The 46,445-nt window shown below is 63.8% G+C and carries 45 protein-coding genes and 5 pseudogenes; 36 read left to right on the top strand and 14 right to left on the bottom strand.

The annotated features are described in order from the left end of the window. Positions 1–564: 564 nt before the first annotated feature. Positions 565–993, top strand: a pseudogene (locus tag AC5RWU_RS16835) (transposase); the annotation flags it as partial. Positions 994–1,139: 146 nt separating this feature from the next. On the opposite strand, the gene AC5RWU_RS16830 reads toward AC5RWU_RS16835, so the two are convergent. Together AC5RWU_RS16830 and AC5RWU_RS16825 are read right to left on the bottom strand one after the other, a co-directional pair. Then, a complete protein-coding gene (locus AC5RWU_RS16830; protein WP_494032112.1) occupies positions 1,140–1,655 on the bottom strand; it encodes an HtaA domain-containing protein in 516 nt (171 codons plus the stop codon). Next, on the bottom strand, positions 1,639–2,685 hold the full coding sequence (locus AC5RWU_RS16825; protein WP_494037089.1) for an FAD-dependent monooxygenase: 1,047 nt from the start codon (positions 2,683–2,685) through the stop codon (positions 1,639–1,641). The genes AC5RWU_RS16830 and AC5RWU_RS16825 overlap by 17 nt, the downstream gene beginning before the upstream one ends. Before the next feature lie 163 nt (positions 2,686–2,848). Between AC5RWU_RS16825 and AC5RWU_RS16820 the strand changes: the two genes are divergently transcribed. Further along, positions 2,849–3,091 carry a hypothetical protein gene (locus tag AC5RWU_RS16820; protein ID WP_494032114.1) on the top strand — a complete coding sequence of 81 codons (243 nt, stop codon included), beginning with the start codon at positions 2,849–2,851 and terminating at the stop codon, positions 3,089–3,091. Next, the gene (locus tag AC5RWU_RS16815) at positions 3,016–3,615 is read left to right on the top strand and encodes an SDR family NAD(P)-dependent oxidoreductase (protein WP_494037091.1); all 600 of its coding nucleotides are present in this window, start codon (positions 3,016–3,018) and stop codon (positions 3,613–3,615) included. The genes AC5RWU_RS16820 and AC5RWU_RS16815 overlap by 76 nt, the downstream gene beginning before the upstream one ends. A gap of 76 nt (positions 3,616–3,691) precedes the next feature. On the opposite strand, the gene AC5RWU_RS16810 is transcribed toward AC5RWU_RS16815, so the two are convergent. The 10 genes and pseudogenes from AC5RWU_RS16810 to AC5RWU_RS16765 form a co-directional block, all read right to left on the bottom strand. Then, the gene (locus tag AC5RWU_RS16810; protein WP_494032115.1) at positions 3,692–5,431 is read right to left on the bottom strand and encodes an FAD-dependent oxidoreductase; all 1,740 of its coding nucleotides are present in this window, start codon (positions 5,429–5,431) and stop codon (positions 3,692–3,694) included. Beyond that, positions 5,421–6,263 carry an alpha/beta fold hydrolase gene (locus AC5RWU_RS16805; RefSeq protein ID WP_494032116.1) on the bottom strand — a complete coding sequence of 281 codons (843 nt, stop codon included), beginning with the start codon at positions 6,261–6,263 and terminating at the stop codon, positions 5,421–5,423. Before AC5RWU_RS16805 ends, AC5RWU_RS16810 begins: the two co-directional genes overlap by 11 nt. A gap of 320 nt (positions 6,264–6,583) precedes the next feature. Further along, a complete protein-coding gene (locus AC5RWU_RS16800) occupies positions 6,584–7,795 on the bottom strand; it encodes an MFS transporter (protein ID WP_494037088.1) in 1,212 nt (403 codons plus the stop codon). Positions 7,796–7,832: 37 nt separating this feature from the next. Then, entirely contained in the window at positions 7,833–8,606 is a 774-nt protein-coding gene (locus AC5RWU_RS16795; protein ID WP_494032118.1) for an HpcH/HpaI aldolase family protein, read from the bottom strand. Positions 8,607–8,940: 334 nt separating this feature from the next. Next, positions 8,941–9,258: an SDR family oxidoreductase gene (locus AC5RWU_RS16790; protein WP_494037090.1), complete on the bottom strand. Its 318-nt coding sequence runs from the start codon at positions 9,256–9,258 to the stop codon at positions 8,941–8,943. Continuing rightward, positions 9,197–9,397 (bottom strand): annotated as a pseudogene (locus AC5RWU_RS16785) (SDR family NAD(P)-dependent oxidoreductase); the annotation flags it as partial. The pseudogene AC5RWU_RS16785 and the gene AC5RWU_RS16790, both read right to left, overlap by 62 nt. A gap of 8 nt (positions 9,398–9,405) precedes the next feature. Then, positions 9,406–9,558, bottom strand: coding sequence for a hypothetical protein (locus AC5RWU_RS16780; RefSeq protein ID WP_494032120.1), 153 nt, complete (start codon positions 9,556–9,558; stop codon positions 9,406–9,408). A 382-nt stretch (positions 9,559–9,940) separates the two neighbouring features. Next, entirely contained in the window at positions 9,941–11,251 is a 1,311-nt protein-coding gene (locus tag AC5RWU_RS16775; RefSeq protein WP_494032121.1) for a cytochrome P450, read from the bottom strand. Between the two features lie 68 nt (positions 11,252–11,319). After that, positions 11,320–11,559 carry a tyrosine-type recombinase/integrase gene (locus AC5RWU_RS16770; protein WP_494032122.1) on the bottom strand — a complete coding sequence of 80 codons (240 nt, stop codon included), beginning with the start codon at positions 11,557–11,559 and terminating at the stop codon, positions 11,320–11,322. Beyond that, entirely contained in the window at positions 11,553–11,978 is a 426-nt protein-coding gene (locus AC5RWU_RS16765) for a site-specific integrase (RefSeq protein ID WP_494032123.1), read from the bottom strand. Before AC5RWU_RS16765 ends, AC5RWU_RS16770 begins: the two co-directional genes overlap by 7 nt. Before the next feature lie 330 nt (positions 11,979–12,308). On the opposite strand from AC5RWU_RS16765, the gene AC5RWU_RS16760 reads away from it, so the two are divergent. The 5 genes from AC5RWU_RS16760 to AC5RWU_RS16740 all read left to right on the top strand — a co-directional run bounded on the left by AC5RWU_RS16760 (position 12,309) and on the right by AC5RWU_RS16740 (position 15,405). Beyond that, the gene (locus tag AC5RWU_RS16760; protein ID WP_494032124.1) at positions 12,309–12,620 is read left to right on the top strand and encodes a DUF1330 domain-containing protein; all 312 of its coding nucleotides are present in this window, start codon (positions 12,309–12,311) and stop codon (positions 12,618–12,620) included. Positions 12,621–12,751: 131 nt separating this feature from the next. Beyond that, complete coding sequence (locus tag AC5RWU_RS16755) at positions 12,752–13,876, top strand: zinc-dependent alcohol dehydrogenase (protein WP_494032125.1); 1,125 nt, start codon at positions 12,752–12,754, stop codon at positions 13,874–13,876. Between the two features lie 262 nt (positions 13,877–14,138). Then, a complete protein-coding gene (locus AC5RWU_RS16750; RefSeq protein ID WP_494032126.1) occupies positions 14,139–14,684 on the top strand; it encodes a VOC family protein in 546 nt (181 codons plus the stop codon). Positions 14,685–14,719: 35 nt separating this feature from the next. Next, entirely contained in the window at positions 14,720–15,124 is a 405-nt protein-coding gene (locus AC5RWU_RS16745; RefSeq protein WP_494032127.1) for a nuclear transport factor 2 family protein, read from the top strand. Continuing rightward, positions 15,121–15,405: a nuclear transport factor 2 family protein gene (locus AC5RWU_RS16740; protein ID WP_494032128.1), complete on the top strand. Its 285-nt coding sequence runs from the start codon at positions 15,121–15,123 to the stop codon at positions 15,403–15,405. The genes AC5RWU_RS16745 and AC5RWU_RS16740 overlap by 4 nt, the downstream gene beginning before the upstream one ends. Positions 15,406–15,757: 352 nt before the next feature. Here the strand turns inward: AC5RWU_RS16740 and AC5RWU_RS16735 are convergent. Continuing rightward, positions 15,758–16,509: pseudogene (locus AC5RWU_RS16735) on the bottom strand (transposase); the annotation flags it as partial. 63 nt (positions 16,510–16,572) lie between these two features. Here AC5RWU_RS16735 and AC5RWU_RS16730 point away from each other — a divergent pair. Then, a pseudogene (locus AC5RWU_RS16730) lies at positions 16,573–17,652 on the top strand (IS110 family RNA-guided transposase). A gap of 351 nt (positions 17,653–18,003) precedes the next feature. Here the strand turns inward: AC5RWU_RS16730 and AC5RWU_RS16725 are convergent. Beyond that, positions 18,004–18,762: an SDR family NAD(P)-dependent oxidoreductase gene (locus tag AC5RWU_RS16725; protein WP_494032129.1), complete on the bottom strand. Its 759-nt coding sequence runs from the start codon at positions 18,760–18,762 to the stop codon at positions 18,004–18,006. A gap of 500 nt (positions 18,763–19,262) precedes the next feature. On the opposite strand from AC5RWU_RS16725, the gene AC5RWU_RS16720 reads away from it, so the two are divergent. The 27 genes and pseudogenes from AC5RWU_RS16720 to pntB all read left to right on the top strand — a co-directional run bounded on the left by AC5RWU_RS16720 (position 19,263) and on the right by pntB (position 46,317). After that, entirely contained in the window at positions 19,263–20,189 is a 927-nt protein-coding gene (locus tag AC5RWU_RS16720) for an NAD-dependent epimerase/dehydratase family protein (protein ID WP_494032130.1), read from the top strand. A gap of 19 nt (positions 20,190–20,208) precedes the next feature. Next, on the top strand, positions 20,209–20,946 hold the full coding sequence (locus AC5RWU_RS16715) for a glucose 1-dehydrogenase (RefSeq protein ID WP_494032131.1): 738 nt from the start codon (positions 20,209–20,211) through the stop codon (positions 20,944–20,946). 150 nt (positions 20,947–21,096) lie between these two features. Beyond that, on the top strand, positions 21,097–22,284 hold the full coding sequence (locus AC5RWU_RS16710; protein ID WP_494032132.1) for a cytochrome P450: 1,188 nt from the start codon (positions 21,097–21,099) through the stop codon (positions 22,282–22,284). Between the two features lie 55 nt (positions 22,285–22,339). After that, on the top strand, positions 22,340–22,507 hold the full coding sequence (locus AC5RWU_RS16705; protein ID WP_494032133.1) for a hypothetical protein: 168 nt from the start codon (positions 22,340–22,342) through the stop codon (positions 22,505–22,507). A gap of 149 nt (positions 22,508–22,656) precedes the next feature. Then, the gene (locus AC5RWU_RS16700; protein WP_494032134.1) at positions 22,657–23,502 is read left to right on the top strand and encodes an SDR family NAD(P)-dependent oxidoreductase; all 846 of its coding nucleotides are present in this window, start codon (positions 22,657–22,659) and stop codon (positions 23,500–23,502) included. Positions 23,503–23,774: 272 nt separating this feature from the next. Then, entirely contained in the window at positions 23,775–24,530 is a 756-nt protein-coding gene (locus AC5RWU_RS16695) for an SDR family NAD(P)-dependent oxidoreductase (protein WP_494032135.1), read from the top strand. A 232-nt stretch (positions 24,531–24,762) separates the two neighbouring features. After that, positions 24,763–25,353, top strand: a complete 591-nt coding sequence (locus AC5RWU_RS16690; protein ID WP_494037087.1) for a DMT family transporter — start codon at positions 24,763–24,765, stop codon at positions 25,351–25,353. Positions 25,354–25,569: 216 nt separating this feature from the next. Further along, positions 25,570–25,710, top strand: coding sequence for a hypothetical protein (locus AC5RWU_RS16685; RefSeq protein WP_494032137.1), 141 nt, complete (start codon positions 25,570–25,572; stop codon positions 25,708–25,710). 63 nt (positions 25,711–25,773) lie between these two features. Continuing rightward, positions 25,774–26,706, top strand: coding sequence for a cyclase family protein (locus AC5RWU_RS16680; RefSeq protein WP_494032138.1), 933 nt, complete (start codon positions 25,774–25,776; stop codon positions 26,704–26,706). 47 nt (positions 26,707–26,753) lie between these two features. After that, positions 26,754–27,455, top strand: a pseudogene (locus AC5RWU_RS16675) (aldo/keto reductase). 234 nt (positions 27,456–27,689) lie between these two features. Continuing rightward, positions 27,690–28,103, top strand: coding sequence for a VOC family protein (locus AC5RWU_RS16670; RefSeq protein WP_494037086.1), 414 nt, complete (start codon positions 27,690–27,692; stop codon positions 28,101–28,103). Positions 28,104–28,576: 473 nt separating this feature from the next. Beyond that, positions 28,577–28,915 carry an SDR family NAD(P)-dependent oxidoreductase gene (locus AC5RWU_RS16665; RefSeq protein WP_494032140.1) on the top strand — a complete coding sequence of 113 codons (339 nt, stop codon included), beginning with the start codon at positions 28,577–28,579 and terminating at the stop codon, positions 28,913–28,915. Beyond that, entirely contained in the window at positions 28,912–30,087 is a 1,176-nt protein-coding gene (locus AC5RWU_RS16660; RefSeq protein WP_494032141.1) for a CaiB/BaiF CoA transferase family protein, read from the top strand. The genes AC5RWU_RS16665 and AC5RWU_RS16660 overlap by 4 nt, the downstream gene beginning before the upstream one ends. After that, positions 30,087–31,295 (top strand): CaiB/BaiF CoA transferase family protein, encoded by a 1,209-nt coding sequence (locus AC5RWU_RS16655; RefSeq protein WP_494032142.1) that lies wholly within the window; start codon positions 30,087–30,089, stop codon positions 31,293–31,295. The genes AC5RWU_RS16660 and AC5RWU_RS16655 overlap by 1 nt, the downstream gene beginning before the upstream one ends. A gap of 55 nt (positions 31,296–31,350) precedes the next feature. After that, positions 31,351–32,694, top strand: a complete 1,344-nt coding sequence (locus tag AC5RWU_RS16650) for an NtaA/DmoA family FMN-dependent monooxygenase (RefSeq protein ID WP_494032143.1) — start codon at positions 31,351–31,353, stop codon at positions 32,692–32,694. An 18-nt stretch (positions 32,695–32,712) separates the two neighbouring features. Continuing rightward, the gene (locus tag AC5RWU_RS16645) at positions 32,713–33,558 is read left to right on the top strand and encodes an alpha/beta fold hydrolase (RefSeq protein ID WP_494032144.1); all 846 of its coding nucleotides are present in this window, start codon (positions 32,713–32,715) and stop codon (positions 33,556–33,558) included. A 23-nt stretch (positions 33,559–33,581) separates the two neighbouring features. Continuing rightward, positions 33,582–34,361: a 2-keto-4-pentenoate hydratase gene (locus tag AC5RWU_RS16640; protein ID WP_494032145.1), complete on the top strand. Its 780-nt coding sequence runs from the start codon at positions 33,582–33,584 to the stop codon at positions 34,359–34,361. Continuing rightward, positions 34,358–35,299, top strand: coding sequence for an acetaldehyde dehydrogenase (acetylating) (locus tag AC5RWU_RS16635; RefSeq protein WP_494032146.1), 942 nt, complete (start codon positions 34,358–34,360; stop codon positions 35,297–35,299). Before AC5RWU_RS16640 ends, AC5RWU_RS16635 begins: the two co-directional genes overlap by 4 nt. Next, entirely contained in the window at positions 35,296–36,309 is a 1,014-nt protein-coding gene (gene dmpG, locus AC5RWU_RS16630) for a 4-hydroxy-2-oxovalerate aldolase (protein WP_494032147.1), read from the top strand. The genes AC5RWU_RS16635 and dmpG overlap by 4 nt, the downstream gene beginning before the upstream one ends. Before the next feature lie 42 nt (positions 36,310–36,351). Then, positions 36,352–37,353 carry a VOC family protein gene (locus AC5RWU_RS16625; protein WP_494032148.1) on the top strand — a complete coding sequence of 334 codons (1,002 nt, stop codon included), beginning with the start codon at positions 36,352–36,354 and terminating at the stop codon, positions 37,351–37,353. A gap of 194 nt (positions 37,354–37,547) precedes the next feature. Beyond that, positions 37,548–37,751, top strand: coding sequence for an FAD-binding protein (locus AC5RWU_RS16620; RefSeq protein ID WP_494032149.1), 204 nt, complete (start codon positions 37,548–37,550; stop codon positions 37,749–37,751). A gap of 26 nt (positions 37,752–37,777) precedes the next feature. After that, positions 37,778–39,607: a flavin-containing monooxygenase gene (locus AC5RWU_RS16615; protein ID WP_494032150.1), complete on the top strand. Its 1,830-nt coding sequence runs from the start codon at positions 37,778–37,780 to the stop codon at positions 39,605–39,607. Between the two features lie 18 nt (positions 39,608–39,625). Further along, the gene (locus tag AC5RWU_RS16610) at positions 39,626–40,786 is read left to right on the top strand and encodes a flavin reductase (RefSeq protein ID WP_494032151.1); all 1,161 of its coding nucleotides are present in this window, start codon (positions 39,626–39,628) and stop codon (positions 40,784–40,786) included. Positions 40,787–40,865: 79 nt separating this feature from the next. Beyond that, entirely contained in the window at positions 40,866–41,081 is a 216-nt protein-coding gene (locus AC5RWU_RS16605) for a ferredoxin (RefSeq protein WP_494032152.1), read from the top strand. After that, complete coding sequence (locus AC5RWU_RS16600) at positions 41,078–42,334, top strand: NAD(P)/FAD-dependent oxidoreductase (RefSeq protein WP_494032153.1); 1,257 nt, start codon at positions 41,078–41,080, stop codon at positions 42,332–42,334. Before AC5RWU_RS16605 ends, AC5RWU_RS16600 begins: the two co-directional genes overlap by 4 nt. A 971-nt stretch (positions 42,335–43,305) precedes the next feature. Beyond that, positions 43,306–44,853: a Re/Si-specific NAD(P)(+) transhydrogenase subunit alpha gene (locus AC5RWU_RS16595; RefSeq protein ID WP_494032154.1), complete on the top strand. Its 1,548-nt coding sequence runs from the start codon at positions 43,306–43,308 to the stop codon at positions 44,851–44,853. A gap of 51 nt (positions 44,854–44,904) precedes the next feature. After that, on the top strand, positions 44,905–46,317 hold the full coding sequence (pntB, locus tag AC5RWU_RS16590) for a Re/Si-specific NAD(P)(+) transhydrogenase subunit beta (RefSeq protein ID WP_494032156.1): 1,413 nt from the start codon (positions 44,905–44,907) through the stop codon (positions 46,315–46,317). Positions 46,318–46,445: the final 128 nt, after the last annotated feature.

Below are 46,445 nucleotides of genomic sequence, written 5' to 3'. Positions count from 1 at the left end.
GTCCACAACGAGTTCGATTGGGACCGGTACCGCGAACGGCAGTACGAGTACCTCTCGGAACTCGGTACTTGGTGACCACAAGCGGTCCAACGACTCTAGCTGAACCCCGCTTCGCTATGTTTGACGGTTAACGGCACAACTGAGATCGATCAAGGACTGATAGACCGCCGCCCAAATCGCATAGGGGAGCGTGCGGCTGTCTCTTCAGTTGCTGTCACCGGGGACGCTGTTCCCCCGTACTCACCCGGCAGCGAAGCGAAGCGGCGATGACGATCTTGTAGTCATCGCCGCTTCGGGTTACATCGGATTCCCATCGGCGGCACTTCCTGCCTCTCTTAGGTTCTCTCCAGCTCAGAGCAGTTCGCCCGCCTAGTTTGCGGCCCTCGAAATGTCCCCGATCATCAGCACGTTTCGCTTTCCCGTGCTCGTGCTGGTGCCGCGCTGGTTCAAGCCTCCGAGAAGTTCAGGAGGTCCCCACTCCGCGGGCAAACGGGTCTAGCTACGCTTCCTAGTAGTACTTGGATAGGTCTTTCGGCCGAATCCGGAGCGCGTTAATTTGAAGGCATGCGTGCCGATGAAGTGGCCGGGTCCGTGGTTCGCTCGAGGAGTTCGTGCAGGAGGTGTTTGTGCCCCTGGCCCGGAAGGACCAGCGGGACAAGGCCGGCCTCTATCTGCAGGGTTTGATGCTGGAGGGGCACCGGAAATCGATGCAGCCGATGGGCGGCCGGCCCGGGGCGGCCGCCGGCAGCTGCAGCAGTTCGTCGCCTCCTCGCCCTGACCGGTCGAATCGGTCCGCCGGGTGCTGGCGTCCAGGGCCGTGGACCTGATCGAACCGGAGGCGTCGGTCGTCGACGACACGGGGTTCAAGAAGGACGGTTTGGCCTCGCCCGGGTGGCCCGGCACTACTCGGACACCCTGGGCAAGAGCGGCAACTGCCAGATCGGGGTGTCCGTGAACGCGGTGACCGACCGGGCCTCGTGCCCGCTGGACTGGGGTGCTCGAGTATGTCCACAATGAGTTCGATTGGGACCGGTACCGCGAACGGCCGTACGAGTACCTCTCGGAACTCGTAATCTGGTGACTACGAGCGGTCCTTCAGCGCGGCGTCCGGTGCGAACTGCATCGGGTGCGGCGTTCGTTCAGCCGAAGGCCGGTATTCGTACGTGGATCGGATCGAACGCGGTGCCGATCGAGTAGTTGGCTTGGAACAGCTCCGCGCCCGCCGCTCCGATGGTCGGCTGAAGTGCTTCCCAGCGAAGCGTGTCATCCACCGGGGAGGGGCGTGGCACGTAAGGAATGTCGAAGAGGGACTCCCTGACGTTGGAGCTCTGGTCCTGCGATGTATTGAAGGACAGCACCCCGGCGCTCCCGTCGAGGTGCAGCCACGGGTTTGCGAGGGTCACGTCCATCGCGCCAAAGTGCCCGTACAGGTGCACGAGGCCGCTGAAGCGAAGGATGCCGGACCCTGTCGCCGTGTCCAACGTCGAAGCCGTGAAGAGGGGGAAGTGGAAGTCGAACGTGCTCGTCAGGTGCACTCCGTCATCTATGGTGATGCGTCCGTCGGGAAGGCGGCGCAGGTAGCCGAGCAGGCTTCGTTTGAGGCCCCACACGAGTCCGGTGCTGACCGGGAGGAGGGTCTCAGATGCTGGCGACATGGGATGAGGCTATCGGAATCGGCGCGTCGATCGCGCGGAGGAATGCGCGCAGCATCTCGGAGGCCGCATGAGCGGGGGCCGCGCCTGCGACCATGCGATCGGGACGGATCAGCACGACGGACTCAGCTCGTGCGTTGAACCACCGCTTCAACGAGCCGTCGACGTCGCCGATGACGTTCGGCGAGTGACTGGCGTCCCAACACAGTTGGACCGCGGGCCTGGCCGCGACGAGTCGGGTGCCTGCGCGCTGAGCCGCCTCGATCGCGTCTGCATCGAGAATCGCGGTCGGATCGTTGTTCCACGCCACGAGCAGGAGGCGGTCACCGCCGATGCCCTTGACGACCGCGGCGATCTTCCACGCAAGGTTGTACGCATCACGGATGCCGCTGTTGCAACCCTGGCCCTGCCACACCGGCATGAGGTGCGCAGCATCGCCGACGAGTACCACTCGACCCGAGCGGAATCGCCCGGCGATCCGGGCCTGGTGCGCGTAGACCCGCCGGCGGATGATATCGATCGGTGTGCCCCGTGGGATGAACGGCTCGAGGAGACGGGCGATGAACTCATCGTCTTCCGCGTGTTCCGCGCTCTCACCGGGCAGCATCATGAACTCGAAGCGGCGGATGCCATGCGGGATGCTGATGCAGGCGTAGGGTCGCTTCGGGTCTGCGCCGTCAACATAGGCGCCGGGGTGGCCGAGCGGGTCGTTTCGGATGTCGATGACGAGCCATTCAGCCTTCGCCGTCGTCCCGGGAAAATCGATGCCAAGCGACTTTCGCGTGGCGCTGCGGCCACCGTCTGCGCCGACGACGTACGACGCGCGCATTGTGCGAGACCGGCCCTGCGGATCCTCGACGCTCAGCGTCACACCGTGGGCATCCTGCGTGATGCCGGTGACCTTCGACGACCAGATAATCTCGGCGTGTTCATGGCGCTCGAGTCCCGCGAGGAGCACCCGGTCAGTCAACGGCTGCACGAAGCCGTTGCGCCTGGGCCAGCCGAACGCGGATATCTTCTTATGAAGTGGCATCTTCATCTTCTTTGTATCTGCATTTAATGCATAGTCTCTTTTGTGTCAGTCTAACGGATCTATTGTTCTCCGGCTGCGGGCGTGAGAGATAAACTCCGAACATGAACCGATATGTGCAATGTTGCAGATTCACCTCGGGGTCCGATTCGAAGCGGGGCGAGCGATGACGGAGTTCGACTGGAGTCAGCAGATCGTGGTCGTCACCGGTGCAGGAGGAGGGATGGGGCAGACTCTCGTGCGGGCGCTCCTCGCGCGCGGCGCGAGGGTCGCCGGATTCGATCTCAAGCCGTCGTTCGAACTCGAGCCCGATGATCACGCGCGCTACCTGCCCTGGAGGTCGACCTCGGCGACCAGGATTCGATCGTCGCGGGCTACGCAGAGGTCGACCGCCGGTTCGGCGACGTGACCGGGCTGGTCAACCTTGCAGCGACATGGTCCACAACCTATAAGGCAATCGACCTGGAAAAGCCGGAGTGGGACAAGGTCATGGGGGTGAACGTCGGGGGCACCTTCTGGAACTGCCAGGAGGCGTTGCGGCGGATGACGCCGAATCACAGCGGTGCGATCGTCAATATCTCCTCGCTGAACGGAATCAGGGCCCGGATGGGAACGTCCACACATGCCTACGTGATCTCGAAGGCGGCGATCATCGGCCTGACGACGTCGCTTGCCGCAGAGGCTGCGCTCGAGGGTGTGCGCGTGAACTGTCTCGCCCTCGGGCTTCACGAGACGCCGGCGATCGTCGCCGGCCTTGGTGACGAGGGAGCGCGCAGATACCGCGAGACGGCACTCAAGGCCACTCCGATCGGCCGCATCGCCACACCTGAGGACGTGGTGGGCCCGATCCTGTTTCTGCTCAGCGACGACTCACGCAACATCATCGGCCAGACCATCCTGAGCGATGGCGGCCGGGGAGGCTGGTATCAGTAGGAGCCCCCACAGACGGTGAACCCGGGAGCCGGAACCGGTTTTCTCGGCCCAGCTCCCGGGGGGATCCGTACGTGGATTACTGCGCTGCCGCTCCGCTTGCCGTTGTCTCGCCCTGCGCCGCGAGCTGGTCGGCCACCCGATGTGCGGCGATGTAGCCGAAGGTCATCGCCGGCCCGATGGTTGCACCGGCACCGGCATAGCTGCGGCCCATCACCGACGACGACGCGTTGCCCGTGACGTAGAGCCCCTCGATCGGCGTACCGTCAGACCGAAGCGCCCGTGCATGCTCGTCTGTCACGACTCCGCCGTTCGTCCCGAGATCGGAGAGCACGATTCGGAACGCGTAATACGGGCCGCCGTGCAGCGGCGCGAGGCTCGGCGTGGGAAGCGTGATGTCACCGTAGTAGCGATCATAGGCGCTCTCACCGCGATGGAACTGAGTGTCCACGCCCGCCGCGGCATCCTTGTTGTATCGCGCTACGGTCTGCTGAAGGGCATCGGCAGGAACGCCGATCTTGCCCGCGAGCTCCTCGAGCGTCTGGCCCATCTGGAACGCGGGGTTTGAACGCCACGCCTTGGGCGGTCGATGCCCCGTCGGCGCGGGCGCGAACGGGATCTTCGGGATCGGCAGGTGCCCGAAGATGACGTAGCGTCGCCAAGACCAGTCGTCGGTGATATACCACGACGGGATGTGCTGCACACCGGTCCGCTCGCCGGCGATCATCGCGAAGCCGAAGTCCTCGTATGGCGCGGCCTCGTTGATCCAGCGCTCGCCGGCACCGTTCACGATGATCTGCGACGGCAGCATACGTTCGTTGAGGCTGAACTGCAGCTTGCCGGGCGCCCATTCGACTGCGGGGAACCACCAGGAGCTGTCCATCGTCGCGGTGGCTGCGCCGATGCCGGCGGCCGCGTTGATGCCATCTCCGGTGTTCTCCGCGACGCCGAGGCTCCAATCGGAGCGCGACTCCGGCTGGTGCTGCTTGCGCATCTCGACGTTGTGGTCGAATCCGCCCGCCGCGACGATGACACCGCCGCGGGCATGAACCCGGATCTGTTTGCCGTCGCGCTCGATGACGGCGCCGACGATGCGGTCGTCCTCGACGATGAGCGAGGTCATCGGGGAGTTCAGCCAGAGCCCGATTCCGCGCTTGCGCACGGCAAGCAGAAGCCGGGCCATGAGCGCCTGGCCGATGGTTGTGATCTTCGAACCTGTGAGGCGCGCGGTGAACATGCGCCACACGAGTTTGACGAACAGCCGCTTGCCGCCCCAGGTCTGGCGTAGACGGTAGAAATCGGGAAGCTCGTTCGGACCCATCCACATGCCCTTGGGCATGACGCCCGCCGGGGGGTGGAGCAGGTCAGCATCCTTCCCGAGCTTGCGCAGGTCGATCGGCGGCACATTGATCGTGCTGCCGAGATCGGATCCGCCCTCGAGATTCGGGTAGTAATCGGGGTACCCGGGCTTCCAGACGAACTCGAGGTCGGGATCGAGTGCCTCGAGGAAGTCGAGCATCTTGGGTGCGTAGTCAAGGTATGCCTCGAGCTTTGCATCCGGCACGATTCCTTCTGTGATGGTCTTGAGGTAGCGCAGCGTCGCGGCGCGGTCGGGAGTATACCCCGCCCGACGCTGCACGCCGGCCCCCGGGATCCAGCTTCCGCCGCCGGACAGCGAGGATGTGCCGCCAAACCACTGCGACTTCTCTACGATCAGGGTCTTCAGGCCGCGGTCGTATGCCGTCAATGCGGCCGCAGCGCCACCGGAACCCGCTCCGATGATCAGGACGTCGACCTCTTCGTCGAATTCACTCTGCATTATCGTCACCTTTCGTTTCGTTGAAGAATGCTTCGACCGCCGCAATGAACGCCTCGGGCTGCTCGATCTGCGGGCAGTGGCCGGATTCCGCGATCACCGCTGCGAATCCTGCCGGCAGGAGATCTGCCAGACGCTGCGCCCAGCCGGCCGGCTTGAGCTTGTCGTGAGCGCCCTCGATCAGCAGCGTGGGAACCGTGATCCGCTCGTGGATGAGTTCGCCGCCACCCGAAGACTGATGGCCCGGGCGGCGGAATCGGGCGGAGGCGACTGCCTCCCACGCGCCCGGCTGGACGGCGGACTCGTAGCGTTGCTTCACGTACGATTCGTCGCTGGCGTAGCTCGGGTCGTGGAACATCGCGTGCACGATGGCCCGCATTCCTTCCAGCGAGGCGTCGTAGTCCATGAGCGCCGCCATGAACTCGTTGTTCGAGATCTCGCCTGCGCCGCAGATCGATACGATCCGGCGGATCGGCAGGAGCGGTGCATCGGAGGCTGCGTCGGCGATGAGCATGGAGCCGCCCATCGAGTTCCCGATGAAGTCGGCGTTCTCGATGCCGAGGGCGGAGCAGAGCTCGGTGAGGTGCCGCAGGCGCCAGGTGCGTCCGTCTACGAAGTCCACGACCTTGGAGGATTCGCCGAATCCGAGAATGTCGGGCGCGATGACGCGGTGGTGCTTCGCGAGATCTGCGTATACGCGCTCCCACGTGATCTCGGCGCTCCCGCCGAACTCGCCGCCGTGCAGCAGGACGATCGGGCTGCCTTCTCCTGCTTCGAGGTAGCTTGTCTCCACGGCGCCGAATCGGAAGGTGCGCCGGGTCCAGGGCTTTGTCATACTACTCCTTTGTTGGGTCGACAATTGCCAGCGTGGCTGTCCTAGTTTTCACATAAAGCATACCCACCTACCGGTTGGAAAGTGTCTAATCTCTGCACTATGTGCATTTAGGCCCAGCCGGCGCAGAGCAGGCGAACTCATGCTCACCATGCGCCGGAATGGCATCGAAGGTGTCGACCTTGCACCTCGTATCGCCCGTTCATCGGCCCAGCCCGAGCGCGGAAACCTCCCGGCTTCCGCGTCGGCACACCTGTCGCCGCTTGCTCGAAAATTGGCGACGGTGAGCAGCGTCTCGTCCGCTCGGACTGTCCGGATCGCGTTCACGCCTTGCGCCTGACCAGGCTGATCAGCAGTGCCAATCCGCTCGTCACGACCATGCCGATCGCCATGATGAGCGAGGAGGTCCCGAAGACCGCCGCGACGGTCCCGGCGATGATGCTGCCCACGAAGTATTGAAGACCTCCGATGGCGGCGACGCCCGCGCCGATGCTCCTCTGCAGGCGGTCGACGGCGACTGCGGTCCCCATCGGTGAGATGACACCGTGCTGGAAGGTGACGGCGAACAGGGCGGCCTGCAGCATCCAGAGCGGCCCGTCGAAGATGACCACGAGAAGCGTTGCCGCGCAACCCGTGACCGAGAGCGCCACGGAGGTGAGCAGAATCACCCGGGGTGCGACGAACCGACTGATGAAGGCTGCGAGCTGGCTCCCGCAGAGGATCGCGATATTGTTCACCGCGAACGCGAGAGCGAACGCCACGGCATCCAGCCCCCGCTCCTGCTGCAGCACGGTGGAGAGCGACGTGACGCAGGTGAACATTGTCACCGAACCGACTACGACGACCCCTCCGGACACGAGGAAGCTCGGCTCGCGTATGGGGGCGAGGTAGGTGCGCAGGGCGGCGAACCCGTGCCCCCGGCCGGCAGCCGCGGGGGCCGTCTCCGGCAGCATGATGGCGCTTAGGATGCCGAGGGCGACTCCGATCGCCGTGATCGCGACGAAGACCCACCGCCAATTCGCCGCTTCCGATATCAGGCTGCCGAGGATGGGGCCGAGGACCGAGGTGAATGCGATCGGAATGACGAGGCGCGTGTACATGCGAGCGAGCGCAGGGCCATGGAAGAGATCGCGGAGAATCGAGCGTCCGATGACCATCCCCGAGCCCGCGCAGAGACCCCCGATCGCCCGACAGGTGATGAGGACCTCCGCGTTGGGCGCTGTCGCGCAGCCGATCGAGGCGAGGACGAAGATGCCGATGCCGAACAGGAGCGGTCTCCGGCGTCCGTAGCGGTCGCTCACGGGGCCCCAGAAGAACTGTCCCACGCCGACTCCGAGGAACGCGGCGGTGATCGCCGTCGCGCTGACATTCGCCGGGGCACCGACTCCGGCGACCATCGGCGCGGTTGCGGGAAGAACGAAGTCGATCGTGAGCGGGCCCATGACCGTGAGCGTCGCGAGCAGCACGATGAGCGGCGCCGAACGGGGCCCGGGGTCGTGCGGACCAGGCGGGATTACCGGCGCTGGAGAGCTCACGTGTCCCGGGCCCGGCGCAGCCATCATGAGAACGGTTCTAAGCCGAGACGGGGGAGTAGCGTTCGCGGGCGACGCGGATGGCCTCCTGGGCCGATGTGCGCAGGAGATTGAGGTCGCTCCCGGCCGTGCCCCACGTCGTTCCCTCGAAACCGGCGCCGAGCGGGGTGCCCAGTTTGATGCCCTTCGCGGCGGCGACCGACCTGACATGATCCCAGTACGGGGCGAGCTTCTCGCGCTCGGTGTACATGTCGAGGCCGATGTCGAGCGCAAGGTCGGCGTAGCCGAAGAACGCGAAGTCGATGCCGTCGAGATCAGCGATCTCGGCGAAGTTCTCGACGCCGGCTGCGGTCTCGATCAGCGGGATCACGGTGATCTCGCGATTCGCGTTGTCGACATACCCGGACCAGTCGTCCTGTGACCAGGTCGTCGCGGGCACGACCTGGCATTGACCGCGCCCGGACGGCTGGTAACGGCTGCACTGCACGGCGCGCCGTGCCTCGTCGGCAGTGCTGACCTTCGGCACGATGACCCCGTCGGCCCCGGTGTCCAGCGCCCGCTGAATGGTCCGAAGGTCGTTGGACCCGACTCGCTGGATCGCGGGAATGCCGTTCGCCCAGGCGGACCGGACGTGATTGAGGATGTCGCGCGGGCCCAGCACCCCGTGCTCATCATCGATGATCAGGAAGTCGTAGCCGACGCTGCCGAGGATCATCGACGTGGATGGGTCGGTCGAGGTGAGCCAGGCGCCGAGCGGCGTCTGGCCCGATTCGATCATCTTCGTCAGCTTGGACCGAAATTGAGGTTTGTACATAGTGCAATCTCCTTTGATCTGGTAACACCTTAGCGCACCCCTATATTGCGGGGAACAGGTGGAGCGGAACGGGTCCCTCGGCGGCATTCGGCGAGCAGCCGGGCCGGGGGATGATGGTTGCTAGTCGACGCACCTATGCATATTGTGCCGCATGCGTCCTGCCCCAAGATTGGCGACATGCTCGAGCACATGCGGCCGCGCGATGCCCGGTCTTTTGTGCGCGAGCTCGACAGTGATGCTCGTGAGCTACTTCGCGGGCTTCGGGGCAGGCAGAACGGTGGTCGCGGAAGCGCCGCCGTCGATACTGATCGCCTGGCCCATCAGGTAGCTCGAATCATCGGACGCGAGCGATGTCGTCCGGCGTCCCCAGACGCTCGGCAGGAACGGCGCGTGCCATCGCCTCTCGAATCGCATCCGGCAGGCTCACGATGGCCGCCGGGGTCATGATCATGCCCGCGTGGATGACGTTCATGCGAACGCCCTGGCGTCCGTACTTCGCCGAGACGGTGGCCGCAAGGTTGGCGAGCCCAGGCCTTGACCGCACCATAGGCGCCAGTGAGCGGAATGCCAGGCGTGCCTGCGTCCGACCCGAGGCTGACAATCGTTCCGCCGCCGTTCTCGATGAAGGTCGGCAAAACCGCACGGAGCGCATGGAAGACGTAACGAAGGTTCACCTCGAAAAGCAGATCCCACTGTTCATCCGACATGTCGTGCAGGTGTCGCCATGGGACGAATGTACCTGCGCTACCGACGACCGTAATGAGCACGTCGAGCCCGCCGAACTCGCGCACTGCAGTCGTCAGGCCGCTGTCACCTCGGCTGAGGACCGCGCGTCCGCGCCCAAGGGCAGCACCTCGAGATCGAAGCTGCCGGCGACGCCGGCTGTCGCCTCCTCGGCCTTCGTCAGATCGATGTCGACGACGGCGAGGTGGCTGGCTCCTGACTCCGTCACGTGACGACTGATGGTGCCGACGTCGGACACGTCGCCACTGCACGCGGCGCAGGAGAGTCGACCAGTAGAGGGCGCAACCCCTCGAGGGTGGCGGTCGCACCGAGGTAGTTCACCGCCACCGTCGCAGGGGGCGGTGGCGCCAGTCCCGCACTTGCGATAACAGCATCGATCGTGCCACCGCTGAGGTTGGCGGCTTCCGAGACGAGAGCGCGACGCCCTGCATCCGTCGAGAGATCCACGCTGTTTTCGGCGTCGCGGACATCGACTCCGATTACACAGTTATCACGCTCGGTCAAGAGCTCGGCAACCGCTTTTCCGATCCCGCTGGTCGAACCTGTGACGACGTACTTGCGTTACGTGTCTCTTCATCCATCAGTGTGGTTCAGCCGACCAGGGCCGAAGTGCGCGGCGTGTATGCCACGGGGAGAGAGATGAATCCCGTCGAGGTCACGTCTGGCAGCCATGTCGGCTCAGCTGTGGGCTGTATGTCGGGGAACGCGGTCAGGACGCGGAGAAGCATCGTCTTTAGCTCGAGACGAGCGAGCATCCGCCCCAGGCAGAGGTGCACGCCGTGGGCGAAGCTCAGATGCGGCACCTCTGGCCGGGTGATGTCGAACACGTTCGGGTTCTCGAACTTCGTCTCGTCACGGTTCGCAGAGGCCAAAGAACCGATGACCCAATCACCTTCCTTGATGCGCTTGCCATGCAATTCCAGGTCCTTCGTCGCGACTCTGAAGCGGGACTTCGCCGGTGTCACCCAACGCAGCACCTCGTCTATCGCCCCGTTGATGCGCGTCGGATCGCTCAACAACAGTTCGCGCTGGTCGGGGTGCGTCATGAACAGCCAGAGACCGACAGCCCCGGCGTTGCGCGTAGTCTCCAATCCCGCACCGATTATGATCTTGAAATACGTGCGGAGCTCGTAGACGCTGAGGAGATCTCCATCTATCGTCAGGTTCGCAATGAGAGTCGCGAAGTCGTCCTGGGGCTCCGCGCGGCGCGCGAGCGCAAGCTTCTCGCAGTATTCCATGAGCTGCTGCTGCCCGATGAGCGACGTCTTCGCCGGGTCGTTGTCGATCGTGTACTTGGGGTTGCCGGGGGCCAGCCACCGCCACACGGCGTCACGCAGATGATCCCAGTCCTCCTCGGGCACGCCCAGTAGCCCCAGCAGCACCCGCATCGGCAACTGTCCTGCGATCTGTTCCACCAGGTCGCACTCGTCCAGACCCGCCACGTCATCGATGATCTCGTCCATGATCTGTTCGACCCGGTTGGCGTGCTTGCCGATGGCCGGCGCACTGAAGAACTTGTTGAGGGGCCTTCGATACAGGGTGTGGACGGGCGGGTCGATTCGGGTGAGATCCGCGTAGAAGCCGTACTCGAAGCGCTCCTCGGGGGTGTAGCGCTTAGGGCTCCTGGGGATCCGCGTCTCCCACCGTGAACTGAATGTGCGGAAGTCCGCGAGGTAATCACGCACATCGTCATACCGCGTCAGCAGCCAGTAGTCCTTGCCATACACGGTGTCATGGGTGTAATGCACTGGGTCTTCTTGGCGAAGGCGCGCGAAGACCGCGTGATACGCGTCATTCGTGTACCACTCAGGGTCGAGCATCTTATTGTCGATATCAGTCCAGTCAGACACTTGCGAACCTCTCGAAGCCGGGATTTGTTTTGGGTTGTTGTTCAGGGCCATGTCGTACCAGCCCTTTTGAAGGCTAGTTTATCATGCGCATAGTGCAACTGTATGGAAGATTACACGGATTACGCAGACGCGGGCGCTGTGCCCTTATGACAAGGAAAGTTTTCATGATGAGTCGAACCGTTCTCGTTGAAACGCGCAACAACGCTGACTTCGCGCTCGACAACCGACAGGTCGTCGTGGCGCAGTCCGAGCACCTCGCCGATGCGCATTCCGGTGTTAAAAAGCAGCGCGAATAGCAGGCGGTCCCTCAACCGGGTGCACGCGTTCAGAACGGACCGTACCTCCCCGACGGTCAGCACCCTGGGCAGCTTGTTTGGAATTGGCAACGTGATTGCTCTGCGCTGCTGCGGGCGCCCTTTACTGATGTGGTGTAAGAACGCTTCCCCGAAGATCCGTTCCCGGTGCCGCCCAGGCTACCAGCAGATCGGCCAGCTCCACCCCGTGGTGTGCCTGATGCTGGTAAAACGAGTTCACCTGACAACTTCCGGTTGATCGTGTCCGGCCTGACTTGCGAGGCAGCCACGGGCAACACGGCCACCTGTCCGGTCCGTCCTGCCGGCGGCAGCCGAAGCCACTCCACGAACCCGCCAAGGTCTTCCAGCGTGACTCGGCGCCAATCCTGACCCCGATAGGCGAGGAAAACGAAGAAGTCCTTCAAATCGTGCGCATACGCCTTCGCCGTGTTCGGCGACCGATCAACCGCGCTCAGAAAAGCCAAATACCTCTCGAGCGGAGCAACCGGAACATCATCGTCTCCAAGAACCGTTCACGAACTTCCCATACCGAGCGTCACCCTTTCGCGGGCACTTTACGGCGTCTCGTCGGTGTGTTGCACTGCTCGGTTCAGGCGGTTATGCTTCAGGGGGTTTGTGCCATAAATGCATAGGTCGGTGCTCTGTAGCGGCCCCCTCACCCACGTGGGCGTGGGGTTTGCAGCGTGGGACCGCCGGGCTGCTGGCCGGTTGGAGGTAAAGCATGAGGTCGGCGGCTCGCAGCACCGGTTCACGCAAAGAAGCAGCGATTCCCGCAAAGTGAGGTAACACTGAATATGTCCGCATATATTGTGACCGCTATCGACATCCACGATCCGGACGCCTACGCGATTTATCGCCAGAAGGCCAGAGCGATACTCGAAAATTTCAGGACGCGCTCTCACATCGTCTCCCCCCTGGAGGAGCCGCCGGTTGTTCTGGAGGGCGAGTCGCCCGGCCATCTCGTGGTGATGGAGTTCGACTCCATGGAGGAGATCGATCGGTTCTTTCACTCCCCCGAGTACCAGGAGGCCGCGCAGTATCGAAAGGCGGGCGCGACGACCCACTACGTTATCGCGGTGAACGGGAAGCCAACGCCGCCAGCCTGACTCATTCGGTGCGGAAGGTTACGAGCTTGTCGGATGCCGGGATGGGCCTCCGCGGGTACATGAAGCAGGAGATGGGGTGAGCCGCACAGGGCACTTGCGCGGCGCCGACCCACTGGACGATCGGGACAGATATGGTTAGTAAGGCGACGGCTCTGGTTCAGACCGGCCCATTTCAGCAGGAGTTCCGTGAGATTCCGCTCCCGGGTCTCGACGAGGGTGCTGGGTTGCTGCGAGTGGAAGCAAACGGCATCTGCGGCACGGATGTCGAAGCGTTCGCAGGGGTTGTCGGCGCGAACCCGCTGGACGGAAGCGACGCATACCCCCGAATCCTCGGACACGAGATCGTGGGGATCATTGAGGATCTTGGCCCGAATCCTCCTCCGGGACTGTCGATCGGAGATCGCGTCGCAGTGAACCCGCTCATCGCGTGCGGGCACTGCCGTGTCTGTCTCCGTGGCGATTCGCACCTGTGTCGCAATCACCCTGCCGCCCCGGCGCTTTACGGATTCCTCCCCTTGCACAGATCACCCGGTCTGTGGGGCGGATACTCCACGCACGCCTACCTCGATCCGAAGACTGTTGTCTACAAGCTTCCTTCGTCTATCGACCCCGTGACAGCCACGCTTTACAATCCCTTGGCGAACGCCATGAGCTGGGCTGTCCTGACACCTGAGTTGAAGCCCGGCGACCGGATCGCGATTCTCGGGTCCGGCCAGCGAGGCCTGGCGTGCGTGATCGCTGCTCGCTTCGCCGGTGCAGGTCTGGTGCTCAGCACGGGGCTCAGCGGAGATACGCACAAGCTCGCATTGGCACGCGAACTCGGGGCGAACGTCACAGTCGACGTCAATAACGAGGATCTTGTAACGCGCGCGATGGAAGCCACCGGCGGCGAGGGCTTCGATATTGTCGTCGACACGACACCGCACGCTACGCAGCCGATCCGTGACGGCCTCGCGATATTGCGCAGCGGGGGGACGTTCGTGCAGGCGGGCATCAAGGGGGCACCGATGGACGGGTTCCCGGTCGATCGGATGGTGGACAACGGCCTGCGGATGATCGGCGTGGCCGCGCAGGGAAACGAGGCGTACCAGCGTGCGTGCGATCTTCTCGTCTCGACCGATGCGCCCATCGACCGCCTGCGCACGCACACGTTCGGCTTTGACCAGTTCGAGCTGGCAATCGACACTCTGCAGGGGAAGGTCGCCGGCGCCAACGCAGTCAGTGTCGCCGTCACGCCGACTTTCGCCACGACCTGAGTGTCTGGCGCCGGGCGTGGGGTAGCTCAGGCCGGGCAACCATCGGCGACAACGACCTCTTCGCCCGCCCGGCAAGGAGGCACTTCCCGCCTGATCTCGCGATCTTGCTCATTCAACATGCGGAGCTCGGGCTCGAGCACGCTCTGGGGCCCATTAAGACCGTGCCCCACGGGTCGGTGCCCCGCGGGGGGGGGTGGGGGGGACTCGCGCACGAGCTTCTGCCCTGAATGAACCGCTCTACCGAACGACATGAGGAGGCGCAGTGATTCTGCCCAGGATGGACGTGGTCCAGTACGCGTGGGTCGTTGACTCGCTCGAGCACGCCATGGAGGGATGGCTTGCAATGGGTGTCGGGCCATTCTACACCATGCAAGTCGAGTGGGACCATGCGATCCATCGGGGCCGCGCCGCGCCGCTCACCATTCGAGTCGGTCTCGCACAAGCAGGCGCCAGCCAGATCGAACTCATTGAGCAGACGAGTCCCGGAGAGTCCGCCTACCGCGATGTCGTGCCGCCGGGGCAAACCGGCTTCCACCATGTGTGCAAGTTCACCGACGACGTCGAAAGCGAAGCCGCCGTGCTCGTAGCAGCAGGAATCGAGATCGCGGGCGAGATGCCGCGCGCCGGAGGACAGCGCACGATCTACGCCGATACCCGCGCACAGATGGGGTGCATGCTCGAGGTCATCTCGGCCAGTGATCATCTGCTCTCCATTTACGGACTCGTTTCGGAGGGTGCACGAAATTGGGACGGCACGGATCCGATCCGCGTGATCACGCCCGAGCTGCTCACCGCCACGAACGCGTAGCCGCGGTGGCCGCGAAGACCAACGAAAGGAGCAGCATGTCATTGATCAGGGAACACATTGTCGACTTGGTCGAGGGGTACCTCGATGCCGTCCGCCGGAGCGATGTCGAGGGCATCCTCTCCTGCTATTCGGAAGGAGCCTCGGTCGAGGATCCGATCGGAAGCGAGCCGAAGACCGGTGACGCCATCCGCGAGTTCTACTCGCGGCCGCGCAAGGTGAGGTTTCTCGAGCAGCTCGGGGTGGTGGCTGTCGCCGGCCAGTATGCGGGTTTCACGTTCCATTTGGAGTTGGAGCGACCTGAAGGCCCGCTGCATGTGTTCGTCTACGAGTCGATGCGGTTCGATGACGCCGGCAAGATCGTGTCGATGGTCGCGACGCCGGACTTCGGACTGGGCGAGGCGATCCCGAAGGCTTTCCCGAACACTCAGGAGCTCCCATGAGCGCGGTCGATGCCATCGCGCCACATGGTATCGTCGCGGAGATCATGCGGGTCAAGGCCCGATACGTCCGGGCGCTGGAGGAGCGCGACTGGGAGTGTCTGGCCGAAAATGTCGTCGCGAGCTTCGCTCCGCCGCCCGGGCAGAAGGAGCCGACCCGGCACCGCGGTCGCGCGCATCTTCGTGCGTGGATTCCCGACGCGATGGCGAAAACGTTCGTCGTCACCCGCGTGTCAACCCCGGACATAGAGGTCATTGACGGGAACCATGCCCGCGGCACCTGAGCGCTCGTCGAGCGGCTGATCCTCACGGAAGGACTGGATCGGGAGCGCATCTATTATGGGCACTACCATGAGATCTAGTGCGCGAAAGCGACGGCAGGTGGCGGGTTGAGACGATTCGCATCAAGCGCGCCAGGTACGACACCATTGCGCGCGACGGCACCGTCAGGCCGCATCTTGACGCCCACTAAGGCGGGTTCCGGCGGCCAGCAGCGGGCTCAGCCGGGCGGGGTGCCCTTGATGAGCTCGATGTAGTTCCCGTCCAGGTCGCGGCAGAGCAGGTACTGGCGGTCCTCTTCGCCGACTTGCCTATGGTTTTGGTCAAGCTGCTTTGGGGTCTTTGTGCTCGCAGAGCGCCGTTCTTGAGCATGGCGAAGATGACGTCGCAGCGGCGTCGGGCGAGGCAGATGACGGCAGCGTTGTGTTTCTTTCCTCGGTTGCGTTTGCGTTGATAGTAGGCCTTGGACAGCGGGTCGTGGCAGGAAGCGACCCACGTGGATCGGAACAGGGCGTTCTTGGACTGCTTGTTCCCGGAGCGGGCGGGGAATTCGCCGCGGATCGAAGTGCCGGAACGACGCGTGACCGGTGCAATGCCGGCGTAGGCAGCCAGGTGTCCGGCGGTTTCGAAGCTGCTGCCGTCGCCGATGGTCAGGAGTATCGTTGCCGCGGTCTTGATGCCTACTCCCGGCATGGACATCAAGACTTTGGAAAGAGGGAAGTCGTCCAGGAGCTTTTCGACTTCCTCCGCCACGATGTCCCGCTGCTGCCTCAGTTCCTTGACCTGCCCGGCAACCCTGGGGATGACCAACTCCACGGCCTCGGTGCCGGTCACGATCACGGTCTGCTCGCCAAAGGCAGCGAAGACGGCATCGATGAGGTGCACCGGGTCCTTCCGGCTGTGGTTACGGGCCCAGCGCAGCACGTTGCCCCGTCCGGCCGCCCGCAGGCCGGACCGGCGTACTTGATGAGCATGTCCAGCACCAGTTGGCGGGTGAGCACGTCCCCGGGCAAGGCCCGTTCCAAGGCTGGGAAGATCTGCAGCAACAGCGACCGCAGCCGGTTGATCGCGCGGGTGCATTCGTGGGTCAGATCCGCGTCGAAGCCCGAATGCCGGCTGCACTGCAGCCAGAAGCATCTGCCCCGCTCGCGAGGAAGGAACTCATGGCCGAGATGACCACTGTCGCACACTCCCGCTCGTTCGTCATCGGCGTGGACACCCAAGCCCGCACCCACACCTACGCCCTGCTCGCCGCCAACGGCGAGCAACTGGGCATGGAGACGTTCCCAAACACCCATGCGGGCAGGGCCCGCGCGATCGGCTGGGCGGCACGCCGAACCGCGGGGACCTGGAAGCGTTATGGTTATCGAAGGCACCGGAAGCTACGGCGCCCTGCTCGCCGGAGCCGCTGCAAGGGCCGGCTATGACGTCGTCGAAGCTCCCCGGGTCTACTCGCGGGCGCGCCGAGGCGCAGGGAATCCGATCCGCTGGATGCCGCGGCGATCGCTGCCGCCGCCCTCCCGCTCGACGAGGCCCATCTGCGCATCCCGCGCCAGGACGACGGGATCCGTGCCGCCCTACGGGTCCTGGTCGCAGCCCGGGAGCAGATATCCCTTGAGCCGACTGCGAAGGTCAACGCCCTGACAGCGCTGCTCCGAACCGTCGACCTGGGTATCGACGCCCGCAAGCCCCTCACCGACAGCCGCATCACCGACGTCTCCAACTGGCGCACTCGTGACGAAGAACTGGCACTTGCAACCGCACGGGCCGAGGCCGTCCGGCTCGCCAAACGCATCACCGCATTGGACGCCGAGCTCAAGGACAACCACGCGCGTAGCACGGAACTGCTCGAGGCCAGCCCCGCTGCCCCGTTGCTGGAGGAGATCGGGGTTGGCACCATCACCGCGGCCGTCGTCTACGTCGCCTGGTCGCATCCGGGCAGGGTGCGTTCCGAGGCGGCCTTCGCTGCTCTCGCCGGAGTTAACCCGATCCCCGCATCATCGGGCAACACCGTCCGTCACAACCGAAGAGGCGACAGGCGCCTCAACAGCGCCCTGCACATGGCCACGGTGGTCAGAATGGTCCACGATCCCGACACCCGGCTCTACGCCGACCGCCGGAAAGCCGAAGGCAAGACTCCACGCGAAATCCGACGCATCCTCAAGAGATACCTCGCCCGGCGCCTCTACCGTGTCCTCAACGCGCTCCACGCGCCCGATGGCATGATCCCAAGCGCCGCTTCACGGATATAGAAGATTCGGATCATCAATGACAGGGGCGACAGAGTCATACCGGATCCAGCGACCATGTCCCCGACCACGGAGACAGAATAAATGTAACGGGGTCGCGATGTTGGACGGCACCCCGCCACAGCCCTGTCCATAGGCAAGGTCGTCCAGGCGGCGACCGATGAATGCAATGATTGAAGCGATGTCGGATCGTTCGCGAAGGATCAGCACGGAATCGAGCCCGACGGCAGTTTCGATCGCCCGGCGGTCGGCGTCGGCGCTCCACAGAATTCCGCGTGAGGCGAGCAGCGCTCGGTAAAGGCACCGCACGCTGGGATGGTCGTCTCATCTCCACCGAGACAGTTCGGACCGGTGTCACCGGTGGACGATCAGTCCGCCGTCGACGACGAGGTCAGTGCCGGTGATGTAGGAGGACTCGTCTGATGCGAGGAAGAGCACCGCGTAGGCGATCTCCCTGCTGTCTCCCATCCGCCCCAGCGGTATCGCGTTCGTCTGCGGGCTAAAGTCGTGACCGTTCGCAAGCAGGTTTGTCACGATGGCGGTTTCGATAATACCTGGGTCGACAGAATTTACGCGGATCTTGTCCTTGCCGAGTTCGACTGCGGCGACTTTGGTCAGCGACCGCACCGCGCCCTTGCTGGCATGGTATGCGGTCGACCTTCCAGAGGCGACCAGCCCCAGAATGGAGGCGATGTTAACAATGGAGCCGCCGCCGTGACGACGCATCCCCGGCACGACTGCCTGCATCCCGTATAAGACACCCAACTGGTTGATCTGGATGGTCTGATCCCAGATCTCTTGGGTGGTCTCCTCCAGGCCGACTTTACTAATGATTCCGGCGTTGTTCACAAGTACCGAGATGTCGCCATATGTCTGTTCTGCGAACTTGACTGCTGATTCCCATTGGTCCTGCGCCGTCACGTCCAACGTCACCGCCGAGACAGTTAGCCCCTCTTCGGTGAGTTCCCCCACCATCTGGTCGAGCCCGGTCCGGTTCACGTCAGCGGCCACGACGGCTGCGCCTTCCTCGGCTAGTAGGCGAGCATCGGCTGCACCCATGCCGCTCGCCGCACCGGTAATAAGCGCTACCTTTCCCTTGAGCCTGTCGCCCATTGAATACCCTCTCCCTGGTGCTTCTCAGTTTCGCCGCTTGCTTGCGTTCCTTCGGCGGATATTCCCAGCATGCTCGCGTGCGGCTGCTGGAGAGCCATCGCCAAACCGAAGTTTATACACTTAATGCATAACCCTTTTATCGACCATACAGCTATTGCCTGGGATCATCTACGTTAATCCTGCGGAAAGGGGCTCTCAGCGACGGTGTAGTTGGGTTACCTGCTGAGGCCGTTCGGCACATAAGTCGCTCAGCCGAAGCCGCACTACCAAAACTTCCACAATCTAACGGACGAATCAACGGCCCCACGAGCCGGCGGTTAAGGTGGGAGCCGGCAACTGCCACCCTCGTAGAGGTATGCACATATTGATAGGTGCGGTAGTGTGACGCCTGTTACCTGGTGCCTCGCTGCGGTGTTGGAGCGGGGCCAGAACGGTCACGGAGGCGACAGGGCACGGGCCTGAGGCATCAGGATTGTCTACAACAGGAAGGTGGTGCCACGATGAAGACACTCATCGTCGGCGGTACGGGCATGATCGGTTATCACGTCGCCGATCTGCTCACCTCGCACGGCCATGACGTGGTTATCGGCGCCCGGCGTCCGCCGGCGTCCGGTTCACCGGTCGCGTCGTACCCGGTTCTGCTGCGTGATTACGCGGCGGGTGAGTACACAGAGGGCGATCTTGCGCCCTTCGATGCGGTCGTTTTTGCCGCGGGCCAGGATGTGCGTCATGCCGACCCGGCGCAGCAGACGGACGAGTACTGGTCGCGGTACCAGTCCGACGGGGTGCCGAACTTCTTCGCAGCGGCGAAGCGCGCGGGCGTCCGCCGCGGAGTCCAGGTGGGCAGCTACTACCATATGGCCAAACCGGAGCTGGTGGACCAGGTCGCGTATGTCCGCGCCAGGAAGCTCGCCGATGAACGTTCGCGCGACCTCGCCGATGCCGACTTCAACGTCTCGACCCTCAACGCGTCGACGGTGATCGGGCCGGGACAGCGGAACCTCGCGAGGCTGCTTGCGTGGGCGCGGGGAGAGTCGGCCGGCCGGGTCCCCGACTTCGTGCCACCCGGCGGCACGAACTATATCTCGGTGCGGTCGGTTGCCGAGGCCGTGTTCGGTGCGCTCGAGCGTGCCGAGGCGGGCGCGGCGTTCCTGGTCGGCGATGAGAACCTCAGCTATCGCGACTACTTCCAACTGGTGTTTGACCTCAGTGGAGGCGGACGCACCCTCACCGAGGTGCGGGACGCATCGCATCCATACGTCGCCGAGATGATCGTGCCGCGAGGCATGTATACGACGTTCGATTCGCAACCTGCAGCCGAGGCGCTCGGCTTCAGGCGGAACGACGTGCGAGCGTCGCTGCAACTGGCTATCGCAGAGTACGACAATGCCGGTGCGATGCAGCCGCTGGCAACGCAAGGGAACTGAAGAGAAAGCAGCAACGCACATGGCAGAACTGGCAGGGAAAGTCGCCCTCATCAGCGGTGGCGCGGGCGGACTGGGAGCCGCGCAGGCGAGGCGATTCGTCGAGGAGGGAGCGCAGGTCGTCATCGGAGACCTCCGCGACGACGACGGCGCATCGGTAGCCGCCGACCTCGGCGATGCCGCACGATACGTCCATCTCGACGTCACGCGCTACGCCGATTGGGAGGCTGCCGTCCAGACGGCAGTGGATGAGTTCGGGGGTCTCGACGTCCTCGTCAACAACGCGGGGATCGCCCGGTGGCAGCCGATCGAGGAGCACACCCTCGAGACCTGGGACCTTGTCATCGCGGCGAATCTCACCGGTCCGTTCTACGGAATCAAGGCGGCGATCGAGCCCCTGAAGCGCAGTGGTAAGAGCTCGATCATCAATATCTCCTCGATCGCAGGCATCCAGGGATTCGCGGCGATGCCGTCCTACACGGCCTCGAAGTTCGGCGTGCGGGGTCTTACGAAGAGCGCGGCGCTTGATCTCGGTCGGTACGGGATCCGAGTGAACTCCGTGCACCCGGGGCGGATCGAGACCGCCATCACCTCAGGTCGCGACATGAAGGCAATGGAAGCGGTGGCGCTCCACCGCCAGGGGCAGGCGAACGAGGTCGCCGCACTCGTCCTCTACCTCGCGAGCGATGCATCGAGCTACTCGACGGGGGCGGAGTTCGTCGTCGACGGCGGATTGACCGCCGGTCTCGCGCGCAACTGACGCCGGGCGCGGGTGAGTGGAGGGGCGACTATGCGTGTTGTCCCCTCCGGAATGTACAGGGAGCCGGCGGCACATGCTCGACATTCACTATGTGAATACCCTACGATCGCGACGTCGGCCTTTTTCAACGATGAAACATGGAGGCAATCAATGACTGTAGAGGCTTATCCCGGTGTTCGGCAGGAGCCGTTCGTACCGAACAAGGAGTACGAGCGGTGGCGGGAGGAAGCGCCTGTGAAGAAGGTCCGATTGCCCAACGGCCAGGACACCTGGCTCGTGCTGCGGCAGCAGGAAGCGCAGTCGATCCTCGAGCAGACCGACAGCCTGACCTCTGACATGACGGCGCCGGGATTCCCGCAGTTCCGTGCCGGCAAGCCCTCGGGAAACCCGAGCAACATGCTGCCTCGAATGGACCCGCCGCTTCACGGCAGCGTGCGGAAGCTTTTCGCCTCCTTCTTCTCGGCCAAGCGGATCGCCGCGTGGAAACCGGAGATCGAGCGCATCACCGACCAGACGATCGACGACCTGCTTGAGAAGGGCGTCCCGGCCGACCTGTACCATGACTTCGGGCTCGTGGTCCCCTCCAAGGTAGTGTGCATGCTCCTCGGAGTCGACTACAGCATGGCGGCGACCTTCGACCGGCTGGGTGAGTCCAACACCTCCTCCCTGGTGAGCGCCGAGAAACGAAACGCCGCGATCACCCAGCTGTACGCGCTCGTCGAGGACATCTTCGCCGAGCAGCGCCAGAACCCGGCCGGCGGCATCGTCACCGACCTCATCCGAATGGTGGATGCCGGCAAGCTCACCCACGAGGCAGCTGTCGGGAACACCTTCGTGCTCGTGGTCGGTGGCCATGAAACGACAGCACACACCATCTCCCTTGGCGCGCTCCAGATGATGCAGAACCGCGACCTCATTCAGCGCATCAACGATGAGCCGGACAAGATTCCAGTGCTTATCGAGGAGATGCTGCGCACGCAGTCAATCATCGGAGAGGTGATCGGGCGTGCGACGACGAAACCGATCACCGTCGACGAAATCGTGATCCCCGCAGGGGAGGGCCTGGCGGTCGTGCCGCACGCGGCGAATCACGACCCGCAGATGTTCCCCAACCCCAGCGAGATCGACCTTGACCGTGACATCAGCTTCGGCCACACGGCGTTCGGATTCGGCATCCACTCCTGCCTGGGGCAGAACCTCGCCCGGGCCGAGCTGCAGGCCGTATTCAGCAAGCTCTTCCAGCGGATTCCCTCGTTGCGTATCGCTGACAACGCCACCCCCGAGTTCCGACGCGATCCCTTTATCTTCGGCATGCGCAGCCTGCCGGTCCAGTGGTAATCCCAACCTCAACCCGCACCTTCCAACGGAGCGGATCGGCGGTGGGACCTGAACGATGACTGACTCCGGCCCCGAGCGCACAGCCAAGGGGCCGGAATGGGTCGGCTGGCAGGTGGCCGAGGCCATCCTGCACAACGACCCCTACTGCCTCACCCACCCCGCGCCGGTGGATGAGCTTGAGGCGCGCCTTCAGGCCTTGGCACGCGGGTATCGCGGCCACTGAGCGCACCACGGGCGCCTGATGAAGCAATGACTTCGACCGCGGCGTTCGCGCCGGGTCGGACAACGATGTCGAATGAAGGAGAGAATCAGTGGCCAGCAAAGAATGCGACGTCCTCGTCGTCGGGAGCGGAACGGCGGTGAACCTGAACGATGACTGACTTCGAGTTCGAGGGTGCAGCGGCAGTCGTCACCGGAGGCGGCAGCGGGATCGGCCGTTCGATGGCGTCGGAGTTCGCCAGGCGCGGCGCCAGCGTCGTGGTCGCTGACATCGATGCGAAGAGTGCTGCGCACGTCGTGGAAGAGATCACTTCGGCGGGGGGAAGGGCTGTTCCGTTCCGGGCCGACGTCACCGACCTCGACGACGTTACCGCGCTGGCCGACGCCGCCTACGACGCGTACGGAAGAGTCGACATCCTCTGCAACAACGCCGGGGTCAGTTGGCGCCCGTTCCGCGCGGTCTGGAACGCGTCTCTCAAGGACTTCCGCTGGATGGTCGAGGTTAACTACTTCGGCACCGTCAACTGCATCCAAACTTTCCTGCCGAAGATGCGTGCGCAGTCCGGGCATAAGCACATCGTGAACACGTCGTCGATGGCCGTTATGCGGCCGAACCCCGGCCATGCGCTGTACACCGCTGCGAAGTCGGCGGTCGACGGTCTCAGCGACGTGCTGAGGGCCGAACTCGAGGATCACGAGGACGACTTTGGCGTCACAATCCTCTACCCGGGCTCGATCAGCACCAACATCGGTGAGACAAGCCGGACCGTTCATCATCAGCACACCGGCGAGGCGCTGACGGGCGAGATGGTGATCCCATACGTACAGGTACGCGAGATGGTCGGCCCCGAGCGCACAGCCAAGGGGCCGGAATGGGTCGGCTGGCAGGTGGCCGAGGCCATCCTGCACAACGACCCCTACTGCCTCACCCACCCCGCGCCGGTGGATGAGCTTGAGGCGCGCCTTCAGGCCTTGGCACGCGGGTATCGCGGCCACTGAGCGCACCACGGGCGCCTGATGAAGCAATGACTTCGACCGCGGCGTTCGCGCCGGGTCGGACAACGATGTCGAATGAAGGAGAGAATCAGTGGCCAGCAAAGCATGCGACGTCCTTCCCAGGAGGAGCAGAAGAAGAAAGGAACTCCTATGGCTTTCAACAACATCGCCGAGATGAAGCGGCAGAGCTCTGAGTGGGACCGCGCGACAGCCCCGACACGGTCCTACCTCGAGCTCCTTCAGCAAGTGACTGCAGAATTTGTAGGGAAGGATTGATGATGTCGCAGGACATGGCTGGACGAGTCGCCTGGGTTGCCGGCGGTGCCAACGGCCTCGGCCGGGCGGGAGCCGAGGCTCTTGCGAAGCGAGGCGCGAACATCGTGGTCGCGGACCTTGACGAGCGCCGCGGCACCGCCTTCGCGGAAGAACTGTCTGGGCAGGGTGTCGAGGCGGTGTTCGTCTCGACGAACGTCTTGCAGGACGAGTCGATGAAGGCGAGCTTCGAGGCTGCCGACGAGCGCTTCGGTCGGGTCGACGTCATCGTCAACTCCGCCGGTGTCGTCGCGCCGAACGGCACCGACCATGGGTTCGAGCGCAACATCGACATGCTTCTCAACGGCGTGTGGCGGGGTGTGACCTTCGGGCTTCCGCACCTTCTCAAGTCCGGCGGCGGCAGCATCATCAACATCACGTCGATTGCGGGCATTACCGGGTCGCTCGGCGCTGATGGATACGGTCCGGCGAAGCACGGCGTGGTCGGGCTGACCAAGGACATCGCACTGCGCCATGCCGTCGACAATGTGCGATCGAACGCGGTGGCTCCCGGCTACGTCCTCACTCAGATGACCGAGAGCTTCTTCGCGAACGATGAGGAAAGTGATGCTCTCATCAACGGCAAGCTGCGCGTCCCGATGCGGCGGTGGGGCCGTCCGGAGGAGATCGGGGCTGTCATCGCATTCCTGGCATCCGAGGAAGCATCATTTATCACCGGGACCGTGCTCGTTGCAGACGGCGGCCTCACTGCACGCTGAGCCGCAACAGTGCGAGGCCGGCATCGCTGACCGAACCGCTTGAGGCTGATCTCTTCGCAAGGTGTGATGAGATCGCCCTCAAGCGAGGCTGCGCTGGATCGCTCGGTCGCCGACACGAAGTGCCTCACGTCCTGAACCTGAGGGCGGACGATCGGGGTGGCCACTGGGGACGCCGCATCGGCCCCGGTCAGCTACATTCTATCTGCATACATGTGTCCGATCGGCCGCGCCCGTGCATCCGAGACGTGTGTCGCGCTCGGGCGTCCTCTCGATTGCCGTGGTGTTTGTCTGCGGCGCTGCGGTCACGGTGCAGACAGCCGTGAATGCGAGCGTGAGCATCGCGACGAATTCGGCGCTGCCGGCGACGGCGATCAATCAAGGCAGTGCTCTCGTCCTCGGCCTTGCGCTTGCGCTGGCGCTGGGGTCGTTTCCTCGTGCCGTGCGGAACCTCCGGCAGCGACGTTCGGAAATTCGCTGGTGGTGGTTCCTGGGCGGACTGATGGGTTTCGTCGCGGTCCTTCTGATGGTGTCAGCTGCGCCGGCGTTGGGCCTCGTCACGCTCTCGGTCGCACTGACGCTCGGGCAGCTGGCAGGCTCGGTTGCCGCTGATGCGAGCGGGATCGGACCGGGTGGCCGACGAGCCACGACCGTCGTGAGGGTCGCCGGGATCGCCACGGCGTTCGCTGCAACGATCGTTGCCGGTATCGGACGCTTCGAGTTGGAGAACCTCCTCCTCGTCCCGCTCGTCGTCGTCGCCGGGGTGCTCGCGGCATTCCAGCAGCCTGCTGGGCGGTCATCGTCACCGGAGAGTGGCCGGCGATGACAGTCCTCAACTTCGCCATCGCGAGCCTCGCCCCCCTTGGTCGCCGTGGCCATCAGTGCATTCACCGCGCCGTTTGATTTCGGTGCGGTGCCCTGATGGGCTCCGATCGGCAGCATCCTCGGGCTCATCATCGGCGTCGTGCTCGCGCGTGCCGCCCGGACGATCGGCGTGCTCACCGCGATGCCCTGCCTTGCGGCCAGCTAGGCTATCTCCGCGGTGGTCGCCGACCTGATTGCACCGATCGGCAAGGCCGAAGTCACGTTCGGAGTGGTCGTCAGCGCGGCTCTCTCGCTGATCGCTGTCGGGCTTGCCGGGCTCAGCGGAAATTCCGCTGGACGAGCACGCCGGAAATTGTAAGGTATGTACTAAGTGCTTGGATACGGTGATCCAAGCGGATCTAAGCGTCAAAGGAGTCACTTCATGGCCAGGAAACTGCCAACCTTCGAAGAGGTGCGTGGCTACCTCGACCTCGAGCGTAACTGGGGACGCTGGGGCGAGGACGACGAGCGGGGTACGATCAATCTAATCACCCCGGCAAAGCGAGTCGAAGCAGCGCAACTCGTGCGCAGCGGGCGTACGGTGTCTCTCTCGCGGCCAATCGCGACGACGCCGGGCCCGGGGAATCCGCAGCCGGCCGTGCATTCCTGGACGCGCAGTCCGATCCACAGGGGTGGGTACGCCGGCGATTATTTCGGCTTGGCGCCCCACGGTCATGCAACGACGCATCTCGACGCGCTGTGCCACATCTGGGATGAGGACGGCATGTACAACGGCCGTGTGCCCGAGGAGACCGTCGAGATCGGAGGCGCCAACTTCGGATCGATCGACGCGTGGTCCGACGGAATTATGACGCGGGGAGTCATCCTCGACGTTCCACGCCATCGAGGTACTGACTACGTCGAGCAGGACGAGCCGGTGCACGGCGGCGAACTCGAGGAGATCCTCGAGAAGCGGGGGATCGAACTGCGCCCCGGCGATGCGCTTGTGGTGTACAGCGGCCGCGAGGCATGGCAGCAGGCGCACCCCGACCGCCCATACGGTCACTACACCAATGCCGAGGGCATCAGAGAGAGCCCCGGCCTGCACGCCTCCTGCCTTCCGTTCATTCGCCGGCACGACGTCGGGGTGCTCGTCTGGGACATGCTCGACGCGAAGCCGTACGGCTACGACGTCACATGGACCATTCACGGGGCGATCGCTTCGTACGGATTGGCGGTCCTCGACAACGCGCTGCTCGAGCCGCTGGCGCTCGCCTGCCGCGACGAGGACCGCGACGAGTTCATGCTGTTCACGGCGCCGCTGGTGCTGAACGGGGGCACCTCTTCCCCGGTTAATCCGATTGCGGTGTTCTGAGGGGTCCGGGCGGATGAAACAAGGCGGTCTCGATACCAGTTTCGGCGGTGTGCCGGCGATCCCCTAAACTCGGGCCATTCGATTTTGCGGGTATTGACACGAGCACGCGAGCGATCGAGCAGGCGATCGAAGTCGGGTACCGCCACTTCGACTGCGCTCCGATCTATGGCAACGAGGAGGGGCTGGGCCGTGCGGTCGCCACGAGCGGGGTGCCCCGCGACGACAGCCTCGACCGCCTAGGGCTGGACTATGTCGACCTTTTCCTGATCCACTGGTCACATCCTGGCCTCGGTCTGATTCAGGACACCTGGGCGTCCATGGAGGAGGTTGCCGAGAGCGGAAAGGCCCGCACCATCGGCGTGGCCAACTTCCGTATCAACGACCTCGAGCTGATCCGCCGGTCGGGGACGATCCTGCCGACCGTTGACCAGGTCGAGCTCCATCCGCTGTTCCAGCAGCGGGAGCTGCGGACATACCTGGAGGGGCTCGGTGTCCGGGTGCAGGCGTAGGCGCCACTGGCGCAGGGCAAGGTAGATCGCGCCTCGCTGCCTCATCTGGGAGCCATCACCGAATCACACGGCAAGTCGATCGCGCAGGTCGTTCTCCGTTGGCACATTGAGCAGGGGCGGATCGTCTTCCCGAAATCCGCGACGTTCGCACACATCCAAGCCAACTTCCAGATCTTCGATTTCGAGCTCACCCCGCCGATATCGGACGGATCAATGCGCTCGACCAGGGGCGGCGGTTAAGCCGCGGCTCTGCGGCCTGGTAACGAGACGGCGCTGGCCCCCACTCTGAAGGAGCACGTCATGATCCCGAGCAACATCCGACAGATGGCCTACTTCTGCGATGCCGAGAACTGGGACGCGACGGTCGGATTCTGGCAGCGCCACGCCGGGCTCGGGCCCGTGTAAACCGCAGTCGTCCAACCGGAGAACCAGATCTACCGTGGGCAGCCCACCGACGGTAAGCTCGAGACCGCCATGGGGTACATCGGGAATGTGCAGTTCGAGGTCATCCGCCCCCTCAACGATGCGCCATCACCGTGGACGGAGTGGGGCACCCCTGACGTGGAGATCCCGCCGGCGGGGTATTTCCACCACTTCATGATCGAGACCGAGGATTTCGACGCCACCATGGCGAATTTCCTCGCGGGAGGCGCCTCCGTCGGGCTCATCGCGGACCCGCCGGGTGGCGGGCGCTTCGCCTACCTCAATGTGCGGTCGACGTTCGGGTGCTGGATCGAGCTATCACAGCGCACGCCGTGGCGAGACATCGTCGAACAGATGAAGGACGCGACGGACTCCTGGGACGGCGTCAGCGACCCGCGACGTTCTTATTTCGAGCTTGTCACGGAAGCGCAGTCGATCGCGTGCGATGAGCACGTCCAAATGTAATGTCCGGGTGCGTTGTTACCCGACATGGCGCTGAACTTTCCTGGACGTCACTCTCTCAATTACAAGGGGCTCTCCCGAACCCGACAGGATCATAGACACCAGGTGTGCCCGCGCACTTAAGGCAGTGACAGCTGGGGCGTGAGCCGGCAGGCATACCCCGGCGCTCGGCCACGTGGACCTCAGTCCTGTGGGTGCAGGATTCCGGTTCCTCGCACAGAGAAATATGGAGTAGCATGCACATAGAGGATGAAGATCATGCACATTGTGTACTAAGCTGGGGTCAAATTAGTGAGCCAGATCGCATGATGCGTCCCCGAGCGGCCTGAACCAATCTCAAGGAGGAGAGCGTGTTGATCGCGAACATCACCAAGCCCGGCATTCGGGCGGTACACGGGCACGCCATCCACGATGACCTCTTCGCCGAGGCTAGGACTCGCCGATCGCAACCGTTTACGCGGTGCTGAGAGGACAAAATGCAAATATCATCCGGAATGAGTGCTGGCGTCACGGGCGTGGGAGCGTACGCGGCGTCGAAGGCCGCGGTCGATGCCGCGTCGCATACCCTTCGCGGCGAGCTCGCCGACAAGGGCATCGGCGTCTCCACGTTGCACCCGGGCAAGGTCCGCACCGGCATCCTCACGACGGAGGACGCGGTCGGATGGATCACGGTCCGCGGCATTGAATTGAACCTCCCGCGGATACTCACGCACCCGTGGCCGATAGAACAGCTTCATGCGACGGCTGACGACTCTGTTCGCGGCCTGCCCGACTACGCCACGTGGCCCGGTGTAGAGCACGGAGGTGCGAAATGAGCGCGTCGATGGAGATGACCGGCGCACTCGCCGGAGTCCGCGTACTCGAGTTCGGAGGGGTCGGGCCAGGGCCGTACGGGTGCATGCTGCTCGCCGACCTGGGAGCGGATGTGATTCGCATCGACCGTCGGGATGCAGGGCCGGGGGAAAAGCGCAGCATCCTGAACCGAGGCAAGCGATCCGTCGCCATCGATCTGCAGAATTCTTCGGCACTCGATGTGGTGCGTCGACTGGTGGAAGACGCGGACGTGCTCGTGGATCCGTTCCGGCCGGGGGTGATGGAGCGGCTCGGCCTCGGCCCTGACACCGTGCAGGGCTGGAATTCCTCGCTGGTGTATGCCCGGATGACGGGATGGGGCCAGGAGGGGCCGTATGCGGCGACCGCCGGCCATGATCTTGGGTATATCGCGGTCACGGGACTTCTGCACTCAGTCGGCAGCAAGGGTGGTCCTCCACAGATCCCGCTCAACATCGGCGGTGACTTCGGCGGCGGTGGTACATTTCTCGTGATCGGCGTGCTTGCCGCGCTTCTGAAGGCACGCGCAACCGGGGTCGGGGACGTCGTCGACGTCGCGATGGTCGACGGCGCGGCGAGTCTGCTCGCCGGCACGTTTACCATGCTCAACGGTGGTCGCTGGGTCGATGAGCGGGGCTCGAACCTGCTCGACGGAGGTGCACCGTTCTATTCGGTCTACGCGACGCAAGACGAGCGATACCTAGCGGTTGCTCCACTTGAGCCGAAGTTCTTCCAGGAGTTCGTGCGGATCAGCGGAGTCGGTATCGACCCGGCGAGTCAGTACGACCGCACGACCTGGCACACGATGCGCGAGGTGATCGCGAATCGGATCCGTATGAAACCGCTCGACGACTGGATGGCGGTCTTCAACGGAACCGACGCGTGCGTCGTGCCGGTGGAGACCTTGACCTCGTCTGATTCGAATGAGCACGTTCTCGCTCGCGGCACCATCGTGCGGTCGGATGCCGGTGTGCAGCCGGGCATAGCGCCACGAATCGGCGGGTACAGCCCGGCTCCCCCGGCGATCGGTTCGTCGCCTTTGCCGGGCGAGCATACGAGGGAGGTCCTCAGTGCAGTCGGCCTGGATGTCGACGAGTTGTTGATCGCTGAGGTCATTGCAGTGACGGAAATGGTTGAGCGAGAGGTGATGAAGTGATGGCAAGACCTTTGGAGGGAATCCGGGTCATCGATGTCGGCGTGTGGCATGCGGGACCGGGTGCCGGTGCGATCCTCGGGGATCTGGGCGCCGACGTCATCAAGATTGAAGCGCCGGGTGGCGACCCCGAGCGGACCTGGCTGGGATCGACGGTGCTGCGCACACGGGACATCGACCGGGACGATGATTGGAATCTCCTGTTTGACATCTCCAATCACAGCAAACGCAGTCTTTGCCTGGACATCGCTTCGGACGCCGGCCGCGACGTCCTGCAACGGCTGGTAAGTAGCGCAGACGTGTTCCTCACGAACCTGCGTCCGCCGACCAAGCGCAAGCTCGGAATCAACTATGAGACGCTGGCGTCGCTGAATCCGGACCTGGTGCATGTGAATGTCACCGGCTTCGGCTCACGGGGGGACCGTGCTGATCACGGCGCCTTCGACACGCTCGGTCAGGCCGGCTCGGGAATCATGTGGGCGATGGCCGGCGAGAGCCCTGTTCCGCTGCCGGGTCTGACCGTGGACCACCTGGCAGCAACCATGGCTGCGAATGCGGCAATCACGGCGCTGCTGGGGCGGGAGCGCGGTCACGGTGGCACCGATGTGCATGTTTCCCTGTACGGAGCCGGTGCGTGGCTGTTCCACGGGTGGCTCGCCGCAACTTCCGCGCTTGGGACCCTCCCCGACCTCCGCTACGACCGAAAACGCAAGTCACCGATGCTCAGCATCTTCGAGTGCGCGGACGGCCGTTGGATCGTTGGAACCAATCCCGGTACTAAGCCTTGGGCGCACTTCTGCCAGACCCTCGGGCGTCCCGACCTGATCGGCGATGGACTCGATCTGACCGATCTTGACGCGCTGGAGCGGACCTACGACGAACTGGCCCCCATCTTCCGCACGAAGACCGCTTCAGAGTGGGTCGATAAGGTCTTCGTCCCCAAGGGCATCATGTTCGCTCCGGTCCAGACATGGCAGGACGTGCTGACCGACCCGCAGGCGCTGGCGAACGACTACGTCGTGCCGATCCAGCATCCGGAGCTCGGCGAGATCGCCATGCCAAGCTTCCCGGTCGCCTTCGGCAGGTACGACGTGAAGCGGCGAGGTAACGCAGCTCCCGAGCTGGGCGCGCACAACGAGGAGATCCTCAGCGAGCTGGGGATGTCGCAGGCCGAGATCGATGCGCTGCAGGCCAGTCCGGCGCTCACCTGAGGTGGCATCACGGACGAACAGATTTCCAGACCGACATAGAGTGAGGAACCTTTCAATGACAGACCGGACGATGAACCTAGTCGCGTTCGTTTCCGCATCCACAGTCCAGGCATCGATGGGTGGGTGGACGCATCTTGCGACGGATCCGAGGATCCTCGATCCTGATTACTACGTCGGCATCGCGCGCACTCTTGAGCGTGGCGGCTTCGATGCCATGTTTATCGACGATCGCCTCGCGATGCCGACGACGTACGGCAATAGCCCGGCGGAAGCCGTGCGCCGCGGATCGAGAGTGGTCAAGCTCGATCCGCTGGTGATCATGAGCCTGCTCGCTGGTCAGACCTCGACGCTCGGGCTCGGGGCGACGTACTCAACCACGTACTACGCGCCCTACCACGTCGCGCGCGCATTTGGGACGCTCGATTACATGTCCCAGGGCCGGGCCATCTGGAACATCGTTACCTCGCTCAATGCGGACGAGGCCGAGAACTTTGGCACCGAATACATGGACCCTGAGATGCGATACGACCGCGCAGACGAGTTCCTTGAGATCGTGACCGGCCTCTGGGAGTCCTGGGGCCCCGACGCCGTGATCCTCGACCGTGAGTCACGCACGTTCGCCGATCCGGACAAGGTGCACGAGCTCAACTTCCGGGGGAAGTTCCTCTCCTCGAAGGGGCCCTTGACGGTGCCCCGGCCGCCGCAGGACTGGCCGCTGCTGCTGCAGGCGGGCCAGTCCGGGCGCGGCCAGCAGTTTGCGGCCCGCTGGGCGGACCTGGTGTTCACCGCACCGGTCGACGCCGACGGCGCGCGGAACCACTACGCCAAGCACCAGGAGGCACTGAAGGGATACGGCCGTTCCGAGGGTGCAGCCAGGCTGCTTCCGTCGGTTCTTCCCATCGTCGGTGAGACCGAGGAGGTGGCGCTGCTCAAGCAGAAGATCTACGACGACAACACCGATCCGGGCGAGCAGCTCGTGATGATCTCTGAAAGCGCGAACGTCGACCTGTCGGCTTACCCTCAGGACGAACCGATCCTGGACGAGATCCTCGCCAATGTGACCGGCAGCACAGGTCTTTTTGCGAATGCGGTGACGAGGGCCAAGCGGGCGTTCGGTGAGAACGCGACGATCATGGACCTCGCGAAGGCACAGGCGCGCGGTGGAACGTACCGCATGGTGGGCAGCCCGACGCAGGTCGCCGACCAGATGGAGGAGTGGTTCACCAGCCGTGCGTGCGACGGATTCGTCATCCAGCCGACGTTCATGCCGGGAGCCTTCGAGGACTTCACGAGGCTCGTTGTTCCCGAGCTGCGAAAGCGTGGTCTCGTCGCTCCCGACTCGAGTGAGGCCGGAACGCTGCGGCAGCGACTCGGGTTCTCGAAGCGCTCGGCCGACTGAGTATCGAAAGGAGACGTTATGACACTTTGGACCGAACTCGAGGGTCTCGACTACTCGATCCGCCATGTTCAGGTCGGCTCATGGTCGACGCGGGTGCTCGAGCATGGCAGCGGCGACCCGTTCATCATCATGCACGGAACCGGTGGGCATCTTGAGGCTTTCCTCAAGAACCTCCGGGCGCTTGGCGAGCATTACCGTGTGATCCTCTACGACTTCCCGGGCCACGGCTGGACCACGACCACGACCGTGGACCTCGAGATCGACGACTACATAGATCACCTGACCGGGTTCATGGACGCACTCGGCATCGAGCGCGCCCACCTGAGCGGGGAGTCACTCGGCGGGTGGGTCGCGGTCAAATTCGCGGCGAAGTATCCCGAACGGGTCGGGAAGCTCATCCTGAACACTCCGGGCGGCACGATGGCACGACCCGAGGTCATGGAAAGTATTCGTTCGCTGAGCCAGGCTGCGGCCGATGACCCGAGCGATGAGCGGATCCGCGCCCGCCTCGAATGGCTGATGGCCGACCCGGCGACGGTGACCGATGAGCTGGTCCGGGTTCGGCAGGGCATATACAGTCGTCCGGGCTTCGCGGTGTCGATGGCGCACATCCTCTGTATGCAGACCCCCGAAATCCGGCAGCGCAACCTTGTCACTGACGAAGAACTCGCTTTGATCGCCGCACCGACAATGGTGATCTGGACCAGCGACGACCCGTCAGGTCCGGCCAAGGCCGGGCTCGATATGGCAGAGAAAATCCCCAACGGCGAATTCCAGCTGATCGAGAACGCGGGTCACTGGCCGCAGTGGGAGCAGCAGCGGCGCTTCGATGAGCTTGCGCTCGAGTTCCTCGGGAGGGGTTGATGGCGAGCAGGACAGATGCAATCATGCGGGCAGCTGACCGGCTCGAGGCGGCGACGGCATCCGGTACGCCCTGCGCGCCGGTCAACGACCTGATCGGTCTCACCGACATCAATGCGGCGTACCGTACGCAAAGCCTCGTGACCGAGCGTCGGATCGTTCGCGGTGCTCGTCTCATCGGTAAGAAGATCGGGCTCACCTCCGAAGCGATTCAGACACAGGTCGGGGTGGACCGGCCCGACTTCGGGGTCCTCTTTGACGACATGCAATTCAAAGACGACGAGGAGATTCCGTTCCGGTTCCTCCTTCAGCCGAAGGCCGAGGCGGAGATCGCGTTTCTTCTGTCGAAGGACATCACAGATGCCTCCGACCGCGATACGATCCGCGATGCGATCGCTCTGCAGTTCCCTGCAATCGAGGTCGTCGACAGCAGGGTCGCGGACTGGAACATCAAGATCACCGACACCGTCGCCGACAACGCCTCGTCGGGTGTGTTCGTCCTCGGCGCGCACGGGGTGCCCCTGGACGCCCTCGAACCGGCTGGGGTGTCAATGCGGATGCTGCGCAATGGCGACGTCGTGTCGACGGGCGACGGGCGGGCCTGCCTGGGCGATCCGCTGAATGCGGTGGCGTGGCTGGCCGAGACGATGATCGACCTCGGCACCCCACTCATGGCAGGCGACATCGTGCTCTCGGGGGCACTGGGGCCGATGGTGCCGGTCTCACCCGGGGATGTCTTCATCGCCGACATCCCGCCACTGGGCACCGTCACAGCTCGATTTTCACGAAAGGAATCAGCGGAATGAGCGACAAGACAGGGGTCGCGATCGTCGGCTCCGGAAACATCGGGACCGACCTCATGTTCAAGATCATCCGAGGCTCGGAGAATCTCCGCGTTGCGGCGATGGTCGGCATCGATGAGAGTTCGGACGGCCTTGCACGCGCGCGACGCCTCGGCATCCCCACGACCCACGAGGGCGTCGCCGGACTGATCGAGATGCCGGAGTTCGGCGAGGTCGAGATCGTGATGGACGCCACGAGCGCAGGCGCCCACATCGCCAACGCCGAACTCCTGGCACCGCACGGTGTTCGACTCATCGACCTGACACCGGCGGCAATCGGCCCGTTCGTGATTCCCCCGGTGAACTTCGAGGAGCATCTCGATGCTCCGAACATCAATATGGTTACCTGCGGCGGGCAGGCCACGATCCCGATCGTCGCCGCCATCTCGCGAGTCACGGACGTCCCCTACGCGGAGATCGTCGCATCCGTCTCGTCGAGGTCCGCCGGTCCCGGGACGCGGGCGAATATCGATGAGTTTACGGAGACAACGGCGCACGCCATCGAGCAGGTCGGCGGCGCCAAGCGCGGCAAAGCCATCATCATCCTCAATCCCGCCGAGCCGCCGCTCATCATGCGGGACACGGTCTATGCCCTCATCGGCAAGGCCGATCACGATGCGGTCCGCAGCTCCATCGCCGACATGATCGCCGAGGTGGCGACATATGTGCCCGGGTACCGTCTCGTGCAGGAGGTGCAGTTCACCCCCGCCGATCCTGCCGAGGTCGTGGCCCTCCTGCCCGAGGGCTCTGCTCCGGTCGACACGCGGGTGACGGTCTTCCTGGAAGTCGAGGGCGCTGCGCATTACCTGCCCGCGTATGCCGGGAATCTCGACATTATGACATCCGCAGCAGCGCGCGTTGCGGAGCGGATTGCAGAGCAGGCGAAGGCGGTGGCCCGATGACGGCGAAGGTATACATCCAGGACGTCACGCTTCGGGACGGCATGCACGCGCTGCGTCACCGCATCACCCCGGAGAACGTCGGGAAGATCAGTGCGGCGCTGGACGCTGCGGGCGTTGCCGCGATCGAGGTGTCGCACGGCGACGGTCTCGCCGGCGCCAGCCTGAACTACGGGCCCGGCAGCAACACCGACTGGGAGTGGATCGAAGCGGTGGTCGCCAACGTGAAGAACGCAGTCGTGACAACACTGCTGCTTCCCGGCGTCGGGACGATTAAAGAGCTGCACAGGGCGTACGACCTCGGTGTGCGCTCCGTCCGAGTCGCGACGCACTGCACAGAAGCCGACGTCGCCCACCAGCACATCGCGGAAGCGCGCAAGATCGGTATGGACGTCTCAGGCTTCCTCATGATGGCGCACATGATTCCGGCCGCCGAACTCGCCAAACAAGCCAAGCTGATGGAATCGTATGGCGCGCATTGCGTCTACATCACCGACTCGTCGGGCCGGCTCACCACAGGCGAGGTGCGGGAGCGCGTGCGCGCATACCGGGACGTGCTCGAGCCGGACACGCAGATCGGCATCCACGCCCACGAGAATCTCTCACTCGCGGTGGCCAACTCCATTGCCGCTGTCGAGGAAGGGGCATACCGCGTCGACGCCTCGCTCGCCGGGCAGGGCGCCGCAGCCGGGAACGCGCCGATCGAGCCGCTTGTCGCGGTCATGAATCTGCTCGGCTGGGAGACCGGCTGCGACCTGGACGCGCTCGAGGACGCGGCCGATGACCTCGCCCGCCCGCTCCAGGACCGCCCGGTCCGCGTCGACCGCGAGACGCTCACGATCGGATATGCGGGCGTCTACGGAAGTTTCCTCAGGCACGCAGAGAATGCATCGCGCCTGTACGGAGTCGACGCGCGCGCGATCCTCATCGAGGCCGGCAGGCGCAAGCTCGTCGGCGGGCAGGAGGACATGCTCGTCGACATCGCCCTGAATCTGCAGACGCAGGCCAACTGACATTCCTGCTGGCGCAGGAGAACAATGAAGGAGAAACACGCAATGAATTGGCGTGATCAGTACGACCCGGGCCCCCGGATCGCATATGCAGGAAGTATCCACCTCGGTACCCTCGATCTCGAAAAGTCGCTGGGGTTCTTTCGCGACCTGCTCGGTATGGAGGTCGTTCACCAGGAGGACGGTGTGGCCTATCTGCGGGGATACCAGGAGCTCGTCCATCACTCACTCGTCCTCACCCAGCAGGACGTAGCGAACGTCAACGCCTACAGCTTCCGCGTGCAGCGGCCTCAGGATGTCGAACTGTTCGCAGCCGAACTCCAGAAGCAGGAGATCGAGGTGCTCGAGCTCCCCTCCGGCAGCGAGGCCGGGAGGGGCACGGCAATCCGGTTCCTCATGCCTTTCAGCGAGCACCCGTTCGAGTTCTACTACGACATCGAGAAGCCGCTCGCTCCCGAGGAGATGCGCTCGCGGATCCCCACCAACAGCTCGAAACGGCGGGGACTGGGTGTGCGCCGGGTCGACCACTTCAACATTCAGACCAGCCCCGGCACGATGAATCAGACCGAAGCCTGGCTGCAGGAGAACATGGGGCTCAAGCGGCGCGAGTACATCATGATGCCCGATCATCCAACCACGATCATGGCCTCCTGGATGTCAGCGACGACGCAGATGCACGACGTGGCGCTGGGGATCAACCGTGACGAGAAGCTGGCGCAGATGCACCACGTCGCGTTCAACCTCGAGAACTACCACGACATGCTCACGGCCGCCGATCGGATCCGCGACCTTGACATCGAATGGGGTGTGGGTCCCGGCAAACACGGCGTCGGCCAGGCAATGTATCTCTACGTGCATGACCCCGGGTCGGGACATCGCATCGAGCTCTACTCGGGCGGGTACCAGATCTTCGATCCCGACTGGGAAGCGGTTCTCTGGGAACCCGAGAACATCCCGCACGGAATGACGTGGTACGGCGAGGCAATCGATATAACGCCAGGCAGCCGCGGCCGGGCCACGACGCCATCGGCCGGCCTCAAGTACTAAGACGGTTTTCGGGGATCCCGGCCCTGGGTACGACGGCGTGGCCGGGATCACGAAATATGGTCGCGCCGATGGCGCGGATACGGTATCGTGCAATAAATGCATGGACGTGGTGGTCCAATGCAGCCCGTCGCCAACGTTGGCGTGGGGTCATGCAGCGTCGGACCGCCGGGCTGCTGACCGTTTGGAGGTAAAGCATGGCATTGGACGTCGATTTGCTCGTGGTGGGGTCAGGCGTCGGCGGGATGACCGCGGCACCGGCCGCGAAATCGCGTGGACTTCGCACGCTCGTGGTCGAGAATTCCGCCAAGTTTGGCGGATCGACCGCGTTGTCCGGTGGCGGTATCTGGATGCCCGGCGCTGCCGCACTGGTGGCATACGTTTCATGTTCGTGGTTCTGAAAAATCTGTGAGGGAGTGGGTGCTCGATGGTGAGTGATGTGGTTATTGACGGTGTTCAGCGTTGGTTCCGTGATTTTGAGGCGGTGTTGGCGGCAGGTTCTCGTGAGGGGTTGGAGGGCCTGTTCGCTGAGGTGTCTTACTTGCGGGATAACGGTGTCTTGACGTGGGATTATCTGCAGTTCCATGGTCGTGACGCGACGGTGTCGGCGCTGATGGAGATCACGGAGGTGAATCATCCGCGGGGATTTGTGTTGTCGCGGCGCTGGCCGGGTCCTCGGCTTGTGGGCGAGGGTGCGGACGAGCGCCTGGAGGCATTCGCGGATTTCGAGACGGACGCAGCGTCCGGGACGGCGTTTTTCCATGCGGTGCTGAATTCGGAGTCCCCCTATGGGTTTGACGTGTTCGCGTTGTTCACGCGGATCGAGGCAGTGAAGGGCGTGGAGCCGCCGGTGCGGTATCCGCGTGGGATCGGGTTCGAGCCCAGAAGGCCTGATGAGCATTGGCAGGATCGTCGGGCTCGTGATCTGGAGTATGTGGACCGTGATCCGGAAGTGCTGGTCATCGGCGGCGGTCAGGCGGGCCTGATCCTGTCGGCGCATCTGAAGCGGTTGGGTGTGGACGCGTTGATCATCGAGAAGCATCCACGGGTGGGGGATAACTGGCGGAACCGGTACGACTCGTTGTTCCTGCATAACCCGATCGAGATGAATGATTTCCCGTTCCTGCCGTTCCCGGATCATTACCCGGAGTATCTGCCGAAGGATGTGCTGGGGGATTGGCTGGAGATCTATCAGCGGTACCTGGATCTCGATGTGTGGTTGTCGACGAAGTTCGTCAATGCGGTGTATGACGATGTCAAGCATGAGTGGACCGCGACGGTGGAGCGGGAGGACGGCAGCGTTCGGGTGCTGCACCCGAAGCACATCGTGCATTGCACCGGCGGATTCGGCGGGAAGCGGCATTTGCCGACGATTCCCGGGCTGGAGGACTACGAGGGCACGACGATCCATTCCGAGCAGTACCGCCGCGCGGCCGATTATGACGCGAAGCGGGCGATCGTGTTCGGCGTCGCCACGAGCGGGAACGATGTGGCCGAGGATCTGTCGAAGAACGGCATGCCCGTAACCATCGTGCAGCGCGGTCCGGTGATCGTGACGGAGCTGGAGACGGCGAACCAGATGGTGTACAGCGGCTTCCTCGATCCGGAACAGCCGACGGACCTGGTCGATATCCGGTACAGCATGGGCTGGATCTATCCGCTGCGGGTGCAGAACGCCCAGCGTAGCCACAAGAAGATGATCGAGATGGACCGGGAGTTGCTGGAGGGTCTCGAGCAGGCGGGTGTGAAGCTGTGGGATGGCCCGAACGGAATGGGCTGGCTGGGTCTGTACTGGACCCGCGGCGGCGGGTATTACCTGAACAAGGGAACCTCGCAGCGGATCATCGAGGGCAAGATCGATGTGCTGCAGTCCGACCGGATCGTGCGGGTTGTGCGCAACGGTGTCGAGCTGGATGACGGGACGGTCGTCGAGGCGGAGCTGTTCGTGTTCGCAACCGGCTATGAGGGGCGCAGGGTCGAGTTGGTCGAGCAATTTGGTGCGGAGGTGGCTGCGAAGCTCGGCGAGGTCGGCGTGCTTGACGAGATCGGGGAGTGGCGCGGCTTCTGGGGGCAGAGCGGGCAGCGTGGCCTCTGGTTGAACGGTGCGGGTATCAACAGTGCCCGGCCGCAGTCTGAACGCCTCGCGCTGCTGATCAAGGCCGATCTGGACGGACATATTCCGGATAGTTTCCGTCGTCCTGCCCAGGGCGAGATCGATACCCGGTTCGCCCAGAACCGCATCCTCGCCTCATCTTGATCCCAGGAGGTCACTCTCATGTCAGCTCAACAGTTGGACGCCGTAGAGGCACGTCACTTCCGAAATGTCTTGGGCCAGTTGCCCACGGGCGTCGTGGCAATCACTTCGCGCTCTGCGGTGGACGGCTCTCCTGTCGGCATGACCCTCGGGTCATTCACGTCGGTGTCTCTCGACCCGCCACTGGTGGCATTTCTTCCAGACCGCTCGTCATCGACATTCCCGCATATCCGCCAGGCAGGCAGATTCTGCGCGAATATCCTCTCGAGTAATCAGAAGGAAGTCAGTCGAACCTTCGCAACGCGGGGAGTCGACCGCTTCGCGACGATCGACTGGCGTCCGGCGCCACAGACGGACTCCCCGATCATCGAGGGAAGCCTCGCCTGGATCGACTGCGAAATCGTCCAGATCCATGAAGCGGGCGACCACGACATCGTCATCGGGCGCGTCCTGGATCTGCAGACGCAAACCGCGGGCTTCCCACTGGTGTTCTTCCAAGGTGGTTACGGCACGTTCACTCTGCGCTCGCTTGTCCTGGCCACTAGCGGGAGCCTGAATGAATCAGCGCGGCTTGCCGAGGCTCTCAGGCCCGAGCTTGAGCAGATCTCAGCTGAGTTCGGCGTCGAAGGCAGGGTGTTCGCGCATGAGCGCGACGAGCTGGTCGTCGTCATGACCACCGGATACACCGGACCGGCCGATCGAGTCGGCATGATCCTGCCCTTCTGCCCGCCCTTCGGAATCAGCTTCGCAGCGTGGGGCAATCGTGAGGTGCGCGACGCGTGGTATGGCGCGCTCCCCGGAGGAGTCTCCGACGACCAGCGTGCCGTGCTCGAGGCTCAGCTCGATCGCATCCGCGAACAAGGGTGGACGGTATCGTACGCGAACGACCCAATGAACACGGTTGGCAGGGTTCTGGAGGATATCGCCGAAATCGGTTCGACTCCTACGCTCGAACGCGAGCTGGTCGACGCGGGGCGGGAGCTGACCGCGGATCTCGGCAACGTTCGACCGCTCGACGCACAGAGTGTCGATTCGGTGCGTTCGATCACGGCTCCCGTGCTTCGTGAGGACGGTTCCCCGACGCTGCACCTTGTGCTGCGTGGATTCCGCCCGGGGACCGACGTCGCGACGGTGGAGCGTGCCCGCGAACGGCTGCTCGAAGCTGCCCGAAACGTGCGGTAAGCAGGTGCACCGGAACGGGCCACGATGGTGTGCCCAATCATTAGGACCAGTGGGTTAGTGATTTCAACGGAGAAGAGCTATGAAAGTTAATGTCGATCGTTCGAAGTGCGTCAGCCTGGGTGTCTGCGAGACGGCCTCGTCCGTCTTCGAGCTGGATGAGGACAGCGAACTCGTCATTCACGAGGATCGAATTCCCGGCACAAGCCTCGACGAGCTGCGTGAAGCGGTGCAGTCCTGCCCGGTCAAGGCGCTCACCCTGATCCAGGCCGACGAGACGGTGAAGGAATCCGCATGATCGGCGAGGTCAAGGCGCGCTACGGCACCGTGATCGTCGGCGGCGGTCATGCCGGCGTGCAGGCGGCAGCGGCGCTGAGCTCCGGTGGCTTTGAGGGGGGAATCGCCGTCTTGAGCGCCGAGGCGGTCCTGCCGTACGACCGCCCGTCCCTTTCCAAGGGGTACCTCGACGAGGGTTTGGCTGACGATGACTTCCTCCTTCGGTCACCTGAGTTCTGGCAGAAGCCGGGCCTGGAGCTCATTCGCGGGGTCACGGTCGTCGCAGTTCATCCGAAACAGCACCTGGTCGAGACGGCGGAGGGTGAGCTCTACGAGTACGGGGTGCTCATTTGGGCCGCGGGGGGTGACGCACGACGGTTATCGGTTCCCGGCGCGGACCTGGCCGGAGTTCACACGGTCCGCCGCCTTGAAGACGCACAACGGGTGCGCGACGAGGCGGCCAAGGCTGAAGCGGCCGTCATCATCGGCGGCGGCTACATCGGCCTGGAAACAGCGGCTGCGCTCAGGAACCTCGGCCTGACGGTCACGGTCATCGAAGTCGCAGATCGCCTGCTCGCGAGGGTCACCAGCCCCGTTGTCGCCGATTACTTCATAGACCGTCACCGGGCGCACGGCGTCGACTTCCGCCTCGGCACGGGGGTCGAGGAGATCATCGGCGAGGCCGGGCATACCACGGCCGTCCGGTTGAGCAGCGGCGAGGTTCTTCCAGCGGACATCGTTATCGTCGGTGTCGGGCTGATCCCGAACATCGATGCCATGGCGACAGCCGGCGCCGTCATCGGAAATGGCATCGAAGTGGACGAATTCGGCCGCACATCGCTCTCAGACGTGTACGCGATCGGTGACTGCGCGAGCTTCCCGATCCCGCTATACGGCGGTGCGCGAGTGCGACTCGAGTCGGTGCAAAACGCCGCCGATCAGGCGAAGTCCGTGGCGGGCGCCATCCTAGGATCGCCGCAGGTGTATGCCCCGAAGCCCTGGTTCTGGTCGCACCAGTTCGAGGAGAGGCTTCAGACGGTCGGGCTTCTCACCGGGTACGACGATCTCGTGGTTCGTGGCAATCCTGCTGATGGTCGCTTCAGCGTGGTGTACCTCAAGGAGTCACAGATCATCGCGATCGATGCGATCAATTTTGTGAAGGATTTTGCACACGGGAAGATCGTCGTCGGGTCGCGGTACGAGGGATCCAGTAATGCGCTCGCTGACGTATCGGTCGGACTCAAGGACCTGCTCGCGGTGCCGGTGCACGGCTGAAGCCGGTCCCTTCTCTGTCGCCGTGCCCTCGCCGGTGGACGACCGGGGTACCAGTAATAGTCGGCCATTTGGTTGGCACCTTCCTTTGTCGCTGGTTGGTGCGGGTATCTGATGATGGATAAACGCTGATGATTTCGGTGTCATCCCAGAAGGTCATGGGTGCGTCTCCTTCGGTGTCCAAAATCAATAGAGTCGTCTTGGCCGCGTTGACACACGGTGTCAACAAAAAGGGTGGGACTGTCGCACCAGGGAGGCTGCGCAGGGCCTTGCTCGACATCCGCGGCCGCTACCGTATATGCCTCCCGATGCCAACCTTGGTCCGGGCAACCAAACCATGATGTCTCCAAGTACGAGGTAAAGCCCTATGCACAGCAACCCCTACGTGACACATATCAAGTATGACGACCCTGCCTTCGCAAGGCTTTGGGAGCTGAAGGATGACATTGTCGAGCTTCATTGGCTCGATGGACGACGTCGGACTGGATGCATCGAACAGGTTCTTCGCGCCCAGGGTGTCTTGTGGCTCATTGAGGAGGACCTGGGAATGCGTGAACTCGTGTTTGCCGACGAGCTAGTCAGCTTCAAGGAAGTGCGGGGGGACGCACCTGGGCGCCATGGAGACGATCGGGACCATGCAGGGTAAGCCGGTGGCCTTCGCTGGTGCTGACGCGTCGATCCCGCACCTTCGAAGATGGAGGCTGGCATGAACCTCACCTCCGGCACTTGGGGTGCATACCTGCGTAGGGCAGGTGCTCGCGTCTGCTGAGATTTGGACGCCTGGGCCGCCATCGTGAGCGCTTCGACCGCATTGCGCGCCGGTGTGCCGGAGGTCGAGCGTAACGATTTCCGTGCGGGCGTATTTGAGCTTTCCACTGAAGTGGTCATGAGGTCCCCGGGGGCTTACTGGCAAGCCGCAAGACAAAGATCTTTGCCTGTAACGGCAATAAATTAGGACGGAGAGGAAGAGAAACGTGGAACGCATCGGGATCGTGGCCGAGTCGGGCCGGGAGACCCGTGTGGCGGCAACGCCGAGCACGGTGAAGCAGCTGATTGGCCTGGGGTATGAGGTCATGGTCGAGATGGGTGCGGGAGAGGCCGCCTCGTTCACCGATGAGGCGTATGTGAGAGCAGGCGCGGCGATCGGCGCTGCGGGAGAAACGTGGGCCAGTTCGGTGGTGTTGAAGGTGAATCCGCCCGCCGACGAAGAAATCGGTTTGCTGCGGGCCGGAGCGACTCTGATCAGTTTGCTGAGCCCGGCGTTTCGTCCGGATCTGCTGGAGGCGCTGGCGGCGCGTTCGGTCACGGCTTTGGCGATGGACGCGGTGCCCCGTATTTCCAGGGCGCAGTCCATGGATGTTCTGAGTTCGATGGCGAACATTGCCGGGTACCGGGCAGTGGTTGAAGCAGCCAATGAGTTTGGCTGGTTCTTCACCGGGCAGGTGACGGCTGCGGGTAAGGTGCCGCCTGCGAAAGTACTGGTTGCCGGTGCAGGTGTGGCGGGTCTGGCCGCGATTGGTGCTGCAAGCAGTCTCGGTGCCATCGTTCGTGCGACCGACCCGAGGCCGGAAGTGGCCGATCAGGTCAAGTCGATCGGCGGGGAGTACCTCAAGGTTGAAGTCGACCTTGAAATGACGTCCTCCGACGGCTACGCGAAGGCCACCAGCGAGGCCTACAACCTGCGCGCTGGGCAACTGTACTCCGAGCAGGCCCGCGAGGTGGACATCATTATCACCACCGCCCTCATTCCGGGCCGCCCGGCCCCCAGGCTCATCACAGCCACCGACGTCGCGGGCATGAAGCCGGGCAGCGTGATCGTGGACATGGCCGCTGCCCAGGGCGGCAACGTCGAAGGATCTGTCGCCGGTGAACGGGTCGTTACTGACAACGGGGTGGTGATCCTCGGCTACACGGATCTGGCAGGACGGCTGCCTGCCCAGGCCTCGCAGCTGTATGGCACGAATCTGGTCAACCTGCTCAAGCTGCTGACACCAGGTAAGGACGGGCAGCTGGTTCTGGACTTCGAGGACGTCGTGCAGCGTGCCGTGACCGTGGTGCGCGAAGGCGAGACGACCTGGCCGCCGCCTCCGGTCCAGGTTTCCGCTGCCCCCACGGCACCGGCCGCTGCCCCGGTCGGTGAACCTGCCGAGGCCGGCGGCTCGTCCAAGGGCACGTGGCTCACGCCCTCCCGCAGGGCAGGGCTCATCGCCGCAGGTATCGCCGCCCTGCTGGCCATCACCGCGATTGCCCCGGCGCCCTTGCCGCAGCACTTTACGGTGCTGGTGTTGTCGGTGGTGATCGGCTTTTACGTCATTGGCAAGGTCCACCATGCCCTCCACACACCGCTGATGTCCGTTACCAACGCCATCTCCGGGATCATTGTGGTCGGTGCCCTGCTTCAGGTCACCCACGGCAACCTCCTCATCCAGCTCCTGGCCGCCGTTGCGATCCTGCTTGCGAGCATTAATATCTTCGGCGGCTTCGCCGTTACCCGGCGCATGCTCGGGATGTTTGCCAAATGACGACCGGTCCGATGCCTGAACTGATCAAGGAAGCCAACAGTGTCTAACACCATGTCCGGTCTGTTGACCGCAGAATCCTTCGCCGGTGCCGCGTACCTCGTGGCGGCCCTGCTGTTCATCCTGAGCCTCGCCGGGCTGAGCAAACATGAAACGTCCCGGGCAGGTGTCGTCTACGGCATGTCCGGCATGGGGATCGCGCTGGCTGCGACGATCTGGCTGACACTGCAGAATGCCTGGGGCAGCCAGGCCGGGATGATCGGTATCGCCCTGCTTGTCGGGGCCGTGGTCATCGGCGGGGCCATCGGTCTGTGGCGGGCCCGCGTCGTGGAGATGACCGGCATGCCGGAACTGATCGCGCTGCTGCACAGCTTCGTCGGCCTTGCCGCCGTGCTCGTGGGGTGGAACGGCCACTTTGAGGCACCGGACCTCTCCGGCGCCCTGAAAGACATTCACCACGCGGAGGTATTTATCGGTGTGTTCATCGGTGCCGTGACCTTCACCGGTTCAATCGTGGCGTTCCTGAAGCTGTCGGCCCGCATGAAGTCAGCCCCGCTGGTCCTGCCGGGCAAGAACATCCTCAACGTCGCAGCGCTGCTGGCCTTTGTGGCACTGACTGTTTGGTACGTGCTGGATTCCCGGCTGTGGCTGCTGGTCGTCGTTACTGCCCTCGCCCTGGCACTGGGATGGCACCTGGTGGCCTCCATCGGCGGCGGTGACATGCCCGTCGTTGTCTCGATGCTCAACAGCTACTCCGGCTGGGCGGCCGCGGCCGCGGGCTTCCTGCTGAACAACGACCTGCTCATTGTCACGGGTGCGCTGGTCGGCTCCTCGGGTGCCTACCTGTCCTACATCATGTGCAAAGCGATGAACCGCTCCTTCCTATCCGTCATCGCCGGCGGATTCGGCATCGAGGCCACCAAAGGGAGCGACACCGAATACGGGGACCACCGCGAAATCACGGCCGATGAACTTGCCGACCTGCTCAAGAACGCCTCCAGTGTGGTCATCACTCCCGGATACGGCATGGCCGTCGCCCAGGCACAACACCAGGTAGCCGAGCTCACCCGTAAACTGCGGGAGCGCCAGGTGGACGTGCGCTTCGGCATCCACCCCGTGGCCGGCCGACTGCCCGGACACATGAACGTCCTCCTGGCCGAAGCGAAAGTGCCCTATGACATCGTCCACGAAATGGACGAAATCAACGACGAACTCTCCGGAACGGATGTCGTCCTCGTCATCGGCGCCAACGATACGGTGAACCCGGCCGCAGCCGAGGACCCGGCAAGCCCGATCGCCGGCATGCCCGTACTGCGCGTATGGGAAGCCGGCAACGTCGTGGTATTCAAACGCTCCATGGCCTCAGGCTATGCCGGCGTGCAGAATCCACTCTTCTTCCGCGAAAACTCACAGATGATTTTCGGCGACGCCAAAGACCGCGTAGAAGACATCCTCCAAAGAATCTAGGGATTGCAGATTAACTGCTGCTTTCCACTACTAGTAGTACTTTGTTAGGTCGGTGGTGCGTGTTGGCAGTAGGGGCAGCGGCTAAGCAGTTGGACGAGGTGTTCCTGGAGTGCTTTGAGGACCTCGTA

The sequence above is a fragment of the Arthrobacter sp. B0427-1-12 genome (assembly GCF_059092905.1).
This window is presented reverse-complemented; position numbering and strand designations above follow the sequence as displayed.

Coding starts and splice junctions, on each gene's coding strand:
- AC5RWU_RS16665 (WP_494032140.1), top strand. CDS start 28,577: ATGCAAATATCATCCGGAATGAGTGCTGGCGTCACGGGCGTGGGAGCG.
- AC5RWU_RS16645 (WP_494032144.1), top strand. CDS start 32,713: ATGACACTTTGGACCGAACTCGAGGGTCTCGACTACTCGATCCGCCAT.
- AC5RWU_RS16610 (WP_494032151.1), top strand. CDS start 39,626: ATGTCAGCTCAACAGTTGGACGCCGTAGAGGCACGTCACTTCCGAAAT.
- AC5RWU_RS16715 (WP_494032131.1), top strand. CDS start 20,209: ATGGCAGAACTGGCAGGGAAAGTCGCCCTCATCAGCGGTGGCGCGGGC.
- AC5RWU_RS16655 (WP_494032142.1), top strand. CDS start 30,087: ATGGCAAGACCTTTGGAGGGAATCCGGGTCATCGATGTCGGCGTGTGG.
- AC5RWU_RS16725 (WP_494032129.1), bottom strand. CDS start 18,762: ATGGGCGACAGGCTCAAGGGAAAGGTAGCGCTTATTACCGGTGCGGCG.
- AC5RWU_RS16635 (WP_494032146.1), top strand. CDS start 34,358: ATGAGCGACAAGACAGGGGTCGCGATCGTCGGCTCCGGAAACATCGGG.
- AC5RWU_RS16720 (WP_494032130.1), top strand. CDS start 19,263: ATGAAGACACTCATCGTCGGCGGTACGGGCATGATCGGTTATCACGTC.
- AC5RWU_RS16790 (WP_494037090.1), bottom strand. CDS start 9,258: ATGCGCTCCGTGCGGTTTTGCCGACCTTCATCGAGAACGGCGGCGGAA.
- AC5RWU_RS16650 (WP_494032143.1), top strand. CDS start 31,351: ATGACAGACCGGACGATGAACCTAGTCGCGTTCGTTTCCGCATCCACA.
- AC5RWU_RS16775 (WP_494032121.1), bottom strand. CDS start 11,251: ATGGCCCTGAACAACAACCCAAAACAAATCCCGGCTTCGAGAGGTTCG.
- AC5RWU_RS16760 (WP_494032124.1), top strand. CDS start 12,309: ATGTCCGCATATATTGTGACCGCTATCGACATCCACGATCCGGACGCC.
- AC5RWU_RS16625 (WP_494032148.1), top strand. CDS start 36,352: ATGAATTGGCGTGATCAGTACGACCCGGGCCCCCGGATCGCATATGCA.
- AC5RWU_RS16605 (WP_494032152.1), top strand. CDS start 40,866: ATGAAAGTTAATGTCGATCGTTCGAAGTGCGTCAGCCTGGGTGTCTGC.
- AC5RWU_RS16830 (WP_494032112.1), bottom strand. CDS start 1,655: ATGTCGCCAGCATCTGAGACCCTCCTCCCGGTCAGCACCGGACTCGTG.
- AC5RWU_RS16695 (WP_494032135.1), top strand. CDS start 23,775: ATGATGTCGCAGGACATGGCTGGACGAGTCGCCTGGGTTGCCGGCGGT.
- AC5RWU_RS16755 (WP_494032125.1), top strand. CDS start 12,752: ATGGTTAGTAAGGCGACGGCTCTGGTTCAGACCGGCCCATTTCAGCAG.
- AC5RWU_RS16820 (WP_494032114.1), top strand. CDS start 2,849: ATGACGGAGTTCGACTGGAGTCAGCAGATCGTGGTCGTCACCGGTGCA.
- AC5RWU_RS16700 (WP_494032134.1), top strand. CDS start 22,657: ATGACTGACTTCGAGTTCGAGGGTGCAGCGGCAGTCGTCACCGGAGGC.
- pntB (WP_494032156.1), top strand. CDS start 44,905: ATGTCCGGTCTGTTGACCGCAGAATCCTTCGCCGGTGCCGCGTACCTC.
- AC5RWU_RS16710 (WP_494032132.1), top strand. CDS start 21,097: ATGACTGTAGAGGCTTATCCCGGTGTTCGGCAGGAGCCGTTCGTACCG.
- AC5RWU_RS16680 (WP_494032138.1), top strand. CDS start 25,774: ATGGCCAGGAAACTGCCAACCTTCGAAGAGGTGCGTGGCTACCTCGAC.
- AC5RWU_RS16805 (WP_494032116.1), bottom strand. CDS start 6,263: ATGACAAAGCCCTGGACCCGGCGCACCTTCCGATTCGGCGCCGTGGAG.
- AC5RWU_RS16740 (WP_494032128.1), top strand. CDS start 15,121: ATGAGCGCGGTCGATGCCATCGCGCCACATGGTATCGTCGCGGAGATC.
- AC5RWU_RS16670 (WP_494037086.1), top strand. CDS start 27,690: ATGGGGTACATCGGGAATGTGCAGTTCGAGGTCATCCGCCCCCTCAAC.
- AC5RWU_RS16620 (WP_494032149.1), top strand. CDS start 37,548: ATGGCATTGGACGTCGATTTGCTCGTGGTGGGGTCAGGCGTCGGCGGG.
- AC5RWU_RS16600 (WP_494032153.1), top strand. CDS start 41,078: ATGATCGGCGAGGTCAAGGCGCGCTACGGCACCGTGATCGTCGGCGGC.
- AC5RWU_RS16825 (WP_494037089.1), bottom strand. CDS start 2,685: ATGCCACTTCATAAGAAGATATCCGCGTTCGGCTGGCCCAGGCGCAAC.
- AC5RWU_RS16660 (WP_494032141.1), top strand. CDS start 28,912: ATGAGCGCGTCGATGGAGATGACCGGCGCACTCGCCGGAGTCCGCGTA.
- AC5RWU_RS16795 (WP_494032118.1), bottom strand. CDS start 8,606: ATGTACAAACCTCAATTTCGGTCCAAGCTGACGAAGATGATCGAATCG.
- dmpG (WP_494032147.1), top strand. CDS start 35,296: ATGACGGCGAAGGTATACATCCAGGACGTCACGCTTCGGGACGGCATG.
- AC5RWU_RS16640 (WP_494032145.1), top strand. CDS start 33,582: ATGCGGGCAGCTGACCGGCTCGAGGCGGCGACGGCATCCGGTACGCCC.
- AC5RWU_RS16615 (WP_494032150.1), top strand. CDS start 37,778: ATGGTGAGTGATGTGGTTATTGACGGTGTTCAGCGTTGGTTCCGTGAT.
- AC5RWU_RS16745 (WP_494032127.1), top strand. CDS start 14,720: ATGTCATTGATCAGGGAACACATTGTCGACTTGGTCGAGGGGTACCTC.
- AC5RWU_RS16705 (WP_494032133.1), top strand. CDS start 22,340: ATGACTGACTCCGGCCCCGAGCGCACAGCCAAGGGGCCGGAATGGGTC.
- AC5RWU_RS16810 (WP_494032115.1), bottom strand. CDS start 5,431: ATGCAGAGTGAATTCGACGAAGAGGTCGACGTCCTGATCATCGGAGCG.